Raw genomic sequence first — 56,159 nt, 5'->3', positions numbered from 1 at the left:
ATGTCAAACTCCTGACATGCATGATGGGACTCCCTCCAGCCACGCCCCGGCCGCCGACGTGACCGAGCGCCTGGGATATCGCCTCAAGCGCACCGCCGCGACCCTGCGCAGCGCGATGGACAAGGCACTGCGCGAGTACGGTCTGACCGTGCCGCAGTACGCCTGCCTCGAACTCCTCGACCAGCGCCCCGGCCTGTCCAACGCCGAGCTGGCCCGCGGCACCTTCGTCACGCGGCAGTCCATGAACGTCGTCCTTCGCGGACTGCAGGACGCCGGCCTCCTGACCCGGCCGGCCAGCACCGACCACGGTCGCGCTCTGCCCGCCCACCTCACCGAGGAGGGCCACCGTCGCCTCGCGGCGGCACGCTCCGCCGTCTACGCCATCGACCAGCGCATGACCGATGCCGTCCCGGAGGAACGCCTCGCCGAGCTCCTCGCCGACCTCGATCGCATGGCGGCGGCACTCGACGGGTGAAACGTCCGCGCGCCAAGACCGTTGCTCGCTCACCAGCTTCCAGTCGCTGGGAAGCTTTGGCCATCGAGATTTCAACACCCCGCAGCGCCTGACGCCGGCGGCCCGCGCACTGATGCTCGGCTGCGCGTAGCCGACGTGCCCACTTGCTCGCCGGCGGAGACGACCGCGAGGGGAGCCGTCTTCAGCCCGTCATGGCCGAGTGTCTGCGGTGGGCATGTCCGGCTGCGCGCCGGTCGCCAGCCACTGGCCGCGCCGCGTGATCCCGGTGGCCCAGCCGTCCGGCACCACGGTGAAGGTCCCCGCCCGCACGGCCGCCAGAGCCTGTTCGGCGATGGCCGCGGGGTCCTCGCCGTCGGGCGACATGGCGGTGCGGACCAGGGCAGGGCAGAGCACTGTCACGCCGACCGGCGTGCCGGCCAGCGACAGAGCGGCCTGCTCGGCGAGGGCGACGACGGCGTGTTTGGAGGCCGCGTACGCGCCGCCGGTGGGGAAGGTGACGAGGCCCGCCAGAGACGCGGTGATCAGGATGTGCGCGGGGCGCCCGGCGGCGAGCAGGCGCGGGACGAACGCGCGCAACCCGTTGACCACGCCCCCGACGTTCACCGCGAACACCCGGTCCCAGTCCTCGGGGCTCACCTCCCACGGCGCGCCCAGGTCGCGGCCGACGATGCCCGCGTTGAGGCACACGAGGTCGGCACCCGGCGCCGCGGCGGCGAGTGCCTCCATCTGCGCGGCGTCGGAGACGTCGGTACGGACGGCGTCGGCCCGCAGCTCGGCCGCGGCACCGGCGAGCGCCGCTTCGTCGACGTCGGCGAGCACGACCCGCGCCCCGGTCGAACGGAGACGGGTGGCGAGCGCTCTGCCGATCCCACTGGCTGCGCCGGTGACGACGGCACTGGTGATGTCCATGATCCGCGTCCTCGCTAGAAGCTGACGGTGGGGTCGAGTGTCGCGGTGGGCGTGCACACGACCGCGTCGAAGGCCTGGTGAAGCGGCGTGTCCACGACGGCGCTCTGCGAGCGCATGCGATCGAGCGACGTCCGCGAACGGAGATCGGTGAGGGTGACGGCCCCGCCGAGCCCGGCGTCGGTGAGGGTCTTTTCCACGCTTCCCGGGGCCGGAGCGTCCATGGTGACGAGTTCGACCGTGAAGCCGACCGGGGAGCCCTCAGGGGAGACGCTCATTTCCGGCACCTGATCGGCGGTGTGGGTCATCGCCACGACGCGGTACTGCCGGCCGAGGTCTCTCGCGAGGTAGTGGCCCATCGGCAGCGCGGCCAGGTGGCCGTCGAAGGTGACGGGGGTCTTCTGGATGTGGTTGTTGTGGGCGACCAGCACGACTCGCGCGCCGGTGCCGGCGCGGGCGAGGTGCCACTGTACGGATGCGGCCATGAAGTGGTCGCGGACCGACGTGTCGCCCGGCGCGCCCGCGCCGGAGAACAGGTCGTTCATCGCCCGGAGCATGTAGTCGGTGTGGCAGGCCGTGTCGAGGTGGTGGCGGGCCGTGTCGTAGCTGCGCTGATCGCTGCGGGAGACGTAGATCGGTTCGAGCGCGCGAAGCCGCGTCGACAGGCGGGCCAGGCTCGCCGTGAGGGAGTCCTGGAGCGCAGGGTCGAGCGTCCCCCACCGGGGTGCCGATACGGCGGCGGAGCCGCCGGTGATCTCGCCGGCCGTGCGCAGGACGCCCGCCACGAGGTCGCCGATGTCCGGATCGACCAGCCCCAGGTAGTCGGCGACCGGATCGAGGTCCGGCAGCAGGGTCAGGGTGTTGGGGAGGTCGATCCCGGCGATCTGGATGGGCTGCGTTCTGCCTACGTTGTAGCGGCGCAGCCAGCGCAGCAGCTCCCCGAACATGCCGAGGGTGAGGGGCCCGCTCAATCGGTGCAGGTCGGGCTCCTCGCCATCGCCGGCGAGCCAGGGGTTGACGGCGGCGGCCTGGGTGGATCCGAGTTCGAGCGCCACGTGGGTGAATCCGCAGCGTTCGATGAGGAAGCGCAGCAGCCGTGCGCGGGCGAGGGTGAACTCGCGGACGAAGTGGGCGCCCTCGCCGACGCCCACGACCTGGGCGTCTTCGATGATGCCGCGCAGCGGTTCGAGATCGTCCAGGACGGGGGCGTCGGGGTCGAGGGTGTTCAGGACAGCGGTGTGCGCTGATGGGAAATCGGAAGCCATGGTGATGCACTCGTTTCTCTGGTGATGCCGATCGACGGTCGACGTGGTGAGGAACGCAGTGCGGAACGCGGGCTTACGGCCGGACTCAGGCGCGGCCGAGCCGCCATTGGTGCCGACATGCTCCAGCGGCACTGCGCCTTCTCACTGGCGCGTGATCAGCGAAACAAGGTGCCGGGTACCATGGCCCGATCTTATCCGAGTGCGCCGTCCCGCAAGTGACCGGGGACGGCGGCCGGGGTCAGAGCGTGGTCAGCCGGATGGTCGAGCCGCCGTGCCCGAGTCTCAGCGACACCTGGCCGGCCGGGGCGTCGGAGTCGATCTCCGGGTAGTCGTCGCTGGACACCGTGACGCGGATGCTGTGCCCGGCCGCGACGCGGTAGTGGGTGGGCCAGGTGCGGATCTCCAGGTCGTACGCCTTGCCCGGGCTCACCGGGACGGCGCGGTCGTGGCCGAATCGGTGGCTCGCCTTCAGCCAGCCCTGGGTGATGCGGGTCGCGGTCCCGTCGGGTGCGACGTCCTGCACCACGACCGCGAGGTTGCCGTCGGTCGCGCTGAACGAGGCCCGTACCTTGGCCTGGACGTCACCGGCGAGGACCAGGTCGCGCGGGAGCGGCCCCGTGGCGAACTCCAGCCGCTGACCCGGCCCGCCCGCTGCCGGCTTGGTGTTGACCTCGAACGTACGGGTCGCCGAGACCTCCGGGGTGGCCGACAGGGTGCCGTCGGAGGACAGGCTCAGGCGGACCTGCCGCGTCCCGGCAGGCGGCCAGCTGTCGAACTGCCGCCAGCCCGTGCCCGGCACCTCGTACGAGGTCACCTTGGCCGCGGGCAGCGGCGCGCCGGGGCGACGGGCCAGCCAGCGGTCCCACCAGGCGAGGTAGGCGCCGTTGCCGATGTCGGCCGGCTGCCCGGCCGGCCAGCCGTGCACCCAGGGACCGGACACCAGCCAGACGTTGCGCTCGCGCGCCTGGAAGTTCTCGACCATGCCCTGGCGGTACCGGTCGTACCAGCCGGCGATCTCCAGGACGGGGACGTCGAGGTCCTTCCACCGCGACTTGACGCTGCGCCCGCGCCAGAAGTCGTCGTAGAGCGGGTGCTGGGCGTAGGTCACCAGGGTGTCGGGGGCGGTGGCGCGCTGCCAGTCGCGGATCCTGGCCGAATAGATGCCGCCCCGGTAGATGGTGTTCTCGTACCAGTCGCTGATGCCGTCCACGGGGATGATGGCGGCCAGGTGGGGCGGCTTGTTGACGGCGACGAGGAGGGAGGAGTGGCCGCCGTAGCTGACGCCCGTCTGCCCGATCCGGCCCGTGGACCAGGGCTGGGCGGCCAGCCACTCGATGAGGTCGTAGTTGTCGCGCTGCTCCTGAGGGCTGAACGGGTCGAGGTGTCCGGGAGAGTCGCCCGATCCCCGGGCGTTGCAGACGGCCGCGACGTAACCCCTGGTGACGAAGTACGCGGCGGCCCGCCCCTGGGCCTCCAGCTGGTTGTAGGCGTTGTAGTCGTAGACGATGCCGGGGAAGCGGCCAGGGGCGGGCGTGCCGTCGGGGGCGGCGGGGCGGTGCAGGTCGCAGGCCAGGTGGCTGCCGTCACGCACGGGTACGGTGACGCGTTCCTTGTGTACGCCGTACTCGGCGGGGCGGTCGTAGGAGAAGAAGGGGTCGGGCGGGAGCGGTGCGCCGGTCGTGGCGAGGGCGGGGCTGCAGGTCAGCGTGAAGGCGGCGGCCGACAGCGCGGCCATGATCTTGACAGTTCTCACGTGCGATCCTCTGAGGTCGGAGGGAGGGTGTTTCAGAGGGAGAAGGCGCCGGTGAGCAGCGCTACCGCGGTCATGACGAGCGTGGTGGCGAACGCCCACTTGAAGATGAAGCGCTGGTGCTCGCCCAGTTGCACGCCGCTCATCCCGACCAGGATGAACGTGGAGGCGGTGAGCGGGCTCAGCGGGAACCCGGTGGTCATCTGGCCGAGGATGGCCGCCCTGGCGACCTCGGCGGGCGCGCCCCCGAAGCCGCTGACGGTCTCGGCGAGCACCGGCAGGACGCCGAAGTAGTACGCGTCGGGCGTGAACACCAGGCTGAGCGGCATGCCCGTGATCGCCACGAGCACCGGCAGGTGCCCGCCGAGCGAGTCGGGGATGACGCCGACGAACGCGGAGGCCATGTGGCTGATCATCTTGGTGCCCGTGAGGATGCCGGTGAACACGCCGGCCGCGAAGATCATCGTGGTGACCAGGACGACGCTCTTGCCGTGCCGCTCCAGGAGCTCCTGCTGGCGTTCCCAGGTCGGGTGGTTGACCAGCAGCGCGATCGCGAACCCGACCACGAACAGCACCGGCAGCGGCATCACCTGCAGCACGAGCCCGACCAGCAGGGCGACGGTGAGGAGCACGTTGAAGACGGTCAGAGCCGGGTGCACGGGCGCCCGCTGGGTGCCGGGTCCCTCGCCGACCAGGTGCTCTTCCGGCACGCCGGCGGACGGCAGCTTGCCGAGGCGGCGGCGTTCCCTCAGCCCGATCAGGTACGACGCCACCAGCACCCACACGATGCCCGCCGCCATCGCGGGCAGGACCGGCGTGAACACCTGGGAGCTGTCCAGCTTCAGCGCCGCCATCGCCCGCGCGGTGGGTCCGCCCCAGGGGATGAGGTTCATGACCCCGGCGCCCAGGCAGACCACGCCCGACAGCACCAGCGGACTCATGCCGAGCCGCCGGTAGACCGGCAGCAGCGCCGAGACCGTGATCAGGAACGTCGACGCGCCGTCTCCGTCGAGCGCCACGCACATGGTGAGCACGGCGGTGCCGACCGCGATACGCAGCGGATCGCCCTTGGCCAGGCGCAGGATGCCGCGGATGAGCGGGTCGAAGAGACCGGCGTCGATCATCAGGCTGAAGTACAGGACCGCGAACGCGATCATGATGCCGGTCGGCGCGACCTTGCCCAGCCCGTCGAGGATCATCTTCCCCAGCTCGCCGCCGAAGCCCCCGGCCAGCGCGGCGAGGACCGGGATCAGCACCAGAGCGATCAGGACCGACACGCGCTTGGTCATGGTGAGCAGCAGGAACAGAACGATCGTGGTGAATCCCAGGGCTGCCAGCATCGATGTTCGCCTTCTTCCTAGCCCGGCTCGCTGGGGGTGACGTGCCGGAGTGTTACGGAAGAGTTTCCGAGCGACGAAAACCCAGGTCCAGCATCAAAGCAACATTTATCCATGCATTCTGCGCAACAGTGTCGGTCTATGCTCACCGCCATGGAGGCGAACCTGCGGCTCCTGGCCGCGTACGCCGCCGTGGCCAGAGCGTCGAGCTTCACCGCGGCGGCGGCCGAGATGCACGTGTCGCAGTCGTCGCTCAGCCGCGCGGTGGCGGAGCTGGAGCGGCTGCTCGGCGCGCAGCTGCTGGAGCGCGACACCCGCAACGTGCAGCTGACCGCGGCCGGGGTGGAGACGCTGCGGGTGGCCGAGCAGATCGTGTCCGCCCACCGCTCGGGCATGAAGGAGCTGGAGCGCTACCTGCTCGGCGAGTCCGGCGTGGTGGCGGTGGCCACGCTGCCGTCGGTGGCCGCGGTGCTGCTGCCCCAGGTGATCTCCGACTTCCGGCGGCGGCGGCCCATGGTGGCGTTGCGGATCATGGACGGTCTGGAGCAGGTGGTGCTCGGCCGGGTCCTCTCGGGGGACGCGGACTTCGCGATCTCCACGGTCGGCGCCGCATCCGAGCAGCTCGAGCACCGCCCGCTGATCAGGGACCGCTTCCATGCCGTGCTGCCCGAGCACCACCCGCTCGCCGCGCAGGAGCACGTCACGTGGGAGGAACTGGCGCGGGAGCCGTTCCTCGCGGTCGGGCCTGAGTCGAGCGTGCGGCGGCTCACGGACGCGGCCTTCGCCCAGGCGGGGGCTTCCGTGACGCTCGCTGCGGAGGCGGGGAGCGTGGCGACGGTGGGCGGGCTCGTCGCGGCGGGGCTCGGCGTCTCGGCGATGCCCGCCCTGGTGCTGCCGCTGATGGGGTCTGGGTCTCCACTGGTGTACCGGCCGCTCGCCGACCCCGTCGTGGACCGCCGCCTGGACGTCGTCGTCCGCGCCCGCCGCACGCTGCCGCTGGCGACCGGCGCGTTCCTCGACCTGCTCGACGCGTTCCGCCGCGAACTGCGCGACCTGCCCCTGGGCGTCTCCTGGAACCGCGACTGACGCCGCCCCCACGTCCCCGCCGCCCCGGACTCGACCACCCCGAGGCACCTCAGCGCACGTCGGCGCCGCACTGAGACGACCCCGCCGACCGGGGCTGGGGTCCCTCTGGGGAGGCGTCTTCGGCAGGAGTGCCGGGACATCTCGGCGACCAGCCTCACGCGCCATCGAGGGCGTGCGGGGTGGGGATTTATGTGGAAAGTGCATTGAATGATGGTTTTCTTGTGCTGGACACGCATTTCACCGCCTCGGCAGGATGAAACGACCGCAGTCGCGATCGGGAGGCGAAGGAGCGCGGGTGACAGGCACAGGGCAGGACACGGGCGGGGCCGGTCAGGGGCAGTTGCGCGGGCTGAAGGTGGTGGAGTTCGCGCACGTGGTGGCCGGTCCGATGGCCGGCTCCATGCTCGCCGACCAGGGTGCGGACGTGGTGCACGTGGAGGCCCCCGGCGCCGGTGACGCCGCCCGCGCGATGGGTCCCGTACGGGATGGCGTACCTCTGTGGTTCAAGGTCGCCGGGCGCAACAAGCGTTCGGTCACGCTCGACCTGCACCACGCGGCCGGACGGGAGATCGCCCACCGGCTCGTCGCCTGGGCGGACGTCGTGATCGTGACCCTGCGGGCCGGGCGGCTGCGCGACTGGGAGCTGGACTGGGAGGCCGTGCACCGGATCAACCCCGCGGCGATCCTGCTGCAGATCTCCGGGTTCGGGGCGACCTCCTCGCGTGCGAACGAGCCGGGCTTCGGCAAGATGGGCGAGGCCAGGAGCGGGGTGGTGCACCTGACCGGGTTCCCCGACGGGCCTCCCGTGCACACCGGGTTCTCCCACGGGGACGCGGTCACGGGGCTGATGGGTGCGTACGCCGTGCTCGCCGCGCTCCACCGCCGGGCGAGCGACCCCGAGTTCGACGGCGAGTGGATCGACCTGGCCCTCTTCGAGCCCCTGTACCGGCTGATCGAGTGGCAGATCATCACCTACGACCAGCTCGGCGCCGTGCCCGAGCGGGCGGGCAACCAGCTGGCCGTGGCGCCCGCCGCGGTGATCAACACCTACCGGTCGCGCGACGGCGAATGGGTCACCGTGACGTCCGCCACCCTCCGTTCCGTACGCAACGTGGCCCGCCTACTCGGCCTGCCCGAGGAGGACTTCGCCACCTCGGCACAGCAGCACGCGGGCCGGGAGGCCCTGGACGAGGGCCTGCGGGAGTGGGTGGCGGCGCGGACCACCGACGAGTGCCTGGCGGAGTTCGCCCGCGCCGAGGTGGTGGCCTCCCGGGTGTTCACGGCCGCCGACATCGTGGCCGACCCGGTCTACGCCGAACGCGGCGACATCATCACCGTCGACGACGCCGACCTCGGCCCCGTACGCATGCAGGGCGTGATCCCCCACTTCCACCGACGGCCGGGGAAGGTCTGGCGCACCGGCCCCGAGCTGGGGCAGGACAACCGCCTCGTCTACCGCGACTGGCTCGGGCTCGGCGAGGACGAGCTGGCCGACCTGGAGAAGCAAGGTGTCATTTGAGCGGCTCCCCCTGCGTTCCCTGCTCTTCGTCCCGGGCACGAGGACGGACTGGCTGGCCAAGGCGGAGGCGGCGGGGGCGGACGCGGCGATCCTCGACCTCGAGGACGCGGTCCCGGCGGACGGCAAGGCCGAGGCACGCCGCCGGGTGGCCGCGGCGGTGGCCGCGTTCGACGGGCGCATGGCCCTGTTCGTCCGCGTCAACCCGCTGGACGGCTGGGCGGGGGCCGAGGAGCTGCGTGCCGTCGCGCACGGCAGGCTCGCCGGGATCGTGCTGCCCAAGGTGGCCGGCCCCGAGGACGTACGGGTCGCGGACCGGCTGCTCGGCTGGTGCGAACGCGAGCACGGCCTGCCGCCGGGGCACCTCGCCCTGGTGCCGCTGCTGGAGACGGCCTGTGCGCTGCGCGAGGCGTACGAGATCGCCCGGGCGGCCCCCCGCGTCGCCTACCTCGGCGCCGTGACCGCGCCCGGCGGCGACGTGGCCCGCGCCGTCGGCTACCGATGGAGTCTGGAGAGCACGCTGGGCCTGCGTTCCCGGGTGCTCCTGGACGTGCGCGCGGCCGGGACGCCCAACCCGGTGGCGGGTCTGTGGACAAGCATCGGCGACCTGGACGGGCTGCGTGCCTTCGCCGAGCAGAACCGCTCGCTCGGGTACGAGGGCATGATGGCGATCCACCCCTCCCACATCCCCGTCATCAACGAGGCGTTCTCCCCTTCCCCCGATGAGCTGGCCCGTCACGCCCGGCTGATCGCGGCCGTGGAGGCGGCCCAGGCCGGCGGAGCGGGGGCGGTGACGTTCGAGGGTGAGATGGTCGACGAGGCCATGGCCGCCACGGCCCGCGCTCTCCTCGCCCGCCACATTGAGGAACGGGGCCGATGAACCGGCCGGGCCGTTGAGCGGGCCCGGCCGTCTGAATACGCGTCAGCCGTTGATCAGAGCCATCGCCAGGTCGGGATCGAAGGTCCCGGCCGGCTCGCCGGAGATGCCGCACTGGCCGTCGGAGTCACCGGGCACCTTGACCCAGAAGAGGTACTCGGCGCCGCTCGACTGCTTGGCCGGAGGAGTGCCGAGCTTTCGGCCGGGCGGGTTGCACCAGTTGTCCCCAGGCGTGTCGTCCTCGTAGGGACCGTTGCCGTTGCGGCTGGTGTCGATCACGTACTTCTTGGCGCCCACCGTGCCCGACAGGTAGCCGTTGACCGCGACGGAGTACGTCTCGGAGTCAACGGTGGTGAAGTAGTTCGACACGTTCACGGAGAAGCCGCGGGTGTTGGCGATGCCCGACTTGACCAGGAGCGGCGCCATCTTGTCGGGCGCGTGCCAGGTGGCGTTGGCCGCGTCCAGGTAGACCCACGCGTTGGGGGCCTGGGCGCGCAGCACCTGGGTGGCGTCCAGCAGCATCCGGTACTGGTCCTCGGGGTCCTTGCCGAACTTGGTGACACATTCGGCGGCGGCGACCGCGTCGGGCTCCAGCACGACGATCGCGTGCCTGGTGCCGATGGCCTTGGCGAACTCGGTGATCCAGTTGTGGTACCCGGTCGCGTCACCGGCGCCGCCGCCCGACTCCCCGCCGCACGCGTCCCGGTTGGGGATGTTGTACGCCACCAGCATCGGCAGCTTGTCCTGGGCCTGCGCCGCGCCGACGTAGTCGTCCACGGCCTTGGTGATGTCGCCGAACCAGCCGCCGAACCACTCGAAGATCGGTTTGTTCGCGATGTTGGCGGCGATGGCCTTCCCCGTGTCGGTGTCCTTGTTCGCCGGGTCGCCGGCCCACCTGGCCGGGTTCGACAGGGGGGACACGTAGAGGGCGGTCGGCCGCGTCGTCTGCGTCTCCAGCAGCGACACGTTGTCGAAGCGGACCGTCGGGGCCCCACCGGACCCGCCCAGTTGGAAGGTCACCTCGGCGGCCGTGTCGGTGGCGGTCGCGGCGGTGAACGGGATGCTGTAGCGCTTGCTCCCCGTCGTGAGCTGCACGTCCGTGGCAAGCGACTGGTTGGCGCTGGGGGTGGCCGTGTACTGCACGGTCGCACGCGCCTTGAAGGCGGTGGTGGAGTAGGCGTCGAACGAGAGCGTGTAGCTCTTGCCCGGGTTCAGGCCGGCGGTGGTGGGCGCGGCCACCATGGCGTCCCAGGGGTTCGCGACGACCTGTTTCACGGCCACCTTCATCCATCCGGACTCGGCGGTGACGGTCGTCTGGCCGATCGCGGCCCAGGGGGCGGTGGAGCTGGTGAAGGTGCCGTTCCCGATGAGCTGGGTGGCCGCCGAGGCGGGCTGGGGAACGAGGAGGACGGCGGTCAGGGCGGTGGATAAGGCTGCGGTTGCGCCTGCGATTAATCGCACGTGATCACCTTTCGGCGGGAGTCGCCGTTGATCATGACCGACCGGCCAGACAGAGGTCAAGGGAACGGATTTTGACCTCCAGGTCAAGAAAATGCTACGGTCATGGCCATGGGAAGGCCGAAGCAGTTCGATCCGGACGTGGCCGTCGAGCAGGCCATGGACGTGTTCTGGCGCAAGGGCTACGGCGCCACCACGCCGCAGGACCTGGTCGACGCGCTCGGCATCGGCAAGGGCAGCCTCTACAACACCTTCGGCAGCAAGCACGCCCTGTTCGAGGCGGCGCTGGGCCGCTACCGCGACAGCCAGGCGGTCGCGCTGATCGAGATGCTGGAGGAGCCCGGTCCCGTCAAGGACCGGCTGCGCGGGGCGCTGCGCCTCCTGGCCGAGATGGACCTGGCCGACCCCGACCGGCGTGGCTGCATGGCCGTCAACACCGCCGCGGAGCTGGGGCGGGCGGACGAGAGTGCGGCGCGGCTCGTACGGCGCATGCTCGACCGCACCGAGGACGCCTTCCGCGCGCTGATCGAAGAGGGCCAGCGCGGCGGAGAGATCGCCGCCGACCGCGACGCTCACGCGATCGGGAGCCTGCTGCTGAACACCGTCGTCGGCATGCGCCTGATCGCGCGCGTCGCCGAGGGGCCGGACCGCCTCGACAGGGTGATCGACGCGGTCATCGACTCCCTCTGAGTCCCGCATGCCATGGCGGGACCTCCACCATGCCTATTTTTTGTACCTATAGTTCAAGAATTGGAGCGGCTCATGGAGCTCAACCTTCACGCCAAGACCGCCGTCGTCACCGGTGCCAGCCGGGGCATCGGGCTGGCCACCGTGCAGACCCTGATCGCCGAGGGGGTACGCGTGGTCGGCGCCGCCCGCACCGTCACCCCCGAGTTGGAGAAGTCGGGAGCCGTCGCGGTGTCGGCCGACCTGAGCACCGCGGAAGGGGTCGCCACCCTCATGGAAACGGCGCTCGCCCAGCTGGGCGGCATCGACCTGCTGGTGAACAACGTCGGCGGCGGCGATGACGTCGAGCCCGTCGGATTCCTCGACACCGGTGACGCCGAATGGGCCGCCATCTTCGACATCAACCTGCTCAGCGCCGTACGCGTCACCCGGGCCGCTCTGCCCAGCCTGATCGAGCGGCGCGGATCGGTGGTCAACGTCTCGTCCATCAACTCCAGGCTCCCGGCCGCAGGCCCCGTCGCCTACAGCGCCGCCAAGGCCGCGCTGACCGCGCTCGGCAAGTCCCTCGCCGAGGAGTTCGGGCCGCGGGGCGTCCGGGTCAACACCGTCTCGCCCGGCGTCGTCCGTACCGCCATCTGGGACGATCCGGACGGCTTCGGCGGCAAGGTGGCGGCTCTGGCGGGAGCCGAGCACGCCGCCTTCCTCGAGCAGATCCCGGCGGCGTTCGGCATCACCACCGGCCGGATCACCGAGCCCCGCGAGGTGGCCGCCCTGATCGCGTTCCTTCTGTCGGATGTCGCCGCCAACATCACGGGCGCCGACCACGTCATCGACGGCGGCACCGTCAAGACCCTCTGAAGGCCGATCAGCACCGAAATGCGAGGCGGCCCCCCACGTGCGTGGGGGGCCGCCGATTTACCCGCATCACCGCCGGGGGTCTACACCGGGGTGCGCATGTGGCGGGTCAGGGCGTGTTCCACCAGGGTGATCAGGGTGGCCTTCACCGACTCCCGCTGCCTCGCGTCCAGGCGGACGATCGGGATGTGCCCACCGATCGACAAGGCCTCGCGGAGTTCCTCCTCCGCGTGCGCGAACTGCCCGTCCCACCCGTTGATGCCGATCACGAACGGCAGCTTCGCCTCTTCGAAGTAGTCGATCGCCGGGAAGCTGTCGGCGAGGCGGCGCGTGTCCACGAGCACGACCGCGCCGATGGCGCCCCGTACGAGGTCGTCCCACATGAACCAGAAGCGGTGCTGTCCGGGCGTGCCGAACAGGTACAGGATCAGGTCACGGTCGAGCGAGACCCGGCCGAAGTCCATGGCCACGGTCGTGGTGGTCTTGTTGGGCGTGAGGGAGACGTCGTCCACGTGCGCCGAAGCGTCCGTCATGACCGCTTCGGTGGTGAGCGGCAGGATCTCCGAGACCGCACCCACGAACGTCGTCTTCCCCACGCCGAAGCCTCCGGCCACGACGATCTTCGTCGAGGTTAGGCCGGGGCTAGAGCCTGCGAAGTCCACTGAGCACCCTTTCGAGCAAGTTCAGGTCCGGCTTTCCGGCGTCCAGCGCAGGCTGGTGCACACGGATCAGGCCCTCCGACGCCATGTCGGCGATCAGCACCCGGACCACGCCAAGGGGCTGCCGTAAGAGGGCGGAGATCTCGGCAACCGACCGGACGTTCCGGGTCAGCTGGATGATCGCCTGATACTCCGGACTAAGTAGAGAAATGTCTTGGTATTCCGACGTCACGGAGGACACCAATGCCTCCATGGCGAACTTCATCCGCGGCGCGGTACGCCCCCCGGTCACGGCATAGGGCCGTACCAGGGAGCTCGGCTTCTGCGGACGGGGAGCCGCCGGATGCGGCGGAGTACTATCACCAGCCCAACCCTGACCTGACACCATGATCTCCTGTCACCGCCCCGCTAGCGGGGGCGGGCCGCTTGCAGCTCGGCGCGTACAGCCGGCGTCAGCACCTGACCGGCCCGCTCGACCAGCAAGGTCATCTGGTACGCCACCAACCCCATGTCGCAGTCGGGCGCAGCCAGGACGGCCAAGCAGGACCCATCGCTGATGGACATGATCATCAAGAGCCCACGCTGCATTTCGATAACGGTCTGCGTCACCATACCGCCCTCGAAGACCCGCGCAGCGCCCTGGGTGAGGCTGATCACACCCGAGGCCACCGCGGCGAGCTGGTCGGCCCGGTCCTTGGGAAAACCCTCAGAGAAGGCCAGCGGCAAGCCGTCGGACGACACCACGACCGTGTGCGCGACACCCGGCACGTTGTTCACGAAGTCCGTGATCAACCAGCTTATGCCGCGCGCTCCCTGGCTCATTTCTCTCATTTGTCCTCCTCATTCTCTTCTCCGCGGGTGAACGCTCGGCCTTGCCGGACACCCTGCTGGAAGCTGGAGAGCCTGCTGCGCAGCCGTTCGGGCGAGACCTGCGGCGCCGGCGGCTGTCCCTGAGACTGGGCCTGGGGGTCGGCGAGGCCGGCCGTGCCGGGCACCAGGTTGGCCTTGGGGACGCGACGGGGCAGACCCGAGGGCGTGGTGCCGCCCTGCGCGGGCTGCGCGGCGGCCTGCGCCGCCTGGAAGCCGGAGTCCGCGGGCGAGGACCACGTCGCGCCCGCCCCGGACGCGCCAGGCTTGCGCCGGGGCAGCCCGCTGGCCGTGGGAGAGGCCGCGTCCGCGGGCACGGCCGGGTGCACGGCCGTGATCTCGGGCTCCTCCTCCTTCACGGGAGGTGGCTGCTCGGTACGCGCGGCCAGGATCTCGGGATCGGGCCGGCGGAACCAGTCGGACCCGACCGACGAGAAGATCGGCAGGAACTCGTCGCCCTGCTCCTCCATGGGCGAGTTGCGCACCACGGGGAGCGGCCCGGTCATGTCCTGCGAGGAGTAGGCGCCGGGACCGAACCTGTCGAAGTTCGAGTGCCCGTTCTGCTCGAACTGGTCGGCGGGCTTGAGCTCCTCCGCGAACGGCGAGCGGGACCCGTCACCGAGCTGCGACCGCGGCCGATCCTCCGCCTCGAACAGCGACCTGCGCGGCTGCGGGTCGGCGAACGACGACCACTGCGGCTCCTCCTGCGGCTGCTTCGGCGGCTCGGTGGCGAACGACGGCCAGCGCGGCTCGTCGTCCTGCAGAGGCGGCGGCTCCGCGAAGGACGGCCACCGGTTCTCCGCGAACGGCTCCTGCGCGGGCTGCGGCGTCTCCTCGGAGAACGACGGCCAGCGCGGCTCCTCGAACGACTGCTGGGCCGGCTGCGGCGTCTCGTCGGAGAAGGACGGCCAGCGCGGCTGGTCGCCGCCCTGCGCCCCCGACCCGCCCTGCGCCTGCTCCGCGAAAGGCGACTGGCGCTCGCCGAAGGACGGCTGCTCACCGAAGGACGGCTGCTCACCAAAAGATGGCTGCTCACCATAAGGCGGCTGCTCACCAAAAGGCGGCTGCCCACCGAAAGACGGCTGCTCGCCGAAGGGCTGCTCGAACGGGCGATCATCGGCCGGCCGCTCGTTGTACGCCGCGGGCTGCTCGCCGAACGCGGACCAGCCCGCGCTCCCTGGCACCGGCAGCGACCCCGGCCACTGCGTGTCGACGACCTGCTCGGGCCCGTCGGCGGCGCGGGAGCCGTTCTGCGACGGCTCACCGAACATGCTCGGGTCGAACGTCGTGAACGCCTCGTACTGCCCGCCCTGCTGCGGCACGCCGACCCCGCTGCTGATCAGCATGTCGGGCAGCATGACCAGCGCGCTCAACCCGCCGGTCTCCCGCTGGCTGAGCTGCACGCGGATGCCGTGCCGCAAGGCCAGCCGGCCGACCACGAACAGGCCCATGCGCCGCGACACCGACACGTCGACGACGGGCGGGTTCGCCAGCCGCCAGTTGGCCTCCGACAGCTCCTCCGGGCTCATCCCGATGCCCATGTCGTTGATCGACACGAGCACGCCGCCCTCGGCGGGCGTGCTGGTGACCGTGACCTTGCTCTCGCGGGGGGAGAACGAGATCGCGTTCTCGATCAGCTCGGCGAGCAGGTGGACGGCGTCGGTGACAGCCGGGCCGACGATCAGCGTGCCGGACGGGATCTGGATCTGGACCCGCTCGTAGTTCTCGACCTCGGACAGCGAGGCGCGGGCGATGTCGACCAGCGGCACCGGCTCGCTCCACTTGCGCGCGGCCTCCTGGCCGGCGAGGACCAGGAGGTTCTCGCTGTTGCGGCGCATGCGGGTGGCCAGGTGGTCGAGCCTGAACAGGTTCGCGAGCCGCTGCTCGTCCTCTTCACCCTGCTCCAGGCCCTCGATGAGCTGCAGCTGCCGCTCGACCAGCGTCTGGCTGCGGCGGGAGAGGTTGACGAACATCGAGTTGACGTTCGCACGCAGCTTGGCCTCGTCACCGGCCAGCCGGATCGCCTCGCGGTGGACCTCGTCGAACGCCCGCGCCACCTCACCGATCTCGTCGCGGGTGTTGACGCCGACCGACGGCACCTCGGGCACGTGCGCGCCGTCGCCGGACTCGCGCAGCACGCGGACGGTCTCGGGCAGCCGGGTAGTGGCGACCTGGAGCGCCTCGGCACGCAGCCGGCGCAGCGGGCGGACCAGCGAGCCGGCCACGCGGGTGGTGAAGATCAGGACGAGGAGCAGCAGGACGAGGATCATCGCACCGGAGATGATCGCGTTGCGCTGCTCGGTGTCGCTCAGGTCCCGGGTCCTGGTCACGATCTTGGTGGCCAGGCCGTCCTCGACCTTGCGCAAGGCGTTGCCGGACAGGCTGGTGCTGTCGAACCAGTTGCTCAGGTCACGGTGGGTGGTGACGTCGAGGTCCTTGATCCGGTTGTACGCGCGCACCTGGGCGAGCGCGCGCTGGCGCATGGCGTCGGCGAGGTCGATCTCGGGCCCTCGCATGAGCTGCTGGTACGCCTTCAGGTCCGCGGGGTCCGCCTCCTGCTCGAAGGAGGCCAGCTCGGCCTGCTGCTTGTTCCAGGAGCCCAGGAGGTCCGACAGGTCGTCGCTGTCCAGCTGGCGCTCGACGAGCGCCACGATCAGGATGATCTGCTGGCGCGAGATCTCCTCCTTGACCTGCTGGAGCGCACCGATCGAGGCCACCTCACGCTGGAGGGTGTCGTCGCTGACACCGTCTCCCAGGTCGCCCTGGATCGCGGAGAAGGTGCTGATCATGGTGGTGTAGATGCTGATGGCGGCGCGCGGCGGCACGTTCGAGACCATCGACGTGCGGAGGCTGTCGAGGCCCTCGAGCCAGCGGCGCATGTTCGCGACGCCCTCGCGGACGCGAGCCGAGTGGGTGGCGTCGATGGCCGTGGCCGCGCTGAGCACCTGCTTCTTGGCGGCGTCAGTGGCCTGTCGCTGCGTCTTGAGCTGGACGAGGCGCTGGCCGCGGCTGCGGTCGGCGACGTACCACGCGGTGAGCGTGCGTTCCTTGCCGAGCTCGTGGTTGAGCGCCCCGATGCGCTGCACGAGCTCGGCGACCTGGGTCAGACGGCGGTATTCGGCGCTGGTGCCGATGGCGTCGGCCAGCTGCACGCCGGCGAGCAGCACACCCACGACCGTGGGGATGAGGATCAGCGCGACCAGCCTGGAGCGCACACGCCAGTTCCCCAGCCGGAAACGTCCGCCTGTGTACTCCCCTGACCTCGTGTGCCTGGGGTCTTTCGTCCTCACTGACTCTCGCTACCTCTCGCCGGTACGTGCTCGAAAAATCAGACACGCGTGTGGCGCATGGGATTCTGTCCGGCTGGGTAATTGGAACACAACCCGTACCAGATCGGCCAACCGAACATATCTCATCACATGTGCCCAAGGGTTCACTTTGGGCAACATAGCGCCGTACACGTTTCAGGCGGGCCGGAAAGAATCCCGGTTGGCCGGTGCCGCGTGCTTCACCATCAGGTGCCGCGTCACCGAGTACTCCTGGACCGCCTCCTGGCTCATGTCCTTGCCGAACCCACTGCCCTTCACCCCACCGTGCGGCGCCTCGCTGGCGATGGGCAGATGGTCGTTAACCCAGGTCACGCCCACATCGAGCCGATGTGAAACGCGCATGGCCCTGGAGACGTCACGCGACCACACCGACGAGGCCAGACCGTACCTGGTGTCGTTGGCCAGCCTGACCGCCTCGTCCTCGCCGTCGAACGGTAGCGCGACGAGCACCGGTCCGAAAAGCTCCCCTTGCACGATCTCGCTGTCCTGCGCGACGTCGGTCACGAGCGTGGGCGGGTAGAAGAACCCGGAGCCCTCGATCGGGGCGCCGCCGTGCAGCACGCGCCCGCCGGCTCCGGAGACGAACCCGTGCACCCGCTCCCGGTGCGCGGCGGAGATCAGCGGGCCGATGTCCGTGGCCGGGTCCCAGGGGTCACCGACGGTTATTTTGGCAAGAGTTGCCCGGAGCGCCTCGACCGCGTCCGCGTACACCTCGCGGGCGACGTACACGCGGGTGGCGGCAGTGCAGTCCTGACCGGTGTTGTACGTCGCCCCCATGGCCACGCCGCGGGCCATCTCCGCCAGGTCGGCGTCCTCGAAGACCAGCGCGGGCGCCTTGCCGCCGAGCTCGAGGTGCACCCGCTTGAGCGTGGCCGCGGCCCCGGTCATGACCGCCCGGCCCGTCTCCGTGGAGCCGGTGACGCTGACCATGTCCACGCCGGGGTCGGTGACCAGTGCCTGGCCGACCTCCGCGTCCCCGGTGACCGCCTGCACGAGCCCGTGGGGCGCGCCCGCCTTGGCGAACAGCTCGGCCAGCCGCAGCGTCGTGCGCGGCGTCTGCGGCGCCGGCTTGATCACCACGGCATTGCCGGCGGCGACCGCCGGGCCGATCTTCCAGACGGCCATGACGAACGGGAAGTTCCACGGCGCGATGGAGCCCACCACGCCGACGGGGCGGCGCAGCAGGACCGAGGTGTAGCCGGGGCTGAACACCCCGGCGCCCGAGCCTTCGAGCGAGCGGGCGGCACCGGCGAAGAAGCGCAGGTTGTCGACGGCGAACGGCAGCTCACCGTCCCTGAACACCGTCGCGGGCTTGCCCGTCTCCTCCACCTCGAGCCTGGTGAGCTCCTCGGCGTCGGCCTCCACCAGGTCGGCCACCCGCAGCAGCAGCCGGGCACGGTCGGCGGGAGTGGCCTGCGACCACTCCTCGAAGGCCGCCCGGGCCGTGCGTACGGCCGCCGCCACGCCCTCCACCGGCGTGTCCGGAATTTCGGCACACGGCAGACCGGTGGCGGGGTTGATCAGTTCACGCATGTCACTCGCCAAGTTGCTCGATCAGGTCGGCGGCCTTGCGCAGGCCGTCGCGACGCCGGATCTCCTCGCCCGCGGCGGCGAGCCGGGCACGCAGCTCGGTGTCCCCGAGCAGCCGCTCGACCGCCCCCTTCAGTTCCTCGTCTGTGAAGGTGTAGGTGGAGAGCCTGACACCATAGCCGAGTTCATCGACCCGCTGGGCATTGTCGTACTGGTCCCAGAAGAGCGGCAGCAGGATCATCGGCTTGCCGAAGTGCAGCGCCTCTGTGGTCGTGTTGTTGCCGCCGTGGGTGATGACCAAGTCACACAGTGGGATGATCTTAGTCTGCGGGAGGAACTCCGCGCCCCACATGTTGTCGGCCAGCTTGATCTCCTCGTGCAGCGGGCCCTTGGAGACGATGTACTGGTGCGGCGTGGTGGCCAGGACGTCGATCACCCGCTGCATCAGCTCCACGTCGGAGGAGCCGAGCGAGCCGAGCGAGAAGTAGACCAGCGAGCCCTCATTACCCTCGAAGGGCAGCGCGAAGTCATCGTCGGTCTCGCGCACGGATGAGTCGAGCCGGTGCCAGGACTCGCCGAGCGGGCGGGCGTCGCTGTAGTCGAGGACCTCCGGGTAGACGTAGAGGTTCAGGTCGCCCTGGTGGATGAAGTCCAGGTCGGGCAGCGGCGCGGCGCCCTGCTCGACGCACCACTCGTTGAAGGCGCTCCAGAGCTCGCGGTGGGTGCGGTCGTACTCGGCGCGGAAGGCGTCCCACTCGGAGCGGTCGTCGGCGGGCAGTCCGGAGAAGACCGGCGCGATGTTCTCGCCGCGCACCTCGAGCGGGTTGCAGGAGACGATGCGGACGAACTTCTTGCCCGCGGTGAGCAGCGCCGGGAACGTGATCACGTTGTCCTCGACGATGACGTCGGGGTTCACCCGCTCGATGATGGCCTTGAGCTGCGGCTCGCAGTACTTCACGCCGTCGATCAGCTCGACCCAGATGGGCTTGGTGACGGTCTCGAGCTGCTCCAGCGTGCTCTTGCGGTACTCGGGCGCGGTCTCCCGGATGAAGTCCTTCCAGAACTGGCCCGGGTCCTGCTCCTCCGTGTTCTCGGGCGGCGGGGCGAGGTCCACGAGGTCCTCCTCGAAGCCGAGCGCCTCGAGCTTGCCCTTCCACGACGCCTCGGCGGCGAAGACGACGCGGTGGCCGCGGCGGCGGAGGATGTCGCCGATGCCTATGCAGTTGTTGGTCGGACCGTACGCGCTTTCAGGCATGAACAGGATGGTGAGAGACATCGAGACTCCGGGGAAACTCATCGATTTGAAGAGGAATTCAAGAACTCATCTAGCGTGGAGGTCAAGTAACCGGCACTATGGTCACGGCTAACTGAACAGCAGCCAAACGAGTGAGGGTGGTGCGGGTGGCACAGCGCAAAAGCCGTAGTGACCGGCGCATCGACTTGATCGAGGCCGCGCGCAGGGCCATCATCCGCCACGGCGTCGACGGCGTACAGCTCTCGCACGTCGCCGAGGAGGCCGGGCTCACCTCCGGCGCGGTGCTCTACCACTACCCCGACCTCAGCGAGCTGCTGGTCGAGGCGCAGCACTCGGGCATGGAGCGCTTCTACGAGCAGCGCGTGCGACAGCTCGCCGCGCTCACCGACCCGGTCCAGAAGCTGGTCGTCACGATCAGGTCGGGGCTGCCGACCGGGCCGCTCGACCCCGACGTGCGCCTGCTCAACGAGCTGGGCGGGGCCGCAGGCCGCAACCGGGTCTACGGGGTGCTGCTCACCTCGCTCTACGACCGCCAGGTGTCGATGTACCAGGCGATCCTGGACACCGGGGCGGCGCTCGGGGTGTTCAAGCTGAGCGCCGACTCGCTGACCATCGCGCGCAACCTGGTGGCGCTGGAGGACGCCTACGGCTACCGCATCACGGCCAGGCACCCGGTCATCGGCCCGGCGGAGGCGACAGAGCTGATCCTGTCGTACGCGCGCGCAGCCACGGGCAACGACCTGGCCCGCTGACATCATGGATAGACCGCCATGATGACCGCGTCCTCGGCGTTCCAGCGCACCTTGACCTTGGCGCCCACCTCCATCGAGCTCGCCCCCTGCACGGCGACGAGCAGCGGCTTGTCGCGGCCCGGCACGTCCACGGAGATGTGCGAGACGCCGCCGTAGAAGCTGACGTCCAGGACGCTGCCCTTGAGGCCGCGGGTGGCGTTCTCGCCGGCCAGCTCGACCTTCTCGGGCCGGACCGCCAGCAGCGCCTTGGCGCCCGCTTCCAGCTCCTCCAGCGGGGTGCCGGCCAGCATGCCGAACTCGTCGGTCTTGATCCCGTCGAGCCCGCTGGCCGTGCCGTGGAAGAGGTTGTTGGCACCGACGAAGTCGGCCACGAACGGCGTGCGGGGCCGCTCGTAGAGCGCGACCGGCTTGTCCACCTGGCGCACGCTGCCGCGGTCGAAGACCGCGATGCGGTCGGCCAGCGACATGGCCTCCTCCTGGTCGTGCGTGACGACCACGAACGTGATGCCGACCTCGTGCTGCAGCCGCTTGAGCTCCAGCTGCATGTCGGCGCGGACCTTCTTGTCCAGGGCCGACAGGGGCTCGTCGAGCAGCAGCAGGCGGGGCCGCTTGACGATGGAGCGGGCCAGCGCGACCCGCTGCCGCTGGCCGCCGGAGAGCTGGGCGGGCTTGCGACCGGCGTGCGCCGACAGCCCGACGGTCTCCAGCACCTCACCGACGCGCTGCTTGATCTCGTCGCGGGACAGCCGCTCGCGCTCAAGCCCGTAGGCCACGTTCTTGGCCACGGTCATGTGGGGGAACAGCGCGTACGACTGGAACATGAGGCTGATCGGCCGCCGGTTCGGCTGCTTGGACAGCAGGTCGTCGCCGTCGAGCGTCACCGTGCCCGCGTCGGGCGTCTCGAACCCGGCGATGATGCGCAGCAGCGTGGTCTTGCCGCAGCCCGAGGGGCCGAGCAGGGCGAAGAACTCGCCCTGCTCGATCTCCAGCGACACGTCGTCGAGCGCGGTGACGTCACCGAACCTGCGGGTGATGCCATCAATCTTGAGCACGAGCCTCACCGATCTTGGTCATACGCTGCCCGGCGATCACGGCCGTGAAGCTCACGAGGAGCAGGATCGCGGCCAGCGCGTTGATCTTCGGGGTCACTCCGAAACGAATCATTGAGTAGATGACGATCGGCAGCGTCTGCTCGCTGTTGCCGATCGTGAAGAACGCGATCACGAACTCGTCCAGCGACAGCGTGAACGCCAGCAGCGCGCCCGCGACGATGCCCGGCGCGAGCTGCGGCAGCGTGATCCTGATGAACGTCTCCACCGGCCCGGCGCCCAGATCGCGCGAGGCCTCCTCCAGGGAGGTGTCGGAGTTGGCGAGCCTCGTACGCACCACCGCCGCCACGAACGACATCGCGAACAGGCCGTGGGCGAGCACCACGGAGTACAGGCCGAGCGTGAGCGCGATCACGCCGTAGAACAGCAGCAGGCCGATCGCGATCACCAGGTCGGGCAGCACTGCCGGCATGAGAGCGATGGCGTCCAGCAACTTCGACCTGCTGTACCTGGCCAGCCCGACGGCCAGCAGGGTGCCGAGCACGGTGGCGATCACCGTGGAGCCCGAGGCCACGATCAGCGTGTTGACCAGGCCGTCCCTGACCCGCTCGTCGTGGGCCAGCTCGCCGTACCACTTGAGGCTGAAGCCCTCGTACGTGTACGCCGACTTGCCGGAGTTGAACGACATGACGACCAGCACGACGATCGGCAGGTAGAGGAAGACGTACGTGGCCCAGAACGGGACATACAACAACTTTGACCTACGCACGGCGGGCCACCCATGCCTGCGCGAGGAGCAGCACGATCAGCACCGCGATGAGCGCCAGCGCGAGCGTGGCGCCGAACGGCCAGTCGCGAGCCTTCAGGAACTGGTCGCGGATCAGATTGCCCACCATGATCGACTTGCTGCCGCCGAGGATCTCGGGGATGACGAAGTTGCCGAAGCTCGGCACGAAGACGAACAGGCACCCGGTCATCACGCCAGGAACGGTCAGCGGGAGTGTGACCTTCCTGAACGTGGTGAGCCCCGAGGCGCCCAGGTTCGCCGAGGCCTCCCTGAGCTGCGGGTCGAGCCGCTCGATCGCCGCGTACAGCGGCAGCACCATCAGCGGCAGGTACGAGTAGAGCAGCCCGGCGACGATCGTGCCCTGCTTGTACAGCAGCTCCAGCTGCGTGCCCAGCAGCGAGTTGACCAGTCCGGGGCCGCTGAGCAGCATGATCCACGCGTACACGCGGATGATGAAGTTCGTCCAGAACGGCAGCACGATCGCGACCAGTGCCACCGTCTTCCATTTCCGCGGCAGCTGCGCGATCACGTACGCCGTCGGATAGCCGATCAGCAGCGCGACCAGCGTCGTCAGCGCCGCGAGCTTCAGCGAGGTGACCATCACGCCCAGATAGAGCGGGTCGGCCAGGCGCTCGAAGTTCTCGGTGGTGAACTCGTAGACGATGCCGCCGAAGCGGCCTCGCTGGAACACCGTGTTGCTGAGCACCAGCGCCAGTGGCACCAGCAACAGCACGATCAGGTAGGTGACACCGGGTGACAGGAAAACGAACGCACCCAGCCGGCGCCCCCGCCAACGGGACACCGGCCGGGCCTTGACCTCAGACTTCACCGTGGTTACTGCTGTGCCGTGATCTCGGTCGACAGGCGCGTGTACTTGGTCGACGCCTGGCCCAGGTCGACGATCGACTCACCGTTGAGCAGCTCGGCGGGCTTGATGCCGAGCAGCGAGCCCTTGGGGACCGTCACCTTCTCCATGGCGGCCTTGTTCGGGACCTTGTAGTTGATGTTCTCGGCGGCCCAGCTGTGGATCTCGGGGTCGAGGATGTAGTTGATCAGGGCGTGCGCGGCCTCCTTGTTCTTGGAGGACTTCATGATCACCATGGTGTCCACCCAGAGGTCGCTGCCCTCCTTCGGCACCACGAACTTGATGTTGTTCTTCTCGTCCGTGGTCGGGCACCAGCCGTCCCACGCCTCGACCATGACGGCCTCGCCGGACTTCAGCTTCTCGCCGAACGTGGTGTCGTCGTAGGTGAGCAGGTGGGGCTTCTGCGCCAGGAGGGCTTCCTTGACCTTGGCGATCTCCTCGTCCTTGTCGGTGTTGACCGAGTAGCCGAGCGCCTTGAGCGCGGGCAGGGCCAGCCAGCGCTCGGTGGTCATCATGGTGATCTTCTTGTCCGCCCAGGCCGGGGGCTTGAGGAGATCGTTCCAACTCTTCGGCTCGGCCTTCACCAGGTCGCTGCGGTAGCAGATGCCGGTCGTGCCCCAGGTGTAGGGCACCGAGTACTTGTTGCCCTTGTCGTAGGAGAGCTGGGTGGCCTCCGGGTAGAGGTTGGCCAGGTTGGGGATCAGCTCGGGGTGGATCGGCTCCAGCAGGCCGGCCGCGTTGAGCGCCTGGGCGTACTGGCCCGACACGAACGCCACGTCGATGCCGCTGTCACCGGGGGCGGTGAGCTTGGTCATCGCCTCCTCGTTGGTGGCGTGCAGCGCGACCTTCATGTCCTTGACCTTGAGCTTGTCCTTGACTCTCTGGGGCAGCTCCTTGGGCGTGTAACCGTCCCAGACCGTGATCTGGAGTGTCTGCTGCGACAGGTCCGCGTTCGGCTTGAGCTGGTCGGCCGCCGCCGCGGCCGTGCCTTCTGAGCTGGTCGACGACTCACCGCCGCACGCCGAGACGGCAAGCGCGAGGCCGACCGCCGCCATGGCGGCCGGGAGACGACGGGTGAACCGGGTACGGGACACGGCCGCTACTCCTTCTGAAATTTGTGCTGTTTGAGGGGTCGCGCGACCTTACCGGACACAGCAGACCAGAGCAGGAGTGTTGCAGGGTAAATCAACATGAGCAAGACTTTTGCTGACATTGCTACCTGGAAGTTTGGTCTACGAGTTGAATTGGGATTCAATAGCCACCCGGTTGCTCTCTCTCGGTGAGTCGCCGCTCACCGCCCGAGACCGCGGCCTCACCGCGGCGCTCCTCCTGCTGCTCAAGGGCCAGGTGCCGGAGCCGTTCGGAGTGCGCTGGTTTCTGCCGCTGCCAACCCTCTCGTACCGGCTTGAGGATCTCCACACTGGGGCCCCAGGTGAGCGTGACTTCGGCCCACACGTGGACCAGACGAACTACTCGGTGGTGGTGGACGAGCAGGTCGTGGTCAAGTGGCTCACCCCGCCTGTCCCCCTGCCCCACCCCACCCCGGAGATCTTCGCCCATCTCGTTGAGGCGGGCTTCAACGACACTGCCCCGCCGTACGCTGCCCTGACCCGCACGGTGGGCGCGCACGAGGAGCTCCTCGCCTTGGTCACCGGCTATCTGCCGGAGGCCCGCGACGGCTGGGAGTGGTGCGTCGACGAGGCCGTCGCCGGCAGCACGCGCTTCGCTCCCGCCATCGGCCGCCTCGCCGCCGGCCTCCACCTCGCCCTCGCCGCCTTCCCCTCCGGGGATACGGCGCGCACCCGTGCGGCGGCCAGGGCGGAGTCCGCACTCGTGGAGGCGCTCGAGCTCACCGACGGCGAGGACGGCGCGTGGCTGGCCACCAGAGCGGCACGCATGCGGCACGAGCTGGCGCCCCTCCAGGCGGACATCACGAGCCCCCGCATCCGGATCCACGGCGACCTCCACGTGGGCCAGATCCTCCAGTGGCGGGACGGCTACGCGGTGATCGACTTCGACGGCAACCCGACCGTCACCGACGCCGAGCCGTGCCAGCCCGCCGCCCGGGACGTGGCCCAGCTCACCACGAGCCTCGAGCACGTGGCCCAGGTCGCCGTCAGACGGCGAGGCGTGCGCCCCGATCAGGCGGTCGCCTGGGCGGCGAAGGCCCGTGCCGAGCTGCTGGCCGCGTACAAGGATCGCCTGGCCGAAGAGGGCAGGCCGGATCTCCTGGACGAAAGGCTGATCCGCCCGTTCGAGGTGGAGCAGGAGTGCCGCGAGCTGATCTACGCCGCGCGCCATCTGCCCCGCTGGCGCTACGCCCCCATGGGCGTCCTGCGCACCTGGTACCAAGAGGAGAACATCACGTGAATTCCGAGCTCTACCTGTCCGACCTGGAGGCCAAGCCGGCGGCCCTGCGGAGCCTGGCGGGCGCGCTCCGGGCGGAGAGCCCCTTCGAGCGGCTCCCGAGCGGCCTCACCAGGGTGCTCTTCCTGGGCATGGGCAGCTCCAGGTACGCCGCGGGCGTGGCCGCGCTGCGCCTGCGCGCCGCGGGCATCGACGCGTACGCCGACTACGCCTCGGCCGCCGCCACTTACCCGGCCGCCGAGGACACCCTGGTCATCCCGATCTCGGCCACGGGCAAGAGCAGGGAGACGCTCGACGCCACGGAACGGTACGCGAACGGCCCCTCCTTTCTCGCGGTGCTCACCAACTCCCCCGGCTCGCCCCTCACCCAGGCGGCCGGTCTGGTCGTCGACATGCGGGCGGGCGAGGAGCGCGGCGGCGTGGCCTGCCGTACGTTCCAGCACACTCTGGCCCTCCTCCTGGCTCTGGAGGCTCATCTCACCGGGACCAGCCGCGATGTGCCTGGGCTGGTCGAGCGGGCCGCCGAGGCCACCGAGGACCTCCTGGACCGCAGGGACGAGTGGCTCCCCCTGACGATGGAGCTGCTGGACGGCGAGCACGGCGTCTACACCATCGCCCCGGCCGAGCGTCTGTCGTCGGCCGAGCAGTCGGCGCTGATGTTCCGCGAGGGCCCGCGCCGCCCCGCCGACGCCTGCGAGAGCGGCGACTGGTCCCACGTGGACGTCTACCTCACCAAGACCCTCGACTACCGCGCCCTGCTCTTCCCCGGCTCCCGCTACGACGGCCAGGCCATGGAGTGGGTGCGCGAGCGCGGTTCCACGGTGGTCACCGTGGGCGCGGAGGTGAAGGACGCCACGGCCGCCGTCAGGTACGTCCACGACACCGACCCGGACGTCGCCCTGCTCACCGAGACGCTGGTGGCCGAGCTCGTCGCCGCCCACTGGTGGTCGGCGGGCTAGCTCCGGGCGGCTGGTGGTCGGCGGGCTAGCTCCGGGCGGCCAGGGCGTGCTCGACGAGCGAGATGAGGGTGCTCTTGACCGCCTGCCGCTCCCGCGCGTCCGTGCGCACGATCGGCACTTGCGGCGACAGGGTGAGCGCCTCCCGCACCTCGTTCTCGGCGTGCGGGAACTCCCCGTTCCAGCCGTTCAGCCCGACGACGAACGGTATGCGGGACTCCTCGAAGTAGTCCACGGCGGGGAAGCTGTCGGCCAGCCGCCGCGAGTCCACCAGCACCACGGCCCCGATGGCGCCGCGCACGATGTCGTCCCACATGAACCAGAACCGGTGCTGCCCGGGCGTGCCGAACAGATAGAGGATCAGGTCACGCTCCAGCGAGAGCCGTCCGAAGTCCATGGCCACGGTGGTGGTGGTCTTGCCCGGAGTGTGCGCGAGGTCGTCGACGTCCGCGGACGCGTCCGTCATCACCGCCTCCGTGGTCAGCGGCGTGATCTCGGACACCGATCCCACGAACGTGGTCTTCCCGACGCCGAACCCGCCCGCCACGACGATTTTCGTGGAGGTGAGCCGGCTAGAGCCTGCGAAGTCCACTCAATACCCTTTCAAGCAGGCCCCTGTCGGGGAGGCCCGCGTCCAGCTGCGGCTGGTACACCCTGACCAGCCCGTCCGCCTCCATGTCGGCCACCAGCACCCGCGCCACCCCGAGTGGCACGCTCAGCAGCGCCGAGATCTCCGCCACGGACCGCACCTGCCGGCACAGCTCGCTGATCACGCGGTATTCACGGGTGTACGTCGTACCGAGTTGTGCGGAGGTGGCCGACGATACCAGGGCCTCCATTGCGAGCTCCGTGCGAGGAGCGGTCCTGCCGCCGGTGACGGCGTACATCCGGACGAGCGAGCTGCGCTCCTGCTCCAGCTCGTCGTTGTGCCACGATGCCACGTCTGCTCCCATCACCCCGTCCGCCTGCCTCGCCCCTTTTAGGGACGCGCTGCCGACAGTTCAGCCCGCACGACAGGTGTGAGCACCTGACCCGCACGCTCGACCAGGATCGTCATCTGGTAGGCCACCAGCCCCATGTCGCAGTCCGGCGCGGCCAGCACCGCCAGGCAGGATCCGTCGCTGATCGACACCACGAGCAGCAGGCCGCGTTCCATCTCGACGAGGGTCTGGGTCACGCCTCCGCCCTCGAACACGCGCGCCGAACCCTGCGTGAGGCTGACGAGCCCGGCTGCGACGGCGGCGAGCTGGTCGGCGCGGTCTTTGGGGAAGCCCCTGGAGTAGGCCATGGGCAGCCCGTCGGCGGATACGACCACGGCGTGCGCCACGCCGGGGACCTCGTCGACGAAGCGGCTGACCAGCCAGTTGATGTCCCTGGCCCCCTGGCTCAGCTCTTTCATCAGTCCTCCTCGAGCTCGGCGCGGCCTTTGCGCACGCCCTGCTGGTAGCTGGCCAGCCTGTTACGCAGCCGGTCGGGCGACGGCGGAGGAGCGGGAGCGGGCGGGGGTTTCGGATTCGCGGTGCCCGGTACCAGATTCGCCCTCGGGGTCCGCTTCGGCAGGCCGGAGCCGGTGGTGCCGTTCCGCACGGGCTCCGCGGTCGCGCCGGCGGCCTGCCAGCCCTGGTCGGCGGTTGTTTTCCAGCCTGGGTCGCGGTGGTCCTCGGTGGCCGCCGGCTTGGTGAACCAGTTGCTCTCCTCGATCGCGGCGTAGATGGACATGAAGTCGTCCTTGGCCGCGCTCGGGGTGGCGAACGACGGGTACGCGTCACCCGGCGTGGCCGGGTCCGGCGGCGGCTCGACCGAGTGGGCGCGGGACGAGGTGAACCAGGACGAGGGCTCGGGCGCCGGCGCCGCGCCGTCCAGCGACGGGTGCCCAGAGAACGGCGCGGAGAACGGCGCCGAGAACGGCGCGGAAGGCGTCGGCAGGGTCGCCTGCGGGGGCGGCTGGACGCGCTGCGGCGCGAGCGGCGCGGGCGGCGCAGGCGGCGCGGGCGGCACCGCCGTGAGCAGCGCGGACGGGATGAGCACCATGGCGGTCAGCCCGCCGATGTCCTGCGAGCGCAGCCGCACTCTGATGCTGTGCCGCAGCGCCAGCCGCCCGACCACGAACAGGCCCATGCGCCGCGACACCGACACGTCCACGACCGGCGGGTTCGCCAGCCGCCAGTTGGCCTCCGACAGCTCCTCGGGGCTCATCCCGATCCCGTGGTCGGTGACCGACAACATCAGCGAGCCGCCGTCGATCCGGCCGCTGGAGATGATGACCTTGGTGTCCCGCGAGGAGAACGAGACGGCGTTCTCGATCAGTTCGGCGAACAGGTGCACCACGTCGGTGACGGCCTGCCCGGCGATGGCGACGTCCGACTGGACCTGGATGCTGACCCGGTCGTAGCTCTCAACTTCGCCGAGCGCGGCGCGCACGATGTCCATCAGTTCGACCGGCTCGCTCCACTTGCGCGCGGCCTCCTGGCCGGCGAGGACCAGGAGGTTCTCGCTGTTGCGGCGCATGCGGGTGGCCAGGTGGTCGAGCCTGAACAGGTCGCCGAGCCTGGCGTCGTCGCGCTCGCCGCGCTCCAGCCGCTCGATCAGCGTCAGCTGCCGCTCGACCAGCGTCTGGCTGCGCCTGGACAGGTTGACGAACATGGCGTTGACGTTCGCGCGCAGCTTGGCCTCGTCGCCGGCCAGCCGCACCGCCTCGCGGTGCACCTCGTCGAACGCGCGGGCGACCTCGCCCACCTCGTCCTTGGAGAAGATCCCGATGGGCGGCACATCGGTCTGGACCGCTCCGTCGCGCGACTCGCGCAGGTGCTGGACGAAGTCGGGCAGCCGCCTGCCCGCGATCTCCAGCGCCTCGCCCCGCAGGTGGCGCAGGGGGCGTACGAGCGACCTGGCGACCCCGGTGGTGACCAGCAGGACCGCCACGAGCAGCGCCAGCACGGCGCCCGCGGCCACGAACGCCTGCTGCCGCTCGCCGGCGCTGAGCGCCTCGCTTCTGGCCATGATGCCCTGGGCCTGGCGCTCCTCGACCTTGCGCATGGAGCCGACGACCACGCCGGCTGCGTCGAACCACTCCTTGGCGTCGTCGCGCCGGCTCAGGTCGAGGCCGCGCAGGGGCAGCCCCTTGGTGCCCCTGATCAGCACGAGTTCGCGCAGGAGCAGCATGCGGTCGGCGGACCTGCCGTTGACGGTCTCGTCGAAGAAGAGCCGCTCCTCCGTGGTGGCCTCGACGGTGAAGGCCCTGCGCTCGTTGAGCTCCTTGGACTGCTCGCCGAGGAAACGCTTGAGCTGGTCCTGGTCGAACGCCCCCTCGGCCAGCGCGACGGTGACCAGCGCCTGCTGGTACGAGACGCTCTCCTTCGCCCTGGCCAGGGCGTCGAGCATGCGGGTCTGGCGGAACAGCTCGTCGTCCAAGCTGTCCTTGACCAGCTCGTTGTGGACGGAGAGCAGTTCGCCGATCAAGGTCGTGTAGAGCTCCACGGCGGGGCCCGGCAGCAGGTTGTCCTCGAGCGCCTGCTTGCGCAGAGCGGTCAGGTCGTCCAGCCGGCTGATCAGGTTCCCGAGCTGGTCGGCGGAGCGGCCGGTCGCGTCGTTCAGCAGCTGCCTGACGGTGCCGCGTACCTGACCGGCGATCCTGTCCACCTCGTTCATCTGGTTCCGCACCGCGGGCAGCCCGTCCGCCGGGCGGTTGCGGGCGATGTACCAGGCGGTCCTGGCCCGCTCGGCGGCCACCTCGTGGGTGAGGCCGCCCAGCTGGGCGGAGAGCCGGGCGAACTGGTTGGTACGGGCGTAGTCGCCGGCGGCGGCCGTCCTCGCGAGCACCTGGACGCCGCCGAGCAGCACGGCGGCGGCCGTCGGGATCAAGATGAGGGCGACGAGACGTGCGCGGACGCGCCAATTGCTCAGGCGCCAGGTCCCCCTACTGGCCTGCCTCTCGCCCAGCCCTGTACTCACAGAACGCTCCTCGCCCGAATTGGCGTATTTGAGAGGGTTGTGCCCCATGGGAAAGCAGCAAGTGCCGGTAATTACAACACATCCCACGGCAGGTTAGCTCACACGAACATAACGCTACAAAAAACAAGTTCTGTGACTACTGAGACAAAAGCCGAGGTCTTCCCATAATGATCATAGAGCGGGAAATAAACCTCAAACGCACGATATATCCAGTTGTGGGGCTTTCACACGCTCCAACTTCATAACACGCGAGGAGCGTGCTGATCTCTGGAAGGTCACGACGTTGAGATGGCCGTTATTCCGGACATATGTTGTGCCAATCATGAAGGAGGCGTAGGTGGGGAATTCTGCCGACAGCGCGGCCATCACCGTCGAGGGCCTTTGGAAGATCTTCGACTCCAGGGGCGTGAGCTCCCACCGCGGGCGAGATCAGGATCGGCGGCGAGGACATCAGCAGCGCCTCCCCCGCCCGGCTCGCAACGTGATCGACAACGTCGCGTACGGGCTGGAGGTCCAGGGCGCCGCCAAGACGGCCAGGCACGCGCGGGCCGCGGAGATCCTCTCCCCCGTCGGCCTCGACTGGCCACGCCGACGCCTACCCCGACCAGCTCTCCGGCGGCATGCAGCAGCGCGTCGGGCTGGCCCGCCCGCTGGCCGTGGACCCGCAGGTAATGCTGTTCAGCAAGACCGTGAGGAAGAAGTTCGCCGACACCGGCGAGCAGGCCGCGAAGAAGTGGGTCGAGGCCAACACCGCCAAGTGGCAGGCCTGGATCCCCAAGTGACGCCCTCTTGACCGCGGCCCCGCACAAGGGGCTGCGGTCTACGGGAGACCTCTCATGTTACGAACGAAGAAGCTCGTCGGGCCGCTGGTCGCGGCCCTGCTCCTGGTGTCGGCGTGCTCCGGCGAGGAGCCCGCCGCCCCCGCCGGGGCCAAGGGCACCGTCAACATCGACATCCACGGCCGGGTCGGGTACGAGGCCCAGGCCGCCGTGCTGGCGTATCTGCTCGAGCACGAGCTGGGCTACACGGTGCGCAAACGGCCCGTGAAGGAGGGCCAGTCCTGGGAGGATTTCGAGTCCGGCAAGGTCGACGTGATCGTCGAGAGCTGGGGGCACAACGACCTGAAAAAGAAGTTCATCGAGCAGCGGCAGGTGGCTCTGTCGGCCGGCCTCACCGGGAACAAAGGCGTGATCGGGTGGTATGTCCCTGAATGGATGGCCAAGAAATATCCTGACATTACGGACTACCGAAACCTCAATAAGTACGCGCCTCTCTTCCGGACCGAAAAGACCGGAAACCTCGGACAGGTTCTGGACGGTGATCCGACGTTCGTCACCAACGACGAGGCTCTCGTCAAGAACCTCGGACTCAATTACCAGGTCGTCTACTCGGGCGGCGAGGCCGCATTGATCAAGGCGGCCGAGTTCGCGACCAAGAATCGGACACCGCTGCTGATGTATTTCTACGAGCCGCAATGGCTCTTCACCAAGGTCAAGCTGGTCAAGGTCGCGCTGCCGCCCTATGCCGTGGGCTGCGACGACAACCCGAAGAAGGTCGCCTGCGACTACCCGCCGTACCTGCTGGACAAGATCGTCAGCAGGCGGTTCGCGGAGACCGGCGGCAAGGCGTACGAGCTGGTCCGCAACTTCAGCTGGACCAACGACGACCAGAACGCGGTGGCCGGCGACATGATCAACGAGAAGATGACCGCCGAGCAGGCGGCGGAGCGGTGGGTGCGGGAGAACAAGATCGTGTGGAAGGACTGGATCCCCCGTTGAGGTTCGACCACGTCATCGGCGGCGGCGCGCGCTGCGCGCCGACCCCTCGGTGTCGGTCCTGGTGCTGGAGGCCGGTCGGCCCGACTACCTGGTCGTTTCAGCGCTTTTCGGTGCTCTGTGCGCCCGCGCGGTAGCGCTCACGCCGCCCGGGAGTTCACCAGCGCCTCGATGCCGTCGAGCACGCGCTGCAGGCCGAACTCGAAGGCGTGCTCCGGGCTGTAGGCCGCGTTGAGCTGCTCGCCGGCTGCCTGGCCGACGCGCGAGGCCGTGGGGAACCGGCCGGCGTCGGCGATGCGGCTGAAGAAGGGCGCGTGCGCGGCCCACCACTGCTCGTCGGTCATGCCCGTCTGGCTCTCCGCCTGGGCGGCCTCCACCGCGCCCCTGGCCGTCCCGTGCACGAACCCGGTGACCAAGGTGATCACCGAGTCCATCTCCAGGTCCGACAGGCCGATGCCGTCCACGGCGCGCAGCTCGTAGTCGTACTTCGCCGTGACGTTCGGGCCGAGCACGGGCCGGCTCGCCGCCACCTGCAGCAGCCACGGATGGCGCAGGTAGAGCGCCCAGTTCTCCCTGGCGATCTGCTCCAGCCTGCCCCGCCAGCCGCCGGGCACGTCCTCCGGCCTGGCCGTCTCTCCGTAGACGGTGTCGAGCATGACGTCGAACAGCTCGGGTTTGCCCGGGACGTACGTGTAGAGCGACATCGTCCCGACACCCAGCCGCTCGGCCACGCGCCGCATGGACAGCGCCTGCAGCCCCTCGGCGTCGGCGACCTCGATGGCCGCGCGCACGATGCGGTCGACGCTCAGCTCGGGCTTGCCCTTGCGGCTGGCGCGCTCACTGGTGCGCCAGAGCAGGGCCAGGCTGCGCGCGGGGTCGCCCTTCCCGGAGTACTCAACGGTCACATCCGTACGGTACACCGTACGATTGCGTGCACTCAACCGTATGCTGTACGGTACAGCGTACGAAATCAGGGAGGGACACGTATGTCAGCGGTGCTCGCGCAGGACCTGCGCAAGACGTACGGCGACAAACCCGCGCTGGACGGGATCGATCTCGACGTGGGCGGGGGCACGGTGTGCGGCCTGCTCGGCCCCAACGGCGCGGGCAAGACCACGGCCGTGCGCATCCTCACCACGCTCCTGCGGGCCTCGGGCGGCCGCGCGGAGGTCGCGGGGTTCGACGTGGCGACCCAGCCCCGCCAGGTACGCCGCAGCATCGGACTGGTCGGCCAGCACGCGGCGGTGGACGAGATCCTCACCGGCCGGCAGAACCTCGAGCTGTTCGGCCGCCTCTACCACCTCAGCGCGCCCAAGGCCCGGGCCAGGGCGGACGAGCTGCTCGAACGGTTCGGGCTGGACCACAAGGGGCCGGCCAAGGAGTACTCGGGCGGCATGCGGCGCAGGCTCGACCTCGCGGCCAGCATGATCCTCGCGCCGCCGGTGCTGTTCCTCGACGAGCCGACGACCGGGCTGGACCCGCGCAGCCGCGCGGAGATCTGGCGCTCGGTGCGCGAGCTCGTGGCGGGCGGCACGACCGTGCTGCTGACCACCCAGTACCTCGAGGAGGCCGACCAGCTCGCGGACCGGATCTCGGTGATCGACTCCGGGCGGGTGGTGGCCGAGGGCACGCCGGACGAGCTCAAGTCCAAGCTCGGCGGCGACCGGCTCGACGTGGTGATCCACGATCCGGCGCGGCTCGACGAGGCAGCCGGGATCGCCGGGAGGGTGGCGTCAGGACCGGCCGAGGTCGACCGGGACACCAGGCACGTGAGCGCGCCGGTGAACGAGCGGGTGCAGGCCCTCACGGAAGTCCTCGCAGCCCTGGCGGCGGCGGGGATCGAGGTCGAGGACGTCGCGCTGCGCCGCCCCACGCTGGACGAAGTCTTCCTGAACCTCACCAACCGCCAAGGAGACGCGAGATGAGATGGGCTCTGGCCGACGGTTGGACGGTCGCCCGCCGCGACCTGATCCACTGGGCCAACCAGCCGATGACGGTGGTGTTCGGGGTCCTCTTCCCCGTGATGATCACCCTGGCCTTCGGCTACCTGTTCGGCGGCGCGGTCGAGGTGCCCCCGGGGGCCGACTACTTCACCTTCCTCATGCCCGGCATGTACGGCATGACGATGCTCTTCGGGCTGAGCGCCACCATGGTCGCCGTCACCACCGACGCGTCCAAGGGCGTCACCGACCGCTTTCGTTCCATGCCCATGGCCCCCTCGGCCGTGCTGATCGGCCGGGCCGTCGCGGACCTGCTCAACTCGGTCCTGGTCCTCGCCGGACTCCTGGCCTGCGGCCTGGCGGTGGGCTGGCGCCCCGTCTCGCTCTCCGGCGCGCTGGGCGCGGTGGGCCTGCTGCTGCTCCTGCGCTTCTCACTGCTCTGGGCCGGCATGTACCTGGGGCTGCTGGTCAAGGAGCCGGGCGCGGTGGTGGCGGTGCAGACCCTGGAGTTCCCGATCGGCTTCCTGTCGAACGCCTTCGTCGCGCCGGGCACGATGCCGGGCTGGCTGGGGGCGATCTCCGAGTGGAACCCTCTGTCGTCCACGGTGGCGGCAGCCCGGGAGCTCTTCGGGAACCGCGGATGGGGCGGGGACTCGTGGGTGGCCCAGCACGCGGTCCTGATGGCGGTGATCTGGCCGGTGGTGATCACCGCCGTCTTCTTCTTCCTGTCGGTACGCCGCTACCAGCGGCTCGACCGTTAGCCGCCGGAGAGCGCCTGCTCGTAGGCCAGGAGGGTGTCCACGAACATCCGGCGCTGCTCGGGCGTGAGCGGCTCCAGCGCCTGACGCCAGGCCGTGGCGCCGTAGCCGAGCCACTCGTTGATCGACTCCGCGTGCCGGTCGGCGATGCTCACGATCGTGCGGCGCCGGTCGGCCTCGTCCTCGCGCCGGTCGAGCACACCCTTCCGGCTCAGATCCCCCACCATCAGGCTGACCGTCGCGGGCGCCACCTCCAGCCGCGACGCCAGCTCGTTCACCGTCATCGGGCCGTCGAAGAGCAGGTACGCCAGCAGCGACAGATGCCTGGGCGCCAGCGACAACGACTGCAGCTCAGGAGGCACCCCCAGGCGCTTGACCCGCCCCACCATGCGCGGCATCAGCAGCAGCAGCGTCCTGATCCCGTCGTCCACGCTCAAGCCGTCAGTTGACATCCTCAATACCTTGCTGTCTAAATTAGCTTTGATTGCAAAGCAAATATGAAGCCTCGTCTAAGGATAGTGACGTGTCCGATTTCAACCAGCAGGTGATCGAGGAGTTCCGGGCCAACGGCGGCAAGGTGGGCGGCATGTTCGAGGGCGCGCCTCTCGTCCTGCTCACCACCACCGGCGCCAAGAGCGGCCGGCGGCGCACCAACCCTGCCGTCTACCTGCGGGACGGCGAGCGGGTCCTGGTGTTCGCCTCCAACGCGGGCGCCGACGCCAACCCGGCCTGGTACCACAATGTGCTGGCCAACCCCAGGGTCATCGTGGAGCTGGGCGAGGAGCGGTTCGCGGCCAGGGCGGTGCCGCTGGAGGGCGAGGAGCGCGACCGCATGTACGCCAGGCAGAGCGCGATCGACCCGGCCTTCGCCGCCTACCAGGAGGGCACCGACCGGGTCATCCCGGTCGTCGCGCTCTACCCCGAGGCCGAGCGGCTGCAGGCGTTCGGGGACGAGCTGGCCAGGATCCACGACCACCTGAGACGGGAGCTGGCCAAGGTGCGCGAAGGGTCCTCGGCCAGCGACCTGCGGGCGCACTGCCTGGCCTTCTGCGACGCGATGGCCTTCCACCACAATGGCGAGGAGCGGGTGGCGTTCCCGCACCTGGAGAAGCTCTTCCCCGAGCTGGAGGAGCCCCTCGACCGGCTGCGCGCAGAGCATGCGTTGATCGCCGAGCTCGTCGGGAAGCTGCGCGAGGCCGCCGACCCCGAGACGCTCGACCGCGTCGCGAACGAGCTGGAGGCCCACTTCGCCTACGAGGAGGAGCAGCTGATCCCGGTGCTCAACTCGCTGGAGAGCGTCCCCTGGGCCTAGCGGACCGGCGCGGCGCGCAGCCGCACGACGTGCTCGACCAGCGAGATCAGCGTCGCCTTGACCGACTCGCGGTGGCGGGCGTCCGTACGCACGATCGGCACGTGCGGCGACAGCGCGAGCGCCTCCCTGACCTCCTCGTCGGAGTGCGGGAACTGCCCCTCCCAGCCGTTGATGCCGATCACGAACGGCAGCTTCGCCTCTTCGAAGTAGTCGATCGCGGGGAAGCTGTCGGCGAGCCGGCGCGTGTCGAGCAGCACCACCGCGCCGATCGCGCCCCGGACGAGGTCGTCCCACATGAACCAGAACCGGTGCTGCCCGGGCGTGCCGAACAGGTAGAGGATCAGGTCACGGTCGAGTGAGACGCGGCCGAAGTCCATGGCCACGGTCGTGGTCTGCTTGTTCGGGGTGAGGCCGAGGTCGTCGATGCCCGCGGACGCGTCCGTCATCACCGCTTCTGTCGTGAGCGGGAGGATCTCGGACACCGCCCCCACGAACGTCGTCTTGCCGACGCCGAACCCACCGGCGACGACGATCTTCGTCGACGTCAGCCCGGGGCTAGAGCCTGCGTAGTCCACTGAGCACCCTTTCGAGCATGTTGAGGTCTGGCTGTCCCTGGCTGAGGCGTGGCTGGTGCAGGCGGACAAGCCCCTCGTCGGACATGTCCGCCACGAGCACCCTGGCCACGCCCAGCGGGACGCGGAGCAGGGCCGAGATCTCGGCGACCGACCGGAACGACCTGCACAGCTGCATGATGGCCTCCTGCTCGGGGGTGAGCATGGCCATCTCGTCGTCCGGGATCGACATGGACGAGATCAACGTCTCCATCGCTAGGTGATAGCGCGGCTCGGATCGGCCGCCGGTCACCGCGTAAGGACGGAACAGGGGCTCGTCGTCCCCTGCGCCGTCAACGCCATACACGGCCCGCTCCCATCAGTTCCATCACATCACCGGGTCCTGGCGGCCTGGAGCTCGGCCCGCAGGGCCGGCGTGAGAGCCTGTCCGGCTCTGTCTACGAGCAACGTCATCTGGTACGCCACCAGCCCCATGTCACAGTCCGGAGCCGCCAGCACCGTGAGCACGGAGCCGTCGCTGATCGCCATGACCAGGAGCAGGCCGCGCTGCATCTCGACGACCGTCTGCGTCACCGCGCCGCCCTCGAACACCCTGGAGGCGCCCACGGTCAGGCTCAGCAGGCCGGCGGAGACGGCGGCGAGCTGGTCGGCCCGGTCCGGCGGGAAGCCTTCAGAGGCGGCCAGGCACAGGCCGTCGGCCGAGACCACGACCGCGTGCGCGACTCCGGGCGTGTTACGCACGAAGTCGGTGATCAGCCAGTCGAACCTGTTCGCCTCATGACTAAGGGTTGTCACGCATCCTCCCCGGCGGGACGCTCACTCACTCTTTTCCTCCTGTCCACGTACTTCCTGGCGGCCCCGTCGCACACCCTGCTGGAAGCTGGCCATCCGGCTCCGGATCCGGTCCGCCGATACCGGCGGCGTCGGAGCCGTCCGCTGCGGTTGCTGCGGCTGCGCCGGCTGGTTCGCCGTACCGGGAACCAGGTTGGCCTTGGGGGTGCGCTTCGGTAGCCCGGCGGCGGTGATGCCGCCGAGGCTGGGCTCGGCGGCAGCGGCCGCCGCGCGCCAGCCGGCGTCTGCCGCCGTTCGCCACGCTTCCTCCCCAGAGGGTACGGCTTGCGAGGACTTGTCCTCACCCCCGGCTACCGGCCGCGGCGTCGCCTCGTGGGCCGGCTCGTTGGGCGGCCTGCGGAACCAGGCGGACTCCACCGACGCGAAGATCGGCAGGTACTCCTCCTGCTCGGGCTCCATCGGCGACACCTCGACCGAGGGCGTCGGTTCCGGCCTCCGCACGTCGTTCGTGGGATACGCCGGGGCCGGCGGAGGCGTCTGGAACGCGCCATTACCAGATGGGTATGAGCCCGGGGTCGCGAACGAGGGATAGCCGCCCGAGTCGAACGAGGCCGACTGCCTGCGGTAGGAGCCCCCGTCGGTGTCGGCCGAGAAGCCGTTCACGCCCGCCTTGCCGGGGTCCGAGTGGAACGGCGAGCTGTCGTACGAGGCGGGCTCCGGCATGCCCTGAGGGGACCGGAAGCCATGCCGGGGCGCGGGGCCACTTGGCCGCGGGCCGCCGTCCAAGGAGTCGAAGCTGCCGAACGACCTGAACGTCCCGTTCTGCACGGGCGGGGCCGCCGGGGTCGGCACGGAGCCACCGCCGAAGGCGGGTCGCTGCGGCAGCGGCTGCTGGGTGCCGTCGGTGATCAGCGTGGGCGGCAGCAGCACCATGGCGATCAGCCCGGCGCCCTCGCCCTTCCTGAGCTGGACCCTGATGCCGTGGCGCAGCGCCAGCCGGCCGACCACGAACAGGCCCATGCGCCGCGAGACCGACACGTCCACGACGGGCGGCTCGGCCAGGCGGCGGTTGGCCTCGGCCAGCTCCTCCTCGGTCATGCTGATGCCGGTGTCGCTCACCGACAGCAGCGCGCCGCCGCCCTCGATGAGACTGCTGGTGACGACGACCTGGGAGGTGTTCGGCGAGAACTGGATGGCGTTCTCGACCAGCTCGGCGACCAGGTGGACCAGGTCGTTCGCGGCGCTGCCGAGCACCGAGGTGGACCGGTGGACCTTGACCTGGACGCGCTCGTAGCCCTCGACCTCCGACAGCGCGGCGCGTACGACGTCGACCAGCTTGGCGGGCTGGCTGCGCCGGCGGGTGGCCTCGTGACCGGCGAGGACCAGGAGGTTCTCGGAGTTGCGGCGCATGCGGGTGGCCAGGTGGTCGAGCTTGAACAGGTCGGCCAGCCGGGCGCCGTCCTGCTCGCCCTTCTCCAGGCCGTCGATGAGCGAGATCTGCCGCTCGACCAGCGTCTGGGTGCGGCGCGAGAGGTTGACGAACATCGAGCTGATGTTGCTGCGCAGCTCGGCCTCCTCGCCCGCCAGGCGCACAGCCTGCTGGTGCACCTGGTCGAAGGCCCTGGCCACTTCACCGATCTCGTCGTTGCCCTCGACCTCGATCGGCCGGACGTCGCCCACGGACGCGTCGCCGCTGACCCGCAGCCGGTGCACCACGTCGGGCAGCCGGAAGCCGGCCACCTCCAGCGCCTCCGTGCGCAGCCTGCGCAGCGGGCCGACCATGGAGCGGGCGATCGCCACGGTGAGCAACAGGACGAGCAGCAGCAGCGCCAGGATCAGGGCGCCCGCGATGATCGCGTTGCGGATCTCGGCCTCGCGCAGCTCCTTGCCGCGCAGTCCGACCTCGCCGGCCAGCTCCTTCTCGATCCCGCTCAGCACCTTGATGGCGGCCGTGTTGTCGTTGAACCACTGGTCGCGGCTGCCGGCGGCGGAGATCAGGTTGTCGGTGATCCGCACGCCCGGGGCTTGGCCGCGGGCCAGAGCCCGGCCGCTGGCCAGCGTGACCGCGCGCGACTTGGTGAGCTGGGCGTTGACGTACTGGGGGTTGGAGGTGAGCGCCCTGGACAACTTGAGGCCGACGTCGGCGCCGGCCTCCGCCCCGACGTCGGATATGTCGCTCAGCTGGCGGGCGTTGGAGGCGATGAACTCCTCGACCTCCTTGGCGTCCACGCTGTCGGGGTCGTACGAGGCCTGGAGCAGCTGGATACGCTGCTTGGAGATCTCCTCCTTGGCCGCCGCGAGCGCGTTCAGGGCGCGGAACTGGCCGATGATCTGCGAGTCGTCGGACAGCAGGCTCAGCTCGTCGTGCAGGCTGAGCAGCGTGTCGGTGAGGAAGTCGTAGCGGATGGTGTCGGTCTGGCCCTCGGTCCTGATCTTCGGCAGCCGGGTCAGGTCGTACTTGGCCTGCTGGGCGGCCTTGACGATGCGGGGGCCGTACGACTCGTCCATCGTGTCGAGGTCGGCGTTCACGGTCTTGACCAGCGTGTCCACGGCCGCCTTGCGCTGCTCGAGCGGGGCGGCGAGCCTCTTGCGCATCGCACGGCTGGCGCCGATCCACCCGCTCGTGTCACGCTCCAGACCGAGCGCCTGTACGAGGTCGCGGATGTGGCCTGCCTGCTCGGCACCGGTCGCCGTGCGGTCGTAGTCGGCGATGCTCTGGACCGAGCCCACCACGCGCGCTCCTCCGAGCACGACGCCGGCCATCGTGGGCACCAGGATGAGCGCGGTGAGCCGCCAGCGCACGCGCCAGTTACGCAGGCCGAGGCGTGGCTGGGGCCGCTTCCCGCGGTCCCGCTTCGCGGCGAGGCCGCTGTCGGAGTTCCCCGTAGTCACTGCTTCCCGTACCCCTCAATCGTCCCGCCCAGCACGGGCCTTAAAGCCGTCCCACAAGGTATCCGCAGCTTCTGACTTACCGGGCATTTCGGACACAATTGTTACAAAATGTGACCGGTGTCGTGTGCTGTTGGTTATCGCAGTGCGGCAAGGACCTGATCGCGGACTTGCGCCCTCTGTGCGGCGTCGCTGAGGGGGCGACCGGCGCGATCCACGACATAGAAGACGTCCACCGCCTCCGCGCCGAGAGTCTCTACGCGAGCGGCTCTCACGTCAAGACCACACTCACCGAACGCCCGTCCAATGCGCCACAGGAGTCCCGGTCTGTCATGGGCCCTGACTTCCACCACGGTGGCCGTCGCGGAGGCGTCGTCGACCAGTGTTACCCGAGGTGGAGCCACAGGCACCCGGGGCGGCCTCATGGAGCGGGTGCGGCGGGCCAATCTCTGTTCGATGTCAAGACGGCCAGCAAGGACCAGACGGAGATCGGACTCCAGTGTCGCGGGGTCCGGCGGGGAGCCGTACTCGGGGATGACCGAGAACTCGATCACCGCCGTGGAGCCCGCGGAGGCGGACGAGGCGGAGCGCACGATGAGCCGGTGGGCGGAGAGCACGCCGGCGGCGCTCCACAGCAGCCCCACCCGGTCGGGGGCGACGACCGTGACGGCTCCCCCGTTGACGCGCACGGCTCCGCCGCCGTGCCTGGCGAGCGCCGCCTGCTCTGCCGACAGGGTCGGCGGCTTGGGCGGCGGCGCGCCGGCCAGCACGGACCTGACGCGGCGTACCAGGTCGGCGACGAGCCCCGCCTTCCAGCTGTTCCAGGCGGCGGGACCGGTCGCGTGGCCGTCCGCGACCGCCAGCGCGGCCAGCAGGTCGAGGACCTCCCGCGAGCCCACGGTGGCGGCGACCTTCTCGATCGTGACCGGGTCGTCGAGGTCCCTGCGGGTGGCGGTCTCGGGCAGCAGCAGGTGGTGGCGTACGACCGTGGCGAGGGTCTCGACGTCCTGCGGAGGCAGGCCGATGCGGGTGGCGATGTCGCGGACCACGACCTCGCCCGTCGCGGAATGATCCCCTGGCCAGCCCTTGCCGACGTCGTGCAGCAGCGCGCCGATCAGCAACAGGTCGGGGCGGGAGACCTCGCGGGTGTGGCTGGCGGCGTTCGCGGCGGCCTCGATCAGGTGCCTGTCGACCGTGAAGCGGTGGATCGGGTTGCGCTGGGGACGGTGGCGGACGCGTTCCCAGTCAGGAAGCAGCTTGACAAGGATGCCGGCCTGGTCGAGCTCCTCCCACACGGGCACGGCGGCGCGGCCCGCGCCCAGGATCGACACCAGGTGGTCGCGCGCCTCCTCCGGCCAGGGCACCGGCATGGGAGGCGACTGAGCTGCGAGTACGGACACCGTTGCGGGGGCGAGCGGCAACCCTGAGTCGGCCGCCGCGGCGGCGGCACGCAGCACCAGCATCGGGTCCTTGCGCGGGTCGACACCCCTGGCCAGCACCACCTCGCCCCCATGCTCGACCACACCGTCCGCCAGCGGGCGGCGGCCTCGGGGAGCGGGGCCTGACAGCAGCCTGTCAACCGTGCGCCAGGTGCCGTCGATGGCGTGGGAGATGGTCCGGCCCGCCTCGGCGAGCCTGCGCATGAGCGCCTCCGCGTCGAGCAGGCCGAGCAGCCCGGCCACGGCGTCCTGCTCCTGCAGCACCAGCCGGTCGGTGCCGCGGGCGGTGACGACGTGCAGCGCGTGCCGCACGTCCAGGATGAGCTCGTACGCCTCGCGCGCCCTGGGGCCAGGGGCCGAGGCGACCCAGGCGGCGGCCACGGCCTGCATGGCCTGGACGTCGCGGAGCCCGCCGCGGCCGTCCTTGAGATCGGGTTCGAGCAGGAAGGCCAGCTCGCCGCTGGCCTGGGCCCGTTTGTCGGTCGCCTCACGCAGCTCGCCGAGCCTGCGCCGGGAGTCGGCCCGCCACTCGGCCAGCACCGCCTCCCTGGCCTTCTTGGTCAGTTCGGGGTCGCCGGCCACGTGCCTGGCCTGGATGAGGCCGAGCACGGCCTTCAGGTCCTGCCTGGCGACGCTCACCGCCTCCTCGACCGTCCGTACGGAGTGGTCGAGGTTTACCGCGGAGTCCCAGACCGGATACCAGATCCGGTCGGCGATCCGCGCCACGTCAGCCCGGCCGTTGTGCAGCAGGACCAGGTCGAGGTCGCTGCCTGGGGCGAGCTCGCCCCTTCCCAGGCTCCCGACGGCGACCAGTGAGACATGGTCGCCGTCGCTCGCCGTCCTGAACAGATCCTTGAGCCAGCGGTCGATGTCCGCGGCCCGCTCCTTGCGGGCCGCGGCGTACGAACGGGCCTCTCCCCTCACTGCTGTGCCCCCTTGCCCAGCTCCGCCCGGACGCCGTCGTCCGGGCGTCGCGATGTCGATGCCCTCGCTTCACTGGATCCAGGAGCGGTCACAGGGCTTCAGGACCACGCTCTCCCGTGCGTACCCGGATGACGGAGTCCACCGGGACGGACCAGACCTTGCCGTCGCCGATCTTTCCGGTGTGCGCGGCCTTGACGATGACGTCGATCACGTCCTCGGCGTCGTCCTCTTCTGTGAGGACCTCCAGGCGGACCTTCGGCACCAGGTCGACCTGGTACTCGGCGCCGCGGTAGACCTCGGTGTGGCCGCGCTGGCGGCCGTAGCCGCTCGCCTCGCTGACCGTCATTCCCTTGATGCCGAACTGTTCCAGCGCGGCCTTCACGTCATCCAGTTTGAACGGCTTGATGATCGCCGTGATGAGCCTCATGCGTCCACCTTCTTGACAGCCGGGGCGGTGGGCCCGTTGGGGGAGGTCACGCCGGAGGCGTAGACCGTGCCGAGGTCGTACCCGGTCTCGGCGTGCGCGGTGACGTCGATGCCGGTCATCTCTTCCTCGGTGGAGATCCGGAAGCCCATCGTCTTGTCGATGATCTTCCCGAGAACCCAGGTGATGATGAAGGAGTAGCCGCCGACCGCGACCGGGCCGAGGACCTGCAGGCCCAGCTGGCCGAAGCCGCCGCCGTAGAACAGGCCCTTGCTCTGCTGCTCCAGGAAGGGGTACGCGGCCAGGAAGCCGAGCGCGACGGCACCGATGACGCCACCCACCAGGTGCACGCCGACCACGTCGAGCGAGTCGTCGAAGCCGAGCTTGTACTTCAGGCCGACGGCGTAGGCGCAGATGACGCCGGCGAGCAGGCCGATGACCATCGCGGCCCACGGGTCCACGAAACCACAGGCGGGGGTGATGGCGACCAGGCCGGCGACCGCGCCGGAGGCGACGCCGAGGCTGGTGGCGTGCCCGTCACGCATCTTCTCCACGAGGAGCCAGGCGCCGGCGGCGACCGCGGTGGCGATCTGGGTGTTCATGAACGCCAGGCCGGCCGTGCCGTCGACGGCCAGCTCGGAGCCGGCGTTGAAGCCGAACCAGCCGAACCACAGCAGGCCCGCGCCGAGCAGGACGAACGGGAGGTTGTGCGGCCGCATCGGCTCCTTGCGCCAGCCGTGGCGCTTGCCGAGCACGAGGCACAGTGCCAGGCCGGCGGCGCCGGCGTTGATGTGGACGACCGTGCCGCCCGCGAAGTCCTCGATGCCCATCGTGTTGAGCCAGCCGGTGCCCCACACCCAGTGTGCGACCGGGAAGTAGACGATCGTCGCCCACAGGATGCTGAAGAGGATCCACGCACCGAACTTCGCCCGGTCCGCGATCGCGCCGCTGATCAGCGCGACGGTGATGATGGCGAACGTCAGCTGGAAGGCGGAGAAGACCAGGCTCGGCATGCCGGTGCCGTCGTCCTTCGTAGCGGTGTCCACCAGGCTCTGCAGGCCGAGCGCGTCGAAGCCGCCGACCACGTTGTTGATCGCCCCGATGGGGTTGTCGGTGAACGCCAGCGAGTGTCCGAAAAGCACCCAGGCGATGGTCACCGTGATGATGGCGCCGAACGACATCATCATCATGTTCAGGACACTCTTGGCCCTGGTCATGCCCCCGTAGAAGAAAGCGAGACCTGGAGTCATCAGCAACACCAACGCGGTGGCCGCGAGCATCCAGGCTGTGGTGCCGCTATCGATCTTCACGACGCGACCCTCCTTACATGTGACGTGTTGCCACAGCGTGTTCGCCCGGCGTTTCGTGGCTCGACCAGGCGTGTTTCACATTCGTGAATCTCGCCGGATGGGTGTTTCGAGTAGGTTTCGGAGTTCTCACTGATGCGGTTTCGGCTCGGCTATATCGGACGTGAGATACTTAGGATTGCCTAACCTAAAGCGATCAAGGAATGCCCATGCGCCTCCGCCTGGCCGTCGCCGCCATGCTCCCCGTCCTCGCCCTCGCCGCCTGCGGCACATCGACCTCCTCCCAAGAGAGCGGCCCTACCCGGACCGTCAAGCACGCCATGGGAGAGACGAAGGTGCCGATGACCCCCAAGCGGGTCGTGGTACTCGACACGGACAAACTCGACACAATGGTCTCGCTCGGCATGGCGCCCGTCGGCGCGGCGCAGGCCCAGGAGAACCAGAAGTGGCCCGCGTACCTCGGCTCGGCCCTGTCCGCCACCAAGGCGGTCGGCACCCTGCAGGCGCCGAACATCGAGGCCATCATGGCGCTCAAGCCGGACCTCATCCTGGGCAGCAAGTTCCGGCAGGCGGCCTTCTACGACAAGCTCAGCAAGATCGCGCCGACCGTGTTCACCGAGAAGGTGGGCATCACCTGGAAGGAGAACTTCCTGCTCGACGCCGAGGCGCTGGGCAAGAAGGACCAGGCCCAGCAGCTGATGTCGGCGTACGAGAAGCGGGCCAAGGAGGTGGGTGCCAAGTTCTCGAAGCTGCAGGTGAGCATCGTGCGGTTCATGCCCACCGAGATCCGCATGTACGGGCCGGAGTCGTTCAGCGGCATCGTGGTGGGCGACGCGGGCATCCAGCGGCCCGAGCCGCAGCAGCTGGCCGACCAGGCGGACAAGCGCTTCGGCAAGCTGAGCCAGGAGAACATCGCCAAGGCGGACGCCGACGCGATCTTCTACACGGCGTACGGGGACGCGGCGGCCAAGTCGCAGGCGGCGGTGACCGGCGGGCCGCTGTGGAAGAACCTGAAGGCGGTCAAGTCGAACAACGCACACAACGTGGACGACGAGGTCTGGATGACCGGCATCGGCGTCACGGCCGCCGGCAAGATCCTCGACGACCTGGACAAGTACCTGACGCCCCTGGTCTGAGCCGTCATGGGCGGCGGGGGGCTCCCAGCCGTACCTGGTCGCCCCGCTTGATCCGGCCGGGCCGCAGCACTCGCGCGTACACCCCCGCGCACGGCTGCGGCCCCATGTCGAACACCTGCACCCGGTTGTGCCTGGCCACTGTGCGCAGGGCTTCGGCGTCGCGCCGCAGCGGCCCGTGTGCCAGGGTCGGCACGGCGCAGCGCGGGGTCGCCACGATGACCTCCAGCACCACCTCGTCGCCCACGTGCAGCTCCCGGCCCACCCAGTCGTTCTCGGGGAAGCCCTCTCCCGGCGTCCGGACGACCAGGTTCGGCCGGTAGCGGAGGGCTTCCACGTGCCCGCGCGCGCTGAGCGCCCCGATCCGCTCGACGGCGGAAGTGGTGATCAGATGGATCGGCGCGAAGTCGAAGAACGTGCCTTCGGGTGACGCTCCCCCTAGCCTGCCGACGGTGTGTGGCACCTCCGCGTCGACCCCCTTGGCCAGCACCCGCTCCGGCACCGATCGTTCGAACTCGGCGCCCTCCGGCGGCACGTCGATCAGCCGCACCTCCCGCCCGAGCAGCTCCGACAGCTCCTCGTCCCCGAGCGCCCCGGCGCCCTCGATCGCCAGCAGCCCGCGCCAGAGCCGCGGGTTCTTGGCGCTGGCGATCTTCCCGGTCGCGACGTCCAGCACCGCCCGCGCCCGGTCCCCGGCGAGCCCGCGCTCGGTGACCTCGCTCTCGGAGATCCCCTCCCCCAGCATCGACTTGACGGAGTAGCGCCGCAGGGTCTCCAGGTACATGAAGCCGATCTTACGGCTGGGGCTGGGCCCAGAACCGGCGCAGATGCGGCACCAGCTCATCCGCCCTCTCGTCGGGGAAGAACAGCCGCCCGCCCTCGATCTCGACGACCTCCTTGACGCCGGGGATCGTGTCGCGCAGCCAGCGGGCCCAGCTCACGTCGAAGAACGCGTCTCCCGTGCCCCAGACCACCAGCGTCGGCACGGTCAGCACGGTGAGCTGCGGCTCGATGGCGACCAGGTCCTTGGCGTCGATGGAGGTCAACATCCGCTCGAAGGCGTGGCCACCACCGGGCTTGGCGAAGATCGGCTTCAGGAACGCGTCCACCAGCTCTGCCGGGTCGTCGATCCGCTCGTAGCCGACGCCGAAGGCGGTCTGCGCCAGCAGCTCCGGCTGGTCCAGCACGGCCTCGGTCAGCGCGGCCAGCTCGCCCCTTGCGGCCAGCTCCACCGTGGACTTGAACGCCTCTGGCGGGGCGTTGGTGTGGACGTCGCAGTTGGTGAGGGTGAGCGTACGCAGGCGCTCGCGGTGGCGTACGGCGAAGATCTGGGCCACGGCGCCGCCGGTGTCGTTGGCGACGAGATCCACCTCGCCGAGCCCGAGGCCGTCGCACAGTTCCTCGACGGCCTCGGCCAGCGCGGGCATCGACAGGTCGTCGCGCGGGGCGCTGCCGCCGTGCAGCGGCAGGTCGATGGCCACGCAGCGGCGCTCGTCGCGGAACGCCTCGATGACGTGGCGCCACAGGTACGAGCTGGTGCCCACCCCGTGCACGAACAGGCTGACCGGTCCCTCGCCCACGTCCACATAGCTGATGCCGTCCATGCGGGTACTCCTTCCGATTTTCCAAACCGACTGTCGGTCTAGAAAATTACCGACTGACGGTCGGTTTGTCTAGAGTGGGTGCATGAACCTCAAGGCGGAGCGCGGAGCGGCCACCCGCGACAGGGTCCTGGCGATCGCCACGCGGCTGTTCGCCGAGCGCGGCTACGACGACACCTCGATCGAGGCGGTGCTGCAGGAGTCGGGGCTGAGCAGGGGGGCTCTCTACCACCATTACGCGGGCAAGGACGCCCTGTTCGAGGCCGTGCTGGAGGCCACGGAGTCGGCCATCGGCCGCAAGATCCGCGAAGCGGTCCGCGGCATCGCCGACCCGGCCGCCTCCCTCCGGGCCGGCGTCCTGGCCTGGATCTCGCTCGCCGGGGATCCGGTCATCAAGCGCATCATCCTGATCGACGCGCCGTCGGTGATGGGGTGGGAGCGGTGGCGGGCCATGGAGGAGCGTCACTCGTTCGGGATGCTCAAGGCCGCGCTGGCGGCCACGGGGGCGGTGCCGGCCGAGTTCCTCGACCTGCACGCGCACATGTTGCTGGCGGCCGTCAACGAGAGCGCGCTGCTGGTGGCCAGGGGCGGCGACCACGACACCGCGGTGGCCGCCGTCGAGGAGTTCCTCCGCCGCGTCCTCGCAGGCTAGAAGCCCGGCGGGGCGACCGCGGCGGCCGGCGGCCAGTGGAGCCGACGCTAATCACGCGGTGAGGCGCTGGCTTTCGAGCACGTCGGCGTAGAGCGTCATCTGGTGGCGCATGACCTTCCGCGTCAGGTCGCCGATGCGCCGCGCGTGTTCCGGGGTCATGCTCGAGACCAGGTGCACCAGGGCGACGTAGCCGTCCCGCTGCTCGATCGCCATGTCCGGCCACAGCTCCTTGCTGGTGATCTGCGTACGGGAGAGGGTGTCGACCAGCGCCTTGTCGATCTCCGCCCAGTCGCTGTGCCACCCGATCGGCACGACCAGCTCTTCCTTGGCCGCCAGCGAGCCGTACCAGGCCCGTACGTCCTTCAGCATCGCCTCACGGGCCGCCTCGACACGGCGCAGGTCCTTCAGCGCCCGGTAGGCGGCCCGCGCGGCCAGCATGCTCTCGAACCGGGCGATCTCCCAGCCGTGCTCCGTGACCACCATCGACTGGCGCGTGCTCGGGTCCACGAGCTCCAGCACCGTCGCCTCCGCGACCGTCTGGCAGCGCGCGCCCGCGTCCGCCATCCGGAGCCACAGGTCCCAGTCCTCCAGCCCCGTCATGGACACCCGCCACCCGCCGACCTCCTCGGCCAGCCCGGCGAGGTGAGCCGCCTGCGTCGGCTCGAACAGCGCGTGCATCACCTGGAAGTCGGGGTGCCAGCACAGCTGGAGCGGCGGCGTGGTGCCGAGCACCGCACCCGAGGCGTTCACCTTGGTCGCGGCCGTCGCCGCGATCTGGGCGCCCCCGGCCAGCGCCCCGGTCAGGAGCTCGAGATGGCGCGGCAGCCAGCGGTCGTCGTGGTCGATGTAGGCGATGACCTCGCCCGTGGACTCGGCCAGGCCGATGTTGCGCGGCTCAGAAGGATGGCCGTGATGGCGGGTGCGCAGCAGGCGGATCCGTTCGTCCCGCTCGGCCAGCGTACGCACCACCTCGTCGGTGTCGTCGTCGCTGCCGTCGGAGACGACGATCAACTCCCAGTCACGCAACGTCTGCGCCTGCACCGACGCGATGGTGTCGACGATGGCGGCGCCGCGGTTGTAGGCAGGACAGATCACCGAGACACGAGACACGAACGTTTCCTCCTCACAGGGGCCGTCAGGCCTTCGCCGGCGCGGGCTCCTGAACGCGACCGGGGTAGGGCATGACGACGAGCGCGATGATGTCGATCATGATGTGCACGAAGACCGGCGTGAGCAGGCTGCCCGTGCGCAGGTACGTCCAGGTGAGCAGGGCCCCGCTCACCACCGCCATCAGCGTGCCGACCGTGCCCTGGTAGATGTGGCCGAGAGCGAAGACCGCCACGGCGAGCACGGCGGCGATGGGGAGAGACAGACCCAGCTCACGCCCGAGCCCGATGAACAGGCCGCGGAAGACCACTTCCTCGCACACCCCCGCGGAGACGGCAAGGAGGACGGCCAGCCAGCGCTCGCGGGTGGTGCGTGCCATCAGCCCGGAGGCGGCGGCGTGCCAGGGCATCGTGACACCCTGTTTCGCCAGCCAGCGCAGGACCAGCACGACCGGCGTCATCCCCAGGGGGAGCCCCAGCAGCGCGCCGTACGCGATCGCGGGGTCGGACGGTTCCTTGATGCCGATGCCGGCCGCACTGATCGTCGGCGACAGCGCCACCACGAGGATCGCCACCGTCGCCCACACCCACATCTCCGCCGACAGGGCGGTGTAGTAGCGCGGGCGGGAGACCTCGCCGCGCACGAGGCGTGGATACGCCCGCCGGCCGAGGAAGGGGGCGACGACGGCGAGATAGAGGACAAGAGCGGCGGCGAGCACCCAGGCCAGCGGTGCGGACTCGAATGGCACGGTTTTCCTCTCAGAGCTTCGCTGAGTACGACCGGCGCGGGACGATGCGGGAGCCGCGCGCCAGCCATACGGAATACGCGGTAGATGGCATTACCCGCTCCTCTCGGGCGGAGTGGCTCCACCGTCAGTTTGTGCGGACGGTACGGCGCCGAGTAGACGCCGAAGTCACCGGCGCCCTATGACATCTGTCATCCAAACCCCGCTGACCTGCGCGGACACCGGCGAGGAAGCGGCGAGGAACTCATCACCTCGTATAAATGCGATGTAAGCAAATGCATCAGCAAACAGCCGGAACATCGCACGATGGACTGATTGATGACTAAATACTCGGTGCTGGTCCCGTTTGTTACTCGAAGGCCTGAGCAGATTCTCCCTTACGCGGCATTGGTGGCCCTGAGCCGGGCCCACGCGCTGTGGCAGGGGCAGTCCACGCTCATCGAGCCGCACCAGGGTTTCGCCTACGCGGCCGGTGCCGGGTTCCGCAGCCCGGTGGGCTTCGGCGTCACTCTCATGCCGCTGCGGCATCCGTACGAGGCCGCGCTGCAGGCGCGGTCGGTGGCCATGACCACAGGTCACCCCGTGGTGGCGGGCTTCGGCCCTGGCCCTGCGGTCTTCCAGGAGAACATGCTCGGCCGGCCGTACCCGAGCCAGCTCACCGCGATCAGGGAGTACGTCACCGTGGTGCGCGGACTGCTCGGCGGCGGCGCGGTCGACTTCCGGGGCGAGTACTTCGGGTACCGGGGCATGTTGCCGCCCGCCGTGGCGCCCAAGGTCGAGATCGGGCTCGGGGTGCTCAGGCGCGGCATGGCGAAGCTCGCCGGCGAGGTCGCCGACGTCGCGGTGACGTGGCTGACTCCCGCCTCCTGGCTGGCCGACACGATCGTGCCCGCGCTGCGCGAGGGCGCGCAGGCGGCGGGGCGGGACATGCCCAGGGTGGCCGCGATGGTGCCCGTCGCGCTGCGCCGTCCCGACCGTACGCCGGCGGAGCAGGCCCTGGCCAGCAACGCGATGCACCTGCAGGGGCCGCACTACATCGACATGCTGCGGAAGGCGGGCCTGGCGGTGACCGGCCAGAACACCGCGGCCGACGCGGCGGCTCTCGTCGAAGGCGGCGCCTTCGTGAGCGGCGACCTCGAGCAGGTCCTTACCGGGCTGAAGGAGTTCGAGCAGGCTGGCGCCGACGAGATCATCCTCAACCTGACCGGGGTCTACAACCTGCAGGGCCCCGACGAGACGACGAACGAACTCAAGTCCCTGCTTGGGGCACTGACCGGCCAGAAACTGCGCTGAAGGGGGAGCGATGACTTCGACGAAGCGGAACCTGATGCACTGGGGCACCGGCCAGGCCCTGACTCCTGGCGAACCCCACCTTGTCTCCACCCTCGTCCTGGAGGACCCCGGCTATCTGCACGCGCTCCGCAGGTCCGGGCTGGTGGGCGCGACCAGCGTGGTCTTCCTGCCCGGCGGCCCCAGCGACGACGCGGGCCCGGTGGTGGTGGGCTACACGGGTTCGCTGCGCGAGGCCGGGAGCGAGATCTCCATCTCCGACTCGTTCTTCCTGCAGACGCAGGACTACTCGACCAGCGAGTTCATGTCGGTGATCGGCCCGACCTCCATCAGGATCTTCAACGAGGCCGACTTCGAGCTGTTCCTCGACGACGCCGACCGGGCGAAGGACGAGGGCCAGTTCCGCGAGTTCCTCATCCATCCCGCGGTACGGCTGGCCGAGCTGCCGGCTCTGGGCGCGGGCATCGACCGTGACGGCCCGCGGCATCGCCTCTACGTCACCGCCGACGGCGACATCCACATCTCGCCCACCGGGAGCGCGATCGGCCACGCCGGCGACGACCTGCCGACCCTCGAGAAGGAGTGGGCCCGGCTCAACGCGGAGAGCGACCAGCCGTGCGCCGTCTGCCTGGCGAAGGCGGTCCCGGAGGCGCGGCGGGCCGCTGAGCTCGCCTCCCGGCCCTGGCTCGGCCGCTACCACGGCGCGATCGCGGCCCAGCAGGACCTGCTGACCCGGGGCGAGAGCGACTTCCGCGTCTCCGGTTTCGGCGGCCGGCTGGTGCGTGGCCTCGAGGAGGTCGAGAACCCGGCCGACATGGTGACGGCGGACCTGCCGCTGCTGCTGTGGACCGAGGCGTCCGCCTACGTGCACACCCTGTGGCCGTCGAGGACCTTCAAGGTGGAGCACAGGGCGGGCCAGCTCGTGGAGGCGCTGCTGGTGCACGGATCGATGGAGGCGGCCGCCCAGCACGACGACCGCAGGGGCCTGGAGAGCGTCACGGTGTTCTTCGCCAAGGCGGGCGTGCGCCTGACCGCCGAGGAGGCGTCGTGACGACGCTCGACGCCCCCACGCTCGCCCGCGGCGCGGCCGATCTCCTGGCCGAGCTCGGGAACCGCGCGGAGGTCCACGACCTGTACAGCCCGGCGGGTGCGGCGGTCTATCACGACATGGCCGGCGCGGACACGCAGGAGGTGCGCGAACTGGTGACGCTGGTACGCGCGCTCCCCGGCCCCGTGCTGGACCTCGCCGCCGGCTCGGGCAGGCTGACCCTGCCGCTGCTCGCGCTCGGCCGCGAGGTGACCGCGCTGGACCTGTCGGAGACCCTGCTGGCGCTGCTGAAGGAGCGGCTGGCACAGTCGCGGGGCAGTCTCGCCGAGCGCTGCGCGGTGGTCCACGCCGACATGCGCGACTTCGTGCTCGACCAGCGGTTCGGCGCGATCGTCCTGGGCACCTCGTCGATCTCGCTGCTCGACGCGGCCGGTCGCGCCGCGCTCTACCGGAGCGTCCGGGCCCACTTGCTGCCACAGGGCCGCTTCCTGCTGACCACCGTCGAGCTGCACGCCCCGCCCGGGCAGGAGGAGGCCGAGTTCGCCTTCACCGGTCCCAGCGGCCGCTCCTACCGCTTCTTCGAGCGCTGGGCACGGGCCGACGGGCGCCGCGTGGTCGCCATCTTCCCCACGGAGACGGAGGCGGAGCAGCTCACCGTCTGCACGACCACGATCGGCGTGCTGCCCGCCGACCTCCTGGAGTCGGAGCTCACCGCGCACGGCTTCACGGTGCGCTCCCGGATCCCGCTCGGAGACCAGAGCGGCAGGCACCGCGACGTGCTCATGGAAGCCGAGGTGGCCGCATGACGCCCGCCGGCCGGCCGCTCTGGCCCGCCCTGCTGCCGCCTGACTCCCACGGCTCCGATGAGCTGTGCACCGTCTCCGCCAAGGGGGTCAGGGTCCGCTTCGCCGACGGCCGGGAGCTCCTGTGCGGCACCAGCGGCCTGTGGAACACGAACCTGGGCTACGGCAACGAGGCCATCGCCGAGGCGTCGGCGCAGGCGCTGCGCGAGGCGTCGTACCTGAACGTCTTCCGCTACGAGAACGTCTACGCCCGCGAGGCGGCGGCCGCCCTCGTCGAGCTGTGCGGCCCCGAGCACTACGGCCGAGCGATCTTCTCCACCTCGGGCGGGGCAGCCAACGACGCGACGACGAAGGTCGTCAGGCAGTATCACGCGCTGACCGGCGCCGCCCAACGCAAGATCGTCGTCGGGCTGCTGGGCAGCTATCACGGCCTCACCTTCGGCGGCTTCGCCCTCACCGGCGAGGACCTCGGGCAGCGGCTCTACGGCGTCGACCAGCGGCTGACCAGGCACGTGCCGCCGAACGAGCCGGCGGAGCTGGAACGGCTGATGTCCCGGCTCGGCGGACAGGTCGCGGCGGTCGTCGTGGAGCCGGTGCTGGGCAGCGGCGCGATCCCCCTGACCGACGAGTACGTGGCCACCCTGCTCCGCCTGCGCCGCGAGCACGGTTTCCTGCTCGTGGCCGACGAGGTCGCCACCGGCTTCTGCCGGACGGGGAGCTTCTTCGCCACGCAGGAGTGGCCCGAGCCGCCCGACCTGCTGATCACCTCCAAGGGGCTGACGAACGGCACGAGCGCCGCCGCCGCCGTGGTGGTCTCCCACGAGGTCGCCTCGGCGTTCACCGACGCGGGCGCGGTGCTGGCACACGGCGAGACGCAGGCGGGCACACCCGTCACGTGCGCCGCGATCCTGGCCACCATCAAGGAGATGCGGCGGCTGGACGCGGAGGGCATGAGCAGGCGGTTGTCCGCGCTCCTCGACGTCGAGCTGGCCGCGCTGGAGTCCGACCACCCGCTGGTGGCCGGGACCGTGGGACGGGGATGTTTCCGCTCCATCCGCCTGCGCGGGTCCGACGGCGCCCCGCTGCCGCAGGCCGAGGTGCCTGCCGTGGTCGCGGCGATCCGCAGGGCGGGCGCGATCGTGCACTACGGGGTCAACGGCGTCCAGCTCTTCCCCGCGCTCACCTACACCGAGGCGGACCTGCGCGAGCTGATGGAGTGCGTGCGCAAGGGACTGTCGGCGTACGCCGTCCAGGCGGTGGGCGCATGACACACGTCCTGTACGGCGCCGAGGGCCTGGCGCCCTGGCTGGCCAAGAGCGGGGATCACGGAGAGACGACCCTGCTCGTGGACGCCGCCGTGGCCCAGAGCCCGATCACCGAGCACGTCCGCCGGCAGATCGGCAGAGCGCGGCGCCACGAGACGCTCATCGAGCTGCGCGGGCCCGGCGACGCGGACAGCGTGCGGGAGCTGGCAGCCCGCCTGACCGGCACCGGACTGGTCCTGGCCGTCGGCGGCGGCTCACTGCTCGACCAGGCCAAACTGGCGTCGCTGCTCTGCGGTGACCAGGACGCCCAGCGCCGCCTCATGGTCCGCCAGCGCAGCGGGCTGCTGCTTCTGCCGCCGCTCACCAAGCGGGCCGTGCCGCTGTTCGCGGTGCCGACGACGCTCGGCACCGGGGCAGAGGTCAGCACGGTCGCGTGCCTGGCCTACCCGGAGGGCAAACGGCTGATCACCGGCGCCTGCCTGCGTCCTGACCTGGCCGTGCTCGATCCGGTGGCCACCGCGACGCTTCCCGCGGAGCTGGTCTCAGAAGGGGTGCTCGAGACGCTCTTCCGGCTCACCAGCGGCTACCTCGGCGACCACGAGGACCGGGCGACGGAGGACGCGCTGGTGGAGACGCTGGCCGCGCGCGTGGCCCAGGAGGGTTACGCGGTGGCCCGTGCCCACGCGGCGGGCGGACGGGTGGACGACGCGCTGCTCTTGGAGATCGCCAAGCTCAGCGGCCTCGCCCACAACGAGTTCATGCACTTCGGCAGGCCGTCCTTCGTCAACAAGGGCTGGCTGATCGCCAACGAGCTCTCCACCGGGCTCGGCGCGAGAAAGATGGCCGCGGTCGCCCTGGTCATGCCGGAGCTGTGGCGGCGGGTCGCCAAGGGCGACGGCCGCCTGGGCTCGGCCCGGCGGCTGGGCAGGCTCTGGACCCGGATACGCGCCGCGGCCCCCGCCGGCCTCCCCGCCGACCCCGGGCAGGGCATCGCCGCCCTCATCGACGCGTGGGGCGTGGACAGATCGCTCCGCGCGGACAGGGCCGCGCTCGATGTGATCGCCGGCCGCATCGTCCGTTCCTGGGGCACGGGGCTGCCCATGCTCGGCGCTCTCACCAGGGACGACATCGACGACTTCCTGACGCGCGCGGTCTCTGCCACCGCGCCTGACGACTTCCCTCGCCACACGGGCGTGGGTGATCACCACATGAGAAAGGAGGTGTGCTAAATGAGCACAGCTACAGCCGAGGCCCTCGACCTGTTCCCTCTGGAGCTTGGGATGCAGGAGCTGGAGCCGATGGATGCCCCCAGCTTCTGGTCCGGCTTCAAGATCGGCGTCACCATCGGGGGCGTCGCCCTCAGCTTCGGAGGCGCCGTCTTCGGCGGCACGGTGGCCCTCGCTACCGCGTCGATCATCTCGACGTGAGCAGCCACATCCTCGTGAACCACGACTCGGTCAGAAAGGAGGAAGGCCGTGGAATCGATGACAGACCTACCCCTTGAACTGGGCATGCAAGAGCTCGAGTCAATGGAGGCGCCCTTCTGGGGAACCTTCTTCGGCGTCGCCACAGGTGTCTCAGTGGTGACCATTGTCGGATCGATAGTCAGTTACGGCGTCAGTGCCGTCGTGACCGCTATCAGCACCTGACGGCACCGCGATCGAGCTTTGATGCAGGAGCTCGAGAAGAGGTGACCAACTGAAGTGCGGTGGCGGCGGTGAACCCCCCACCCCACCACAAACCCCAAAAACAAAGTTTTGGATATTTTAAAAATAAAAGGTGTGTTGGAAATCCGCGAGAGTTT

54 protein-coding genes and 1 pseudogene are annotated in these 56,159 nt (G+C 69.9%); 23 read left to right on the top strand and 32 right to left on the bottom strand.

The annotated features are described in order from the left end of the window. The first annotated feature begins 16 nt into the window (after positions 1 to 16). A complete protein-coding gene (locus ACIBVN_RS28560; protein WP_397141459.1) occupies positions 17 to 475 on the top strand; it encodes a MarR family winged helix-turn-helix transcriptional regulator in 459 nt (152 codons plus the stop codon). A 189-nt stretch (positions 476 to 664) separates the two neighbouring features. Here the strand turns inward: ACIBVN_RS28560 and ACIBVN_RS28555 are convergent, their stop codons facing one another. The 4 genes from ACIBVN_RS28555 to ACIBVN_RS28540 form a co-directional block, all read right to left on the bottom strand. After that, positions 665 to 1,384 (bottom strand): SDR family NAD(P)-dependent oxidoreductase, encoded by a 720-nt coding sequence (locus ACIBVN_RS28555; protein WP_397141457.1) that lies wholly within the window; start codon positions 1,382 to 1,384, stop codon positions 665 to 667. A gap of 14 nt (positions 1,385 to 1,398) precedes the next feature. Beyond that, positions 1,399 to 2,646 (bottom strand): erythromycin esterase family protein, encoded by a 1,248-nt coding sequence (locus tag ACIBVN_RS28550; RefSeq protein ID WP_397141455.1) that lies wholly within the window; start codon positions 2,644 to 2,646, stop codon positions 1,399 to 1,401. A gap of 238 nt (positions 2,647 to 2,884) precedes the next feature. Then, on the bottom strand, positions 2,885 to 4,399 hold the full coding sequence (locus ACIBVN_RS28545) for a CocE/NonD family hydrolase (RefSeq protein WP_397141453.1): 1,515 nt from the start codon (positions 4,397 to 4,399) through the stop codon (positions 2,885 to 2,887). A 32-nt stretch (positions 4,400 to 4,431) separates the two neighbouring features. After that, complete coding sequence (locus ACIBVN_RS28540) at positions 4,432 to 5,736, bottom strand: CitMHS family transporter (RefSeq protein ID WP_397141451.1); 1,305 nt, start codon at positions 5,734 to 5,736, stop codon at positions 4,432 to 4,434. Positions 5,737 to 5,886: 150 nt separating this feature from the next. Between ACIBVN_RS28540 and ACIBVN_RS28535 the strand changes: the two genes are divergently transcribed. The 3 genes from ACIBVN_RS28535 to ACIBVN_RS28525 all read left to right on the top strand — a co-directional run bounded on the left by ACIBVN_RS28535 (position 5,887) and on the right by ACIBVN_RS28525 (position 9,215). Then, positions 5,887 to 6,819 carry a LysR family transcriptional regulator gene (locus ACIBVN_RS28535; RefSeq protein ID WP_397141449.1) on the top strand — a complete coding sequence of 311 codons (933 nt, stop codon included), beginning with the start codon at positions 5,887 to 5,889 and terminating at the stop codon, positions 6,817 to 6,819. A gap of 295 nt (positions 6,820 to 7,114) precedes the next feature. After that, complete coding sequence (locus ACIBVN_RS28530; RefSeq protein ID WP_397141447.1) at positions 7,115 to 8,338, top strand: CaiB/BaiF CoA transferase family protein; 1,224 nt, start codon at positions 7,115 to 7,117, stop codon at positions 8,336 to 8,338. After that, complete coding sequence (locus ACIBVN_RS28525) at positions 8,328 to 9,215, top strand: HpcH/HpaI aldolase/citrate lyase family protein (RefSeq protein WP_397141445.1); 888 nt, start codon at positions 8,328 to 8,330, stop codon at positions 9,213 to 9,215. The genes ACIBVN_RS28530 and ACIBVN_RS28525 overlap by 11 nt, the downstream gene beginning before the upstream one ends. Before the next feature lie 42 nt (positions 9,216 to 9,257). On the opposite strand, the gene ACIBVN_RS28520 is transcribed toward ACIBVN_RS28525, so the two are convergent. After that, positions 9,258 to 10,673, bottom strand: coding sequence for a glycoside hydrolase family 6 protein (locus ACIBVN_RS28520; protein ID WP_397141443.1), 1,416 nt, complete (start codon positions 10,671 to 10,673; stop codon positions 9,258 to 9,260). 108 nt (positions 10,674 to 10,781) lie between these two features. Here ACIBVN_RS28520 and ACIBVN_RS28515 point away from each other — a divergent pair, with 108 nt between their 5' ends. Then, positions 10,782 to 11,360, top strand: coding sequence for a TetR/AcrR family transcriptional regulator (locus tag ACIBVN_RS28515; protein WP_397141441.1), 579 nt, complete (start codon positions 10,782 to 10,784; stop codon positions 11,358 to 11,360). A 72-nt stretch (positions 11,361 to 11,432) separates the two neighbouring features. Then, the gene (locus ACIBVN_RS28510) at positions 11,433 to 12,215 is read left to right on the top strand and encodes an oxidoreductase (RefSeq protein WP_397141439.1); all 783 of its coding nucleotides are present in this window, start codon (positions 11,433 to 11,435) and stop codon (positions 12,213 to 12,215) included. An 80-nt stretch (positions 12,216 to 12,295) separates the two neighbouring features. Here the strand turns inward: ACIBVN_RS28510 and ACIBVN_RS28505 are convergent, their stop codons facing one another. The 6 genes from ACIBVN_RS28505 to ACIBVN_RS28480 all read right to left on the bottom strand — a co-directional run bounded on the left by ACIBVN_RS28505 (position 12,296) and on the right by ACIBVN_RS28480 (position 19,852). After that, positions 12,296 to 12,874, bottom strand: coding sequence for a GTP-binding protein (locus tag ACIBVN_RS28505; protein ID WP_397141437.1), 579 nt, complete (start codon positions 12,872 to 12,874; stop codon positions 12,296 to 12,298). Beyond that, complete coding sequence (locus tag ACIBVN_RS28500; protein WP_055507219.1) at positions 12,855 to 13,259, bottom strand: DUF742 domain-containing protein; 405 nt, start codon at positions 13,257 to 13,259, stop codon at positions 12,855 to 12,857. Before ACIBVN_RS28500 ends, ACIBVN_RS28505 begins: the two co-directional genes overlap by 20 nt. 20 nt (positions 13,260 to 13,279) lie before the next feature. Further along, positions 13,280 to 13,693, bottom strand: coding sequence for a roadblock/LC7 domain-containing protein (locus tag ACIBVN_RS28495; RefSeq protein WP_201760494.1), 414 nt, complete (start codon positions 13,691 to 13,693; stop codon positions 13,280 to 13,282). Between the two features lie 5 nt (positions 13,694 to 13,698). Next, on the bottom strand, positions 13,699 to 16,953 hold the full coding sequence (locus tag ACIBVN_RS28490) for a nitrate- and nitrite sensing domain-containing protein (RefSeq protein WP_397141435.1): 3,255 nt from the start codon (positions 16,951 to 16,953) through the stop codon (positions 13,699 to 13,701). A 249-nt stretch (positions 16,954 to 17,202) separates the two neighbouring features. Continuing rightward, on the bottom strand, positions 17,203 to 18,600 hold the full coding sequence (locus ACIBVN_RS28485) for an aminobutyraldehyde dehydrogenase (RefSeq protein WP_397141433.1): 1,398 nt from the start codon (positions 18,598 to 18,600) through the stop codon (positions 17,203 to 17,205). A 1-nt stretch (position 18,601) separates the two neighbouring features. Further along, on the bottom strand, positions 18,602 to 19,852 hold the full coding sequence (locus ACIBVN_RS28480) for a glycosyltransferase (protein WP_397141431.1): 1,251 nt from the start codon (positions 19,850 to 19,852) through the stop codon (positions 18,602 to 18,604). 146 nt (positions 19,853 to 19,998) lie between these two features. On the opposite strand from ACIBVN_RS28480, the gene ACIBVN_RS28475 reads away from it, so the two are divergent. Next, on the top strand, positions 19,999 to 20,604 hold the full coding sequence (locus tag ACIBVN_RS28475) for a TetR/AcrR family transcriptional regulator (RefSeq protein ID WP_397141429.1): 606 nt from the start codon (positions 19,999 to 20,001) through the stop codon (positions 20,602 to 20,604). A gap of 2 nt (positions 20,605 to 20,606) precedes the next feature. Here the strand turns inward: ACIBVN_RS28475 and ACIBVN_RS28470 are convergent, their stop codons facing one another. From ACIBVN_RS28470 to ACIBVN_RS28455, 4 genes are read right to left on the bottom strand one after another with little or no spacing between them, the layout of a single operon-like run. Further along, complete coding sequence (locus ACIBVN_RS28470) at positions 20,607 to 21,656, bottom strand: ABC transporter ATP-binding protein (RefSeq protein WP_397141427.1); 1,050 nt, start codon at positions 21,654 to 21,656, stop codon at positions 20,607 to 20,609. Next, complete coding sequence (locus ACIBVN_RS28465; RefSeq protein WP_397141425.1) at positions 21,643 to 22,422, bottom strand: ABC transporter permease; 780 nt, start codon at positions 22,420 to 22,422, stop codon at positions 21,643 to 21,645. Before ACIBVN_RS28465 ends, ACIBVN_RS28470 begins: the two co-directional genes overlap by 14 nt. After that, the gene (locus tag ACIBVN_RS28460) at positions 22,415 to 23,269 is read right to left on the bottom strand and encodes an ABC transporter permease (RefSeq protein ID WP_397141423.1); all 855 of its coding nucleotides are present in this window, start codon (positions 23,267 to 23,269) and stop codon (positions 22,415 to 22,417) included. Before ACIBVN_RS28460 ends, ACIBVN_RS28465 begins: the two co-directional genes overlap by 8 nt. A gap of 5 nt (positions 23,270 to 23,274) precedes the next feature. Then, positions 23,275 to 24,399 (bottom strand): spermidine/putrescine ABC transporter substrate-binding protein, encoded by a 1,125-nt coding sequence (locus ACIBVN_RS28455; protein WP_397141421.1) that lies wholly within the window; start codon positions 24,397 to 24,399, stop codon positions 23,275 to 23,277. A gap of 172 nt (positions 24,400 to 24,571) precedes the next feature. Between ACIBVN_RS28455 and ACIBVN_RS28450 the strand changes: the two genes are divergently transcribed. Both ACIBVN_RS28450 and ACIBVN_RS28445 read left to right on the top strand, forming a co-directional pair. Continuing rightward, positions 24,572 to 25,675 carry a hypothetical protein gene (locus tag ACIBVN_RS28450; protein WP_397141419.1) on the top strand — a complete coding sequence of 368 codons (1,104 nt, stop codon included), beginning with the start codon at positions 24,572 to 24,574 and terminating at the stop codon, positions 25,673 to 25,675. Next, a complete protein-coding gene (locus tag ACIBVN_RS28445; protein WP_397141417.1) occupies positions 25,672 to 26,631 on the top strand; it encodes an SIS domain-containing protein in 960 nt (319 codons plus the stop codon). Before ACIBVN_RS28450 ends, ACIBVN_RS28445 begins: the two co-directional genes overlap by 4 nt. A 25-nt stretch (positions 26,632 to 26,656) precedes the next feature. On the opposite strand, the gene ACIBVN_RS28440 is transcribed toward ACIBVN_RS28445, so the two are convergent. The 4 genes from ACIBVN_RS28440 to ACIBVN_RS28425 are packed head-to-tail and all read right to left on the bottom strand — an operon-like array spanning position 26,657 to position 30,579. Next, entirely contained in the window at positions 26,657 to 27,220 is a 564-nt protein-coding gene (locus ACIBVN_RS28440) for a GTP-binding protein (RefSeq protein ID WP_397141415.1), read from the bottom strand. Beyond that, on the bottom strand, positions 27,201 to 27,581 hold the full coding sequence (locus ACIBVN_RS28435) for a DUF742 domain-containing protein (protein ID WP_397141413.1): 381 nt from the start codon (positions 27,579 to 27,581) through the stop codon (positions 27,201 to 27,203). Before ACIBVN_RS28435 ends, ACIBVN_RS28440 begins: the two co-directional genes overlap by 20 nt. Before the next feature lie 26 nt (positions 27,582 to 27,607). Beyond that, positions 27,608 to 28,027, bottom strand: a complete 420-nt coding sequence (locus ACIBVN_RS28430) for a roadblock/LC7 domain-containing protein (RefSeq protein ID WP_397141411.1) — start codon at positions 28,025 to 28,027, stop codon at positions 27,608 to 27,610. Next, positions 28,027 to 30,579, bottom strand: coding sequence for a nitrate- and nitrite sensing domain-containing protein (locus ACIBVN_RS28425; RefSeq protein ID WP_397141409.1), 2,553 nt, complete (start codon positions 30,577 to 30,579; stop codon positions 28,027 to 28,029). The genes ACIBVN_RS28430 and ACIBVN_RS28425 overlap by 1 nt, the downstream gene beginning before the upstream one ends. 469 nt (positions 30,580 to 31,048) lie before the next feature. Between ACIBVN_RS28425 and ACIBVN_RS28420 the strand changes: the two are divergent. Both ACIBVN_RS28420 and ACIBVN_RS28415 read left to right on the top strand, forming a co-directional pair. Continuing rightward, a pseudogene (locus tag ACIBVN_RS28420) lies at positions 31,049 to 31,265 on the top strand (ATP-binding cassette domain-containing protein); the annotation flags it as partial. Between the two features lie 150 nt (positions 31,266 to 31,415). Further along, a complete protein-coding gene (locus ACIBVN_RS28415; protein ID WP_397141407.1) occupies positions 31,416 to 32,357 on the top strand; it encodes an ABC transporter substrate-binding protein in 942 nt (313 codons plus the stop codon). A gap of 137 nt (positions 32,358 to 32,494) precedes the next feature. Here the strand turns inward: ACIBVN_RS28415 and ACIBVN_RS28410 are convergent, their stop codons facing one another. Further along, positions 32,495 to 33,259, bottom strand: a complete 765-nt coding sequence (locus ACIBVN_RS28410; RefSeq protein ID WP_397141405.1) for a TetR/AcrR family transcriptional regulator — start codon at positions 33,257 to 33,259, stop codon at positions 32,495 to 32,497. Positions 33,260 to 33,340: 81 nt separating this feature from the next. On the opposite strand from ACIBVN_RS28410, the gene ACIBVN_RS28405 reads away from it, so the two are divergent. Both ACIBVN_RS28405 and ACIBVN_RS28400 read left to right on the top strand, forming a co-directional pair. Then, on the top strand, positions 33,341 to 34,279 hold the full coding sequence (locus ACIBVN_RS28405) for an ATP-binding cassette domain-containing protein (RefSeq protein ID WP_397141403.1): 939 nt from the start codon (positions 33,341 to 33,343) through the stop codon (positions 34,277 to 34,279). After that, on the top strand, positions 34,276 to 35,055 hold the full coding sequence (locus ACIBVN_RS28400) for an ABC transporter permease (RefSeq protein WP_397141401.1): 780 nt from the start codon (positions 34,276 to 34,278) through the stop codon (positions 35,053 to 35,055). The genes ACIBVN_RS28405 and ACIBVN_RS28400 overlap by 4 nt, the downstream gene beginning before the upstream one ends. Here the strand turns inward: ACIBVN_RS28400 and ACIBVN_RS28395 are convergent. Then, positions 35,052 to 35,504: a MarR family transcriptional regulator gene (locus tag ACIBVN_RS28395; RefSeq protein WP_397141399.1), complete on the bottom strand. Its 453-nt coding sequence runs from the start codon at positions 35,502 to 35,504 to the stop codon at positions 35,052 to 35,054. The genes ACIBVN_RS28400 and ACIBVN_RS28395 overlap by 4 nt on opposite strands. 71 nt (positions 35,505 to 35,575) lie before the next feature. Between ACIBVN_RS28395 and ACIBVN_RS28390 the strand changes: the two genes are divergently transcribed. Next, on the top strand, positions 35,576 to 36,364 hold the full coding sequence (locus ACIBVN_RS28390; RefSeq protein ID WP_397141397.1) for a nitroreductase/quinone reductase family protein: 789 nt from the start codon (positions 35,576 to 35,578) through the stop codon (positions 36,362 to 36,364). Here the strand turns inward: ACIBVN_RS28390 and ACIBVN_RS28385 are convergent. From ACIBVN_RS28385 to ACIBVN_RS28355, 7 genes are all read right to left on the bottom strand, one after another. Further along, positions 36,361 to 36,939: a GTP-binding protein gene (locus tag ACIBVN_RS28385; protein ID WP_397141395.1), complete on the bottom strand. Its 579-nt coding sequence runs from the start codon at positions 36,937 to 36,939 to the stop codon at positions 36,361 to 36,363. The two genes, ACIBVN_RS28390 and ACIBVN_RS28385, sit on opposite strands and share 4 nt — an antisense overlap. Beyond that, positions 36,920 to 37,282 (bottom strand): DUF742 domain-containing protein, encoded by a 363-nt coding sequence (locus ACIBVN_RS28380; protein ID WP_349456287.1) that lies wholly within the window; start codon positions 37,280 to 37,282, stop codon positions 36,920 to 36,922. Before ACIBVN_RS28380 ends, ACIBVN_RS28385 begins: the two co-directional genes overlap by 20 nt. 26 nt (positions 37,283 to 37,308) lie before the next feature. Further along, a complete protein-coding gene (locus ACIBVN_RS28375; protein WP_139627761.1) occupies positions 37,309 to 37,731 on the bottom strand; it encodes a roadblock/LC7 domain-containing protein in 423 nt (140 codons plus the stop codon). Positions 37,732 to 37,752: 21 nt separating this feature from the next. Next, positions 37,753 to 40,620, bottom strand: a complete 2,868-nt coding sequence (locus tag ACIBVN_RS28370) for a nitrate- and nitrite sensing domain-containing protein (protein WP_397141393.1) — start codon at positions 40,618 to 40,620, stop codon at positions 37,753 to 37,755. A gap of 134 nt (positions 40,621 to 40,754) precedes the next feature. Beyond that, positions 40,755 to 42,980: a [protein-PII] uridylyltransferase gene (locus ACIBVN_RS28365; protein ID WP_397141391.1), complete on the bottom strand. Its 2,226-nt coding sequence runs from the start codon at positions 42,978 to 42,980 to the stop codon at positions 40,755 to 40,757. An 88-nt stretch (positions 42,981 to 43,068) separates the two neighbouring features. After that, positions 43,069 to 43,407 carry a P-II family nitrogen regulator gene (locus tag ACIBVN_RS28360; protein ID WP_349456290.1) on the bottom strand — a complete coding sequence of 113 codons (339 nt, stop codon included), beginning with the start codon at positions 43,405 to 43,407 and terminating at the stop codon, positions 43,069 to 43,071. Continuing rightward, complete coding sequence (locus ACIBVN_RS28355) at positions 43,404 to 44,714, bottom strand: ammonium transporter (RefSeq protein ID WP_397141389.1); 1,311 nt, start codon at positions 44,712 to 44,714, stop codon at positions 43,404 to 43,406. Before ACIBVN_RS28355 ends, ACIBVN_RS28360 begins: the two co-directional genes overlap by 4 nt. Before the next feature lie 206 nt (positions 44,715 to 44,920). Here ACIBVN_RS28355 and ACIBVN_RS28350 point away from each other — a divergent pair, with 206 nt between their 5' ends. Further along, positions 44,921 to 45,847 (top strand): ABC transporter substrate-binding protein, encoded by a 927-nt coding sequence (locus tag ACIBVN_RS28350; protein ID WP_397141387.1) that lies wholly within the window; start codon positions 44,921 to 44,923, stop codon positions 45,845 to 45,847. Positions 45,848 to 45,851: 4 nt separating this feature from the next. On the opposite strand, the gene ACIBVN_RS28345 is transcribed toward ACIBVN_RS28350, so the two are convergent. Continuing rightward, on the bottom strand, positions 45,852 to 46,628 hold the full coding sequence (locus ACIBVN_RS28345) for an MOSC domain-containing protein (protein ID WP_397141385.1): 777 nt from the start codon (positions 46,626 to 46,628) through the stop codon (positions 45,852 to 45,854). Positions 46,629 to 46,638: 10 nt separating this feature from the next. Continuing rightward, positions 46,639 to 47,448, bottom strand: a complete 810-nt coding sequence (locus ACIBVN_RS28340; protein WP_397141383.1) for an alpha/beta fold hydrolase — start codon at positions 47,446 to 47,448, stop codon at positions 46,639 to 46,641. A gap of 82 nt (positions 47,449 to 47,530) precedes the next feature. Between ACIBVN_RS28340 and ACIBVN_RS28335 the strand changes: the two genes are divergently transcribed. Continuing rightward, entirely contained in the window at positions 47,531 to 48,097 is a 567-nt protein-coding gene (locus ACIBVN_RS28335) for a TetR/AcrR family transcriptional regulator (RefSeq protein ID WP_397141381.1), read from the top strand. A 51-nt stretch (positions 48,098 to 48,148) separates the two neighbouring features. On the opposite strand, the gene ACIBVN_RS28330 is transcribed toward ACIBVN_RS28335, so the two are convergent. Both ACIBVN_RS28330 and ACIBVN_RS28325 read right to left on the bottom strand, forming a co-directional pair. Next, entirely contained in the window at positions 48,149 to 49,207 is a 1,059-nt protein-coding gene (locus tag ACIBVN_RS28330) for a glycosyltransferase family 2 protein (protein WP_397141379.1), read from the bottom strand. Positions 49,208 to 49,232: 25 nt separating this feature from the next. Beyond that, the gene (locus ACIBVN_RS28325; RefSeq protein WP_397141377.1) at positions 49,233 to 49,952 is read right to left on the bottom strand and encodes a CPBP family intramembrane glutamic endopeptidase; all 720 of its coding nucleotides are present in this window, start codon (positions 49,950 to 49,952) and stop codon (positions 49,233 to 49,235) included. Between the two features lie 387 nt (positions 49,953 to 50,339). Between ACIBVN_RS28325 and ACIBVN_RS28320 the strand changes: the two genes are divergently transcribed. From ACIBVN_RS28320 to ACIBVN_RS28290, 7 genes are read left to right on the top strand one after another with little or no spacing between them, the layout of a single operon-like run. Beyond that, positions 50,340 to 51,242 carry an LLM class flavin-dependent oxidoreductase gene (locus tag ACIBVN_RS28320; RefSeq protein WP_397141375.1) on the top strand — a complete coding sequence of 301 codons (903 nt, stop codon included), beginning with the start codon at positions 50,340 to 50,342 and terminating at the stop codon, positions 51,240 to 51,242. 10 nt (positions 51,243 to 51,252) lie between these two features. Next, positions 51,253 to 52,290 (top strand): daptide biosynthesis RiPP recognition protein, encoded by a 1,038-nt coding sequence (mpaB, locus tag ACIBVN_RS28315; protein ID WP_397141373.1) that lies wholly within the window; start codon positions 51,253 to 51,255, stop codon positions 52,288 to 52,290. Then, positions 52,287 to 53,093 (top strand): daptide-type RiPP biosynthesis methyltransferase, encoded by an 807-nt coding sequence (mpaM, locus tag ACIBVN_RS28310; RefSeq protein WP_397141371.1) that lies wholly within the window; start codon positions 52,287 to 52,289, stop codon positions 53,091 to 53,093. The genes mpaB and mpaM overlap by 4 nt, the downstream gene beginning before the upstream one ends. Next, positions 53,090 to 54,358 carry a daptide-type RiPP biosynthesis aminotransferase gene (gene mpaD / locus ACIBVN_RS28305; protein WP_397141369.1) on the top strand — a complete coding sequence of 423 codons (1,269 nt, stop codon included), beginning with the start codon at positions 53,090 to 53,092 and terminating at the stop codon, positions 54,356 to 54,358. Before mpaM ends, mpaD begins: the two co-directional genes overlap by 4 nt. Then, the gene (mpaC, locus tag ACIBVN_RS28300; protein ID WP_397141367.1) at positions 54,355 to 55,584 is read left to right on the top strand and encodes a daptide-type RiPP biosynthesis dehydogenase; all 1,230 of its coding nucleotides are present in this window, start codon (positions 54,355 to 54,357) and stop codon (positions 55,582 to 55,584) included. Before mpaD ends, mpaC begins: the two co-directional genes overlap by 4 nt. Then, positions 55,585 to 55,782 (top strand): daptide-type RiPP, encoded by a 198-nt coding sequence (locus tag ACIBVN_RS28295; RefSeq protein ID WP_397141365.1) that lies wholly within the window; start codon positions 55,585 to 55,587, stop codon positions 55,780 to 55,782. A 57-nt stretch (positions 55,783 to 55,839) separates the two neighbouring features. After that, positions 55,840 to 56,004 (top strand): daptide-type RiPP, encoded by a 165-nt coding sequence (locus ACIBVN_RS28290; RefSeq protein WP_397141704.1) that lies wholly within the window; start codon positions 55,840 to 55,842, stop codon positions 56,002 to 56,004. Positions 56,005 to 56,159: the final 155 nt, after the last annotated feature.

This window comes from Nonomuraea sp. NPDC049400 (assembly GCF_044466425.1).
Lineage (GTDB): Bacteria > Actinomycetota > Actinomycetes > Streptosporangiales > Streptosporangiaceae > Nonomuraea.
This window is presented reverse-complemented; position numbering and strand designations above follow the sequence as displayed.

What these genes read in the sequence shown, in the direction of transcription:
- mpaB (WP_397141373.1), top strand. Translation starts at nt 51,253, where the DNA reads ATGACTTCGACGAAGCGGAACCTGATGCACTGGGGCACCGGCCAGGCC.
- ACIBVN_RS28485 (WP_397141433.1), bottom strand. Translation starts at nt 18,600, where the DNA reads ATGCGTGAACTGATCAACCCCGCCACCGGTCTGCCGTGTGCCGAAATT.
- ACIBVN_RS28350 (WP_397141387.1), top strand. Translation starts at nt 44,921, where the DNA reads ATGCGCCTCCGCCTGGCCGTCGCCGCCATGCTCCCCGTCCTCGCCCTC.
- ACIBVN_RS28540 (WP_397141451.1), bottom strand. Translation starts at nt 5,736, where the DNA reads ATGCTGGCAGCCCTGGGATTCACCACGATCGTTCTGTTCCTGCTGCTC.
- ACIBVN_RS28295 (WP_397141365.1), top strand. Translation starts at nt 55,585, where the DNA reads ATGAGCACAGCTACAGCCGAGGCCCTCGACCTGTTCCCTCTGGAGCTT.
- ACIBVN_RS28400 (WP_397141401.1), top strand. Translation starts at nt 34,276, where the DNA reads ATGAGATGGGCTCTGGCCGACGGTTGGACGGTCGCCCGCCGCGACCTG.
- ACIBVN_RS28345 (WP_397141385.1), bottom strand. Translation starts at nt 46,628, where the DNA reads ATGTACCTGGAGACCCTGCGGCGCTACTCCGTCAAGTCGATGCTGGGG.
- ACIBVN_RS28335 (WP_397141381.1), top strand. Translation starts at nt 47,531, where the DNA reads ATGAACCTCAAGGCGGAGCGCGGAGCGGCCACCCGCGACAGGGTCCTG.
- ACIBVN_RS28560 (WP_397141459.1), top strand. Translation starts at nt 17, where the DNA reads ATGCATGATGGGACTCCCTCCAGCCACGCCCCGGCCGCCGACGTGACC.
- ACIBVN_RS28515 (WP_397141441.1), top strand. Translation starts at nt 10,782, where the DNA reads ATGGGAAGGCCGAAGCAGTTCGATCCGGACGTGGCCGTCGAGCAGGCC.
- mpaC (WP_397141367.1), top strand. Translation starts at nt 54,355, where the DNA reads ATGACACACGTCCTGTACGGCGCCGAGGGCCTGGCGCCCTGGCTGGCC.
- ACIBVN_RS28360 (WP_349456290.1), bottom strand. Translation starts at nt 43,407, where the DNA reads ATGAGGCTCATCACGGCGATCATCAAGCCGTTCAAACTGGATGACGTG.
- ACIBVN_RS28405 (WP_397141403.1), top strand. Translation starts at nt 33,341, where the DNA reads ATGTCAGCGGTGCTCGCGCAGGACCTGCGCAAGACGTACGGCGACAAA.
- ACIBVN_RS28480 (WP_397141431.1), bottom strand. Translation starts at nt 19,852, where the DNA reads ATGCCTGAAAGCGCGTACGGTCCGACCAACAACTGCATAGGCATCGGC.
- mpaD (WP_397141369.1), top strand. Translation starts at nt 53,090, where the DNA reads ATGACGCCCGCCGGCCGGCCGCTCTGGCCCGCCCTGCTGCCGCCTGAC.
- ACIBVN_RS28550 (WP_397141455.1), bottom strand. Translation starts at nt 2,646, where the DNA reads ATGGCTTCCGATTTCCCATCAGCGCACACCGCTGTCCTGAACACCCTC.
- ACIBVN_RS28510 (WP_397141439.1), top strand. Translation starts at nt 11,433, where the DNA reads ATGGAGCTCAACCTTCACGCCAAGACCGCCGTCGTCACCGGTGCCAGC.
- ACIBVN_RS28535 (WP_397141449.1), top strand. Translation starts at nt 5,887, where the DNA reads ATGGAGGCGAACCTGCGGCTCCTGGCCGCGTACGCCGCCGTGGCCAGA.
- ACIBVN_RS28495 (WP_201760494.1), bottom strand. Translation starts at nt 13,693, where the DNA reads ATGAGCCAGGGAGCGCGCGGCATAAGCTGGTTGATCACGGACTTCGTG.
- ACIBVN_RS28290 (WP_397141704.1), top strand. Translation starts at nt 55,840, where the DNA reads ATGACAGACCTACCCCTTGAACTGGGCATGCAAGAGCTCGAGTCAATG.
- ACIBVN_RS28555 (WP_397141457.1), bottom strand. Translation starts at nt 1,384, where the DNA reads ATGGACATCACCAGTGCCGTCGTCACCGGCGCAGCCAGTGGGATCGGC.
- ACIBVN_RS28435 (WP_397141413.1), bottom strand. Translation starts at nt 27,581, where the DNA reads ATGGGAGCAGACGTGGCATCGTGGCACAACGACGAGCTGGAGCAGGAG.
- ACIBVN_RS28340 (WP_397141383.1), bottom strand. Translation starts at nt 47,448, where the DNA reads ATGGACGGCATCAGCTATGTGGACGTGGGCGAGGGACCGGTCAGCCTG.
- ACIBVN_RS28500 (WP_055507219.1), bottom strand. Translation starts at nt 13,259, where the DNA reads ATGGTGTCAGGTCAGGGTTGGGCTGGTGATAGTACTCCGCCGCATCCG.
- ACIBVN_RS28395 (WP_397141399.1), bottom strand. Translation starts at nt 35,504, where the DNA reads ATGTCAACTGACGGCTTGAGCGTGGACGACGGGATCAGGACGCTGCTG.
- ACIBVN_RS28430 (WP_397141411.1), bottom strand. Translation starts at nt 28,027, where the DNA reads ATGAAAGAGCTGAGCCAGGGGGCCAGGGACATCAACTGGCTGGTCAGC.
- ACIBVN_RS28415 (WP_397141407.1), top strand. Translation starts at nt 31,416, where the DNA reads ATGTTACGAACGAAGAAGCTCGTCGGGCCGCTGGTCGCGGCCCTGCTC.